This window comes from Chitinophaga solisilvae (assembly GCF_009928525.1).
GTDB classification, from domain to species: Bacteria; Bacteroidota; Bacteroidia; order Chitinophagales; family Chitinophagaceae; genus Chitinophaga; species Chitinophaga solisilvae.
Genome location: NZ_JAABOK010000003.1, coordinates 115,344 through 173,014, shown reverse-complemented (window position 1 = coordinate 173,014; position 57,671 = coordinate 115,344). Strand labels below are relative to the sequence as shown.

Here is a 57,671-nt window from a genome sequence, read left to right as displayed (position 1 = left end):
TTTACGGAAGTTGAGGATGAAGTTGTCGATGGTACGGGTGGTAGGGTATACGTTATAACCCCATACTACCTGCAGTATTTTTTCGCGGGTCACCACTTCTCCCTTGTTTTCGATGAGCAATTTGAGCAGCATGGCTTCTTTCTTGCTCAGTTCGTAATGTTTGCCGTCTTTTCCGACGCATTCCTGTGCCGCGAAATCGATCGTATTATTGCCAAAGCGGTAGATATTCGGGACGCTGTCTTTATCTTGTATTTTTTTGTTTTTTACGATCAGTTTCTCAACGCGTAGCAGCAGTTCTTCCAGGTTGAAAGGTTTGGTCATATAGTCGTCGCCACCTTTTTTGAGGCCCAGCACGCGGTCGGCGCTGCTGTTTTTGGCGCTCAGAAACAGGATGGGTACTTCATTGTTCTGGATACGGATGTTTTCGCAGACAGCGATACCATCCATTTCCGGTAACATAATATCCAGTATGATCAGATCGAAATATTCATTTTTCACTGCTTTCAGGGCAGCTGTACCGTTTTCCACTGCTGTTACCTCATATCCTTCCAGCTCCAGGTTCAGCTTCAGCGCCTCCTGGAGATTTTCTTCATCCTCCACCAGTAGTATTGATGCCTTAGTCGCTTCCTTCATGTGTTATTGTTTGATTTTACTACAAAACGGCGTCAGGAACAAGCCTGAATCCGTCGTCTAATTTACGCCGTTTGAATGGAATATTCCGGCCATGTTATTTCGAAGCAGGCGCCTGTGGGTAAATTGTCCTTAACTTCTATATAGCCGCCGTGTTGTTCCACAATTTTAGCGGTGAGGAACAGGCCCAGGCCGGAGCCTTTGGCTTTGCGTGTATTTTCATTGCCTACCCGGTAGAACTTCAGGAAGATGCGTTTCCTTTCTTCGGCCGGTATACCGGGGCCTTCATCTTTCACCTGTAATTTAAGCTGACCGTTGCTTTCAAAGAGACTTACGCTGATGTCCGTCTGACGGGGTGCATATTTAACGGCATTTTCCACCAGGTTGTTCACAATAATCTGCAGCATCAGTTTATCACCTTCCATCCACACGTGCGGAGCAATCTCCGCCCGGATGTTATGTGTTCCTATGCGGCCGCACAGTTCTTTCATACTACCTTCCAGCAGGGCGGAGAAGTTCAGCGGCTCCCGGAAGAGCTGGTACTTGTGCGTTTCCAGCTGCGCTGCCAGGAGAATATTATTACAGAGCTGATCCAGGCGGTTTGTTTCACGGATGGTGTTATCAATGAGCTTGGCCTGTTTTTCTTCATCGAGGCGGTGGCGCCGGATGGTTTCCAGGTTGAGCTTGGCAGCTGCAATAGGAGATTTCAGCTCATGTGTAACCGCCATCATAAAATTCTGCTGCTGCCGGCTGAGCTTCATATATTTCCACACTGCGCGGTACACGAAAAGCGCGCCCAGCAGAATGATGCCCAGGAAGATACCTCCTTCTCCGATATATTTGAAAGAGCGCATATGCTCATCCTTATTGATACGCTGCAGCTCCAGCTGATGTTCTACCGGTTGTGCGAGGCTATCAATACGCAGGGAGAGGTTCTGCCGTTCAAAGCGGGTAATCTGTTCGCTTTGTCTGAACAGCAGCACACCCCACCAGATGAGGGCTACGATGGTATATGCCAGTACCAGGAAATAAATGAGGGAGACAGATTTGCCTTCCTGCATTTTGCTGAAAATCTTTTTCATTATGGCCGTTTGCCGGCTTTAGAGATCCGCAAGCCTACATTCATGACATGGGGAAGCGGATTTTGCCGCATGTTTTGTTCAAAAGTAAATTTATAGGTTCCCGGTTTGTTGAAGATAGCGTTGTGCTGGATGGGTACGCGGTGTTCAATGATATCATCGTGTTTAATGATACCACTGGTGCCGGTGCCGCTCCATTTTCCGCTGATATCAGCCAGGGGCAGCTCTACTCTTTGGTCTTTAGGGATACTGTCGCCAGGGTAGGTGGTACCTACCAGCAGCCACATATTACTGTATGGGTAGGCATCTGTATGACGTACATTCACATAAATATCATACAGGCTGGCAGTATCTTCCGGTTGTATGTTTACTTCAAAAGACGGTTTGTAATCGTATGCCCAGTCGTGGCCTGGTATTTCCAGGTTTTTCTCATAGGCATCCATTTTAAGCGGTTTGCAGGCTGCAGCCAGTACCAGTATGCCTGCTGTTACCTGAAATAGTTTTTTCATATGGTGTGCGCCCTTGCTATAAAACATTTAATACTTGTTCTTTGGCTTTTTCCAGCTCATCTTTCATCAGCACCACCCATTGCTGGATACCGGCATCGTTGGCTTTGGAGCCGGTAGTATTGATTTCGCGGCCTATTTCCTGCAACACAAATCCCAGTTTTTTACCTTTGGCAGCATCCGCATCTTTCAGTATCTCCCGGAAGTAGCGGAGGTGATTTTCGAGGCGGGACAGCTCTTCGGAAATATCCAGCTTCTCCAGGTAGAATATGAGTTCCTGTTCCAGCCGGTTGCCGTCTACGTTCTCTTTTCCTACATGTTCTGCCAGCAGGCCTTCCAGGCGCTGGCGGATACGGTCTTTACGCAGGGGATCCAGTTCACGTACCTTGCCGGTATATGTTTCAATATTATCTATACGCTGCATCAGATCAGCTTCCAGCATCAGACCTTCGTCCTGGCGATGCATGTCCAGGTCTGTCAGGGCTGCTTTCAGCGTTTCTTCCACATCCTTCCATTCTTCTTCCGTCATCTGCTCGGTAGCCGGGCTAACTACTTCCGGCAGTTTCATCAGTACGTTGAGGATGTCTCCCTGCGGCACTTCCAGCTGATTGGCCAGCATGGTGATGGACTGATAATAGTATTTAGCCAGGTCTGTATTAATCACGACCGGACGGGTAGCACCATTCTGACGGATATTGATCGTTGCATCCAGCGTACCGCGCTGCAATGTTTGTTGCATCAGCGATCGGATGTCGAACTCATAGGGTTTCAGCAAAGGGGAAAATTTCAGGTTTACCTCAAACTGCTTTCCGTTCAGCGATTTGATCTCAACCACAATACTTGTTTCTCCCTTTGTACTTTCAGCCCTTCCGAAGCCAGTCATTGATTTCAGCATAATAGAAATTTGTAGGTGACAAACCTAGTTAAAATTTAGCATTTTATTATTTACGCCCCTTAATATTTGAGATTTAGTTATTTGAGATTGGGTTATTTGAAATGCAGCGAAGACAGTAGCGGAATATTTAGCTTGTGAATCCGCTGCTGTCTTCGCTGCATTTCAAATAATCAAATCTCAAATAATCAAATAGCCAAATCTTTCAGGGTTTCTGCCCGGCCCAGCTGGCGCATGTCGCCGGGGTTCATGCCGGCGATGGTGAGGTTAGCGATGCGGTAACGGACAAGCCTCAACGTAGGGAAGCCTACGGCGGCAGTCATTTTGCGGACCTGCCTGTTTTTACCTTCGTGTAGTATCATCCGGATCCAGGGCGCCGGAATGCTCTTCCGGAAACGGATAGGCGGATTACGCGGGGGCAGGAACGGCTCTTCGGCAAAGATCTCCGCAAAACAGGGCCTTGTACGGTACGGCTTTCCATCTACGGTAATCTGTACCCCTTCCTGCAACTGGCGGATGGCGGTATTGGTAACGGCCCCGTCTACCTGTACCCAATACTCCCTTTCATGCGCATTCGAAGGTAGCAGCAGCCTGTTATTCAATGACTTGTCATTCGTGAGCAATAACAATCCTTCGCTGTCATAATCAAGACGTCCTACAGGATATACATCCCGCGGTACTTTAAAGTAGTCAGCCAGACAGGATTTATTTCCTTCCGGCGTAAACCTTGTCAGTACTTCATATGGCTTATAAATCACATAATAATTTAGCGACACAACTGCATTTGCTTTGGTTAAGGAGCTGTAAATTAGTAATTTTGCAGATCGATTATGAGTAGTACATTTCAAAATCCTTCATGTCAGCATTGTAAGGACCGCTTTTCGTCTATTTTCTGCAAAGCAGAACAGTGCAATCTGGAACAGATTGACCAGGCAAAAGTGTGTTCCATTTACAAAAAAGGCCAGGTGATCTTCCACGAAGGCGCCTATCCCTTTGGCGTGTACTGCATCAACAACGGTAAAATCAAACTCTCCCACAGTGGCGACGATGGCCGCGAACAGATTATCCGCCTGGTAAAAGCCGGCGATATCATGGGCTACAAGGCGCTGCTGAGCAATGAGCGGTATACTGCTACTGCCACAGCCCTGGAAGACTCTTCTATCTGTTTCATTCCAAAAGACCTGTTCATGAGCATCCTCCAGAAAGATGCCTCCCTTTCTTTTGAAATGATGCGCATCTTATCCAGTGAGCTGCGCAAAGCGGAACTGAAAATCACCCATCTCGCTCAAAAACCCGTACGTGAACGCCTCGCCGAAACGCTGCTGTTCATCAAAGAAACCTACGGCCTCGAAGCCGATAGCCAGACCCTCAACGTACGCCTCTCCCGTGAAGAAATTGCCAACCTCGTTGGTACCGCCACCGAATCCGCCATCCGCCTCCTCTCCGAATTCAAAAAAGACGGCATGATTGAGCTGGAAGGCAAAAAAATCCGCCTCCTCGATATGACGGAGATTATCAGAACGGCCAACCTGCAGGATTAAAAATTAATTACGAATTACGAATTGCGAATTACGAATGTAGAAGCGAAGATCAAAGCGCAGCTCTACGGAGATTCACTATGAAGGATCTTCATAAATCTGCGCTTTGATCTTCGCTTCTACATTCGTAATTCGCAATTCGTAATTCGTAATTTCTCATTTTCCTGACTATTATCATATTCTCCCTTGACACATATCATAGCCACTCTGTGGCCAGGCCGGTACTTTTGTAATATCAAAAATTACCAGCCGCATGTATCCATTTGCTATTATCAATTTTCATGAACTCTCGCCTGCCGCTCTCTGTGATGTTGTTGTAAATAAGTTTCATCAGCCCATTGAGAATATTGCCGATCAGGTGATGGCATGGTTTAACCTGGAAAAACAAGAGGATGTGACCGTGCCTGCCGCAGCAGATCTGCAACAGCTGCTGTTTTCCAGTATACAGGCAGAATGTACTCTCATTATCCGGAAAGAAAACAGCGTGCTGTTTCCTGTAATCAGAAATGCTGCTGTTCATAACAATGGCAAAAAAGCCCTGCAACCTGCGGCCTATGAGAGCATCCGGCAATCATTCCAGAAAATATTACTGCTGCTGCAGAAACTGCGGCAGGTAACAGGCAATTACCTGGTACAGCCACAGTGGAGCAGCGGATATAAAATATGTGTCAGCGATATGTACAGCCTCGAACAACTGCTGTATCAATGGCTGTATATAGAACAGAATATTCTTTATCCCGCGGTGTTGCCTCCCAACACCATTATTATCAGACAGGAAGAATTAATTAACACTGTAAGTATTGACTAATGGCTACTTCATCAGATACCCGGGTACAGGTTGCCTGCTACCATTGTGGAGAAAATTGCACTGACAGGGAAATCACCATCCAGGAAAAAGTTTTTTGCTGTGAAGGCTGCAGGCTGGTATTTGAAATCCTTCACCAGTACGACCTCTGTGAATATTATGACCTGAACTCGAAACCGGGTATCAACCAGCGTATAGCAGTCAGGAAAGATAAATTTTCCTTCCTGGAAGATGAAAAAATACAGCAGCAACTTATCCGGTTCCGGGATGAGGAACAGACACATGTAAACTTCTACATCCCGCATATCCATTGCAGTTCCTGCCTGTATCTGCTGGAAAATCTGCACAAACTGGATAAAGGCGTACTTCGTGTAACCGTTAACTTTAGTAAAAAAGAAGCACTGATTATTTTCGCGCATCGGCAGGTTTCTCTGAGAAGGGTGGCGGAAATACTTACTGCCATTGGTTATGAGCCATATATCAGCCTGCAGGATCTGCAGCACAAAAAGCCACATATCAGACGCAGCATGATCTATCAGCTCGGAGTAGCAGGCTTCTGTTTTGGTAATATCATGCTGCTGAGCTTCCCGGAATATTTTACCGGCAGCGGGCATACCGATGAAGCTATGAACCGCCTGTTCCGCTATATGAATGTGGTACTGGCGCTACCGGTATTTTTCTATAGCGCCCAGGTATTTTTCCGCTCTGCATGGAATGGTATCAGGCATGGATTCCTCAATATAGACGTACCTATTGCCCTCGCTATCCTGGTAACGTTCATCCGTAGTCTGACAGACGTTTTCCAGGGGCAGGCCGGTTACTTTGATTCTATGTCCGGCATTGTCTTTTTTATGCTGATAGGCAGAATATTACAGGATAAAACCTATCAGGGGTTGTCGTTTGACAGGGATTATACCGCCTATTTTCCTATAGCCGTCAGCGTTATGAAAGACGGCAAGGAGGTACCTACTGCGCTGCCGGACATTAAAACCGGTGATACCCTGCTGATTCATAACAATGAGCTGGTACCTGCAGATGGCATCATTGTAAAGGGCAGCGCCCTGATAGACTACAGCTTTGTAACGGGCGAATCCGTACCGGTAGCCAAAGCCATGGGTGAAATCCTCTATGCAGGTGGCCGCCAGCTGGAAGGTAATATAGAGATACTGACAATTAAGGAAGTGGCGCAAAGCTACCTGACCAGTTTGTGGAACCGCGACGAGCTGAAAAACAAGAAAGAAAAACATGTATCCTTTGTACATCTGCTGGGGCAGTACTTTACCTGGGTAGTATTGCTCATTGCTGCTGTCAGCGCCGGATACTGGGCTATGCACGATGTATCGCGCGTATGGCCGGCTGTGACCGCCATTCTCATTATTGCCTGTCCGTGTGCATTATTGCTGGCATCTTCCTTTACCAACGGTCATATTCTCCGTATTCTCAGCAGGCGCCAGCTATACCTGCGCAATGCGCAGGCCATTGAAAATATGGCTAATGCCACACATATTGTATTCGATAAAACAGGAACGCTGACCGGCAAAACCGGTACGGGCGTTATATACTACGGCACTACGCTGACGCCGGTGCAGGAAACCATGATTGCCAGCCTGGCGGCACAGTCCACGCATCCGCTGAGCAAAGCGGTAGTGCAGTATTGCAATGCGGCCTCTCTGCAGACTGTATTTGATTTTCAGCACTTTACAGGGAAGGGCGTCTGTGGCTGGGTGAATGGCATCTTTATTAAACTGGGTAATGCTGCATTCATCGGCGCGCATCAGCAAACGCCGGCCGATGGCAGCGTAGTGTATGTATCCATGAATGAAAAGCTGATGGGATTATTTACTATCCGCAGCAACTACCGGGCGGGCATCCGTTCTTTATTAAAAGAGTTGCAGCAGCATTATCCTATGTCTGTGCTATCAGGCGACAACAGCCGGGAAGCGCTGGCGCTGCGGCAGCTGATGGGGCATGAGACTACACTTCTCTTTGAGCAGCAGCCAGCAGATAAACTCGCTTATATCATCTCCCTGCAACAGCAAGGAAAAAAAGTAATGATGATCGGCGACGGGCTGAATGATGCCGGTGCGCTGAAACAAAGTGATATCGGTATCTCGCTGGCAGAAGACAGCAACAATTTCACACCGGCCAGCGATGGTATCCTGGAAGCGCGGCAGCTACCGTTGTTATTCAGTTTCATACGTTTATGCCAGGCCAACCGGCATATTATCCTTATCAGCTTTGCCTTATCACTGATATATAATATTACAGGACTGTACTTTGCCGTACAAGGCCTGCTATCTCCGCTGGTAGCGGCTATTCTGATGCCGGCCAGCTCTGTCAGCATTGTGCTGATCACATGGCTGCTGAGCGAGCACCATGGCAAGATGCTTGACAGCAAAGGAATACAGGAGATGCCTGATAAAAATCATATTCCGGATTGAGTTATATCATTGCAGTGCCCGCAGGGTACTGCTACCTTTGCTACGAACACAATACACACAGTGAAATCTTAAAAGCACCAGTATTTAAGCCCGGATTGAAATGGGCGTACAGGCAGTCTGAAAGCGGCTGCCTGTGCGCAACGGGCGAGGCATGTCTGTTAGCTTTTATTGTAATGAACCACAATAGTTATGCTGATGAAAAACATGAATGTACTGCAGGAAGAAGGGAATAACAAAGTAAAGAGCTGCACGGTATTCAGGACGAAACGTTTCAATGCCAGCCTGGTGATCATGCAGCAGGGGCAGCAGATTCCGCCGCACACCTCTCCTGCGGACGCTATGGTGCTGGTAGTAGAAGGAAAGATCGCCTTCATGCTCAACGAAGAAGTTACGGTGCTGGAAAAGGGTGACGTACTCACTTTCCACGCCAATGAAATACATGCATTACAGGCCCTGGAAACAGCCAGGTTCCTGCTCATTAAATAACAACAACATGAGCGTCATTATTCTCTTGCTCGGTGCAAGTCTTACTGTTGCGGCAGGCTTCCTTATAGCCTTTATCTGGTCGGTAAAAAACGGTCAGTTTGAAGATGATTTTTCACCCGCACACCGGATGCTGTTTGAAGATCGTAAAGATAACAGTAAGGACTAAACGTAATTCCAACATCTATTAAGCAACAATAAACAGCAATATGTCACTCGAGAAATTTTATTACGACAACCGCACGGTAAAATGGTTTGCCTATGCCTGTGTGTTCTGGGGCCTTATAGGTATGCTTGCCGGGCTATGGGCAGCGCTTACACTGGTATTGCCCGAACTTAACCTGGGCTATGCACCTACTACATTCGGGCGTTTGCGCCCGGTGCATACCAACGCCGTCATATTTGCCTTTGTCGGCAATGGTATTTTCATGGGCGTGTATTACTCCCTGCAGCGGTTATGCAAGGCCCGCATGTTCAGTGATTTGCTGAGTAAAATTCACTTCTGGGGCTGGCAGGCTATCATCGCCGGCGGCGCACTCACCTTATTCATGGGTTATACCACCGGTAAGGAATACGCAGAGCTGGAATGGCCGTTCGATATTGCTATTACCCTGATATGGGTGGTATTTGGCGCCAATATGCTGGGAACCATCCTGCGCCGCAGGGAGTCCCATCTGTATGTGGCTATCTGGTTTTACATCGGCACCTGGGTGGCAATTGCCATGTTGCATATCATCAACTCCTTTGAATACCCGCTGGCGCTGTTCAAGAGCTACAGCTGGTACGCCGGTGTACAGGATGCACTGGTACAGTGGTGGTACGGCCATAATGCTGTGGCCTTCTTCCTGACAACGCCCTACCTCGGCCTGATGTATTATTTTGTACCCAAAGCGGCGAACCGGCCGGTATATTCTTATCGCTGGTCTATCATCCACTTCTGGTCTTTAATATTTATCTACATCTGGGCAGGCCCTCACCACCTGTTATATACGGCACTACCCGAATGGGCGCAGTCCCTGGGTACTGTATTCAGTATCATGCTGATAGCGCCTTCCTGGGGAGGTATGCTCAACGGGCTGCTGACGCTGCGCGGCGCATGGGACCGCGTAAGGGAAGACGCCATCCTGAAATTCTTTGTGGTAGCGCTCACCTGTTATGGCATGGCTACTTTCGAAGGACCTATGTTATCCCTCAAAAATGTAAATGCGATCAGCCACTATACTGACTGGACTATTGCCCACGTACACGTCGGCGCACTGGGATGGAACGGATTCCTCACTTTTGGTATCCTCTACTGGCTGATTCCGAGAATATTTTCCACACAGCTTTACTCCCGCAAATGGGCCAATACCCACTTCTGGATCGGTACCCTGGGTATTATCTTTTATGTGATCCCGCTGTATTGGGCCGCCTTTACACAAAGTATGATGTGGAAACAGTTTACCGAAGAAGGACAGCTGAAATATCAGTTCCTGGAAACAGTGACCACGATAGTACCGATGTATGCGCTGCGCGCCTTCGGCGGACTCCTCTACGTGAGCGGATTGGGACTGATGATTGTGAACCTCTGGAAAACGATCCGCCGCGGTTCCTTTGTAGCCAACGAAGCAACAGAAGCCGCACCGCTGCCCAAGGTAATCACTACCCACGGTAAAGCACACTGGCATAACTGGATTGAACGCAGACCTATACAGCTGGTCGTATTCAGCCTGCTGATAGTAGCCATTGGCGGTATCCTCGAAATGGTGCCCACCTTCCTGATAAAAAGTAATATTCCGACTATCAGCAGCGTAAAACCTTATACGCCGCTTGAATTGCATGGCCGGGACATCTACATCAGGGAAGGATGCTATACCTGTCACTCTCAGATGATACGTCCGTTCCGCGATGAGGTAGCCCGCTACGGCGAATACTCCAAAGCCGGCGAATTCATTTACGATCATCCGTTCCAGTGGGGTTCCAAACGTACAGGTCCGGATCTGGCCAGAATAGGTGGTAAGTATCCTGACAGCTGGCACTATAACCATATGCTGGACCCCGGATCTATGTCTCCCGGTTCTATCATGCCGCCATACCCCTGGCTGTTTACTGACCGCATCGATAAAAGTAAAACGCCCGCTATGATCAATGTGATGCGTAAGCTGGGAGTACCTTATCCTGCAGGTTATGAAACTCAGGCAACGGCAGATCTGGAAAAGCAGGCCGGCGCCATCAGTGAAACACTGGCAAAAGATAAGCTGCCCGTGAAGGCAGACAGAGAAATTGTAGCGCTCATTGCCTACCTGCAGCGTATGGGTAAGGATATTAAACTGGCGCCTGAAAAGGCTCCGGAGGCAACTACCCAGGCAGATTTTTAATCACTATAAATGTATCGATCATGAAGTTCATTAATTACCTGGAATCTATTGCCGGTGTAAGCATCTACCCGCTGGCATCGCTGCTGATCTTCACCATATTCTTTACGGTGGCCTCTATGTGGGCATTCAGCGCCAGCAAAAAAATGATGGATCATGTAAGCCGTATCCCATTAGATAATGACGATACCCAAAGCCTATAAAAGTTTACAAGGTATGAACAGGAAGTTTTTATATACGCTCAGTTTTATTTTATGCAGCGCGCCCGCCTGGGCCAATGGCCCGGAGCCTCCGTCAGAACTGACAGACCCGGTAGCGCTGGTATTGCTCACGGTAATTATAGGGTTGTTGCTGGCTATCGGTATACTGGGCAATGCCGTCATCGGAGCTATGGATATTTTCCGGGAGAAGATAAAGAAAGAATCCGGTAAGATGCTGGCGGTGGGTAGCATGATCGCGTTAACGCTGTTGAGCGGCAGTGCTTTTGCCGGGGAGGCCACACCAGCCGCCAGTCCTTATTTCTCCCGGCTGTCGCCCACCTCTTTTTATGTGCTGCTGTCTGTCATTGTGCTGGAGCTGGCGGTAATCATCTCCCTGCTGTTTGTGTTACGCTTTCTGGCAGGTATCAAACGGAAGCGCAAACCGAAGAAAGAGCCGGCGCCCGGCAAACCGCGCATCACCTTCATGGAGCGGATGAATAAAACCCGTACCCTGGATGCCGCTTCCGAATCAGAGGAAGACATGGGCCATAACTTCGACGGTATCCGCGAACTGAATAACCCAACGCCTCCGTGGTGGAAGTGGGGATTCATTTTCAGTGTATGCTTCGGCGTTATTTATTTCTGGCGCACGGAAATTTCCCACTCTGCTCCCAACCAGCTACAGGAGCTGCAGATGGCGGAAGAAAAAGCCGCAGTTGCCAAAGCGGAATTTCTGAAAAATGCCGCCAATAATATCGATGAAAATAATGTGAAACTGCTGGAAGATCCCAATGACCTGGCTGCCGGGCAGAAGATGTTTATCTCCAGCTGTGCACCTTGTCATGGTCCGCAAGGGCAGGGGGTGGTAGGTCCGAACTTATGCGACGACTACTGGCTGCATGGCGGCAAGATCAATGAGGTTTTCAAAACAATCAAATACGGTGTTCCGGATAAAGGTATGAAGGCCTGGCAGGAAGATTTTTCACCGAAGCAGCTGGCTCAGCTGGCCAGCTTCATCAAATCCATCCATGGCAGTAATCCGCCTAATCCAAAGGAACCACAGGGAGCAAAAGAATAAGTCATGTCCAACAGCACATTCAGAGATAGTATAGCCACAGTTGATAAGCAGGGAAAGCGTAACTGGATATTTGCCCAGCGGCCGAAAGGTCGCTGGTACAATCTCCGCAGCTTTGTCAGCCTTTTTTATTTTAGTGTTTTTTTCAGCCTGCCGTTTATCTCCATAAATGGCAGGCCATTATTCCTGCTGAATATTACGGAAGGAAAATTTATACTGTTTGGCGCTATCTTCTGGCCACAGGACTTCTTCATCTTCGGGCTGGCGATGGTGGCCTTTATTCTTTTCATTGTGCTGTTCACCATGGCTTTCGGCCGGCTCTTCTGCGGCTGGATGTGTCCGCAGACCATCTTCATGGAAATGCTGTTCCGCCGCATTGAATACTGGATTGAAGGCGATGCCGCCGCTCAGCGCGTGCTGGCAAAACAACCCTGGAATACGGATAAGATTATCCGGAAAACCTCCAAACATCTTATCTTTTACGCCCTTTCCTTTCTTATCGCCAACATATTTCTGGCCTATATCATCGGGGCAAAAGCCCTGCAACAGATCATTACTGATCCTTTATCCCGGCATACCGGCGGATTTATCGCCATCCTTATCTTCTCAGGCGTGTTTTACGGGGTGTTCGCCTTCCTGCGGGAACAGGTGTGCACAATAGTATGCCCGTACGGCCGTTTGCAGGGGGTATTGCTCGATAAAAACTCTCTGCTGGTAGCATATGACTACCAGCGGGGAGAACCGCGTGGCAGGTTCCGTAAAGATGAATCCCGTGCATTGGGGGATTGTATTGACTGCGCCCAGTGCGTGAAGGTATGTCCTACCGGCATAGATATACGTAACGGTACCCAGCTGGAATGCACCAACTGTACCGCCTGCATAGATGCCTGCGACCGCATGATGGAAAAAACCGGACGCCCGAAAGGGCTCATACGCTATGCATCTGAAAACGGCATCGCCAAGAAGGAACCATTCCATTTCACTACCCGCCTGAAAATATATGCCGGCATATTAACCCTCCTGCTGGGTATCATCACCTTTATGCTCATGAGCCGCAAACCGGTGAGCGGCACCGTGATGCGCACGGCTGGTATGCTGTACCAGGAACGTGGCACAGACAGCCTTACCAATTTATACCGCATTAAGCTGATTAACAAAACAACTACGCCCATACCGCTGGTGCTGAAGCTGGAAGACGAAGCCGGGAAAATAGAAATGGTAGGTCATTCCACCATTACAGTGAAGGCAGAAGGACAGGGAGAAGGCGCCTTTTTCATTGTGATGCCCCGCAACGCACTGCATAACCGCAAGTCAGCATTGCAGATCGGCATCTATCAGGATAACAAAAGAATTGCCGGCATGCGCACCACCTTCTTAGGACCAGTGCAGTAGACAGGCAGCCATATTCATCACCTAACAATATTCATCATGAACTGGGGACATAAAATCATTATCGTGTTTATCGTTTTCGCTGCAGGCATATTAACGCTGGTTGTTAAAAGCATGCGCACGAAAATAGATATGGTTACGGCAGACTATTACGGAGAAGAACTGAAATACCAGCAGGTGATAGATGGGAAGAAGAACGTGCAGCTGCTGTCTGCTCCGGTCAGCATCACGATGTCTGCCGGAGAAATAGCGCTCACCTTTCCGGATGAACTGCGGGGCCGGCAGCTTACCGGCAGGCTGCAGTTCTACCGGCCGTCTGATTCCGGCAAGGATGTAGAACTACCGCTGGCACTGAACAGTGCCGGCCAGCAGAAGATAGAACGGCAGTTGCTCAGTAACGGCAAATACCAGGTAAAAATGCAGTGGGTGGTGAATGGTAAGCCCTACTACCAGGAGCAGTTTTTAAATATCTACTGACGTTAAAAGACAAGGCCATGATTTCAGCATTCATTCTGGGTTTTGCAGGCAGCTTTCATTGTGTGGGAATGTGCGGGCCAATAGCGCTCACCTTACCGGTGCATCACCTGCAGGGCTATAAGAAGATGGCCGGCATACTGCTTTACAATGCCGGCCGCATCACCACATACGCCCTGATGGGAATGGTTTTCGGGTGGCTGGGCAAACAGCTCTGGCTGGGCGGACTGCAGCAGTGGTTGTCAGTAGCCGTTGGCAGCCTGGTACTGCTGTTCGTATTACTGAAATATACCGGCAACAGATGGACAAAAGGTATTCATCTTCCGGATAGCATCACCGCCCTTATAAAACACCCGCTGGGTACATTACTGCGCCGGCAACAATTCAGTACGCTCTATGCCATCGGTATGCTGAACGGATTGCTGCCCTGCGGACTGGTATACCTGGGCATTGCCGGCGCCATAGCTTCCGGCGATGTGTGGAAGGGAGCTATGTTCATGGCTTTGTTCGGCGCCGGTACCATGCCGGCGATGATAGCCGTCACCTGGTTCAGTCATCTGTTAAGTATACGCATCCGTAACAGGATACGTTCACTGGTGCCGGTTGTTGCAGGCATCATGGGTATACTGCTCATCATGCGCGGGCTGAACCTGGGCATTCCATACATAAGCCCGGTGATGTCTGCCGGCAGTGAAACCGTTGTTCATAGTTGTTGTCATAAACCATAAATTATCATGAACCTCATCCGCAAATACAATGTAGCCGCACCGCGCTATACCAGCTATCCCACAGTTCCTTACTGGGATGAAAACAGTTTTGCCCTGGAGCAGTGGAAGGCATTGCTGAAAAAATCCTTCCGGGAATATAATCAGCGTGAAGGTATCAGCCTGTATATCCACCTGCCGTTCTGTGAGAAGCTGTGCACCTACTGCGGCTGCAATAAACATATCACCGTAAACCATGCGGTGGAAGTGCCGTACATACAGGCGCTGCTGCAGGAATGGCAATTGTATATCAATACTTTCGAAGGCAAACCGCGTATCCGGGAGATACATCTCGGCGGTGGCACGCCTACTTTTTTCAGTGCAGAAAATCTGCAGTTGCTCCTGGATGGTATCTATCAGCATGCAACATTACTGCCTGATGCCGCGCTTGGTTTTGAAGGTCATCCCGGCAATACTACCCCGGAGCATCTGCAGACGCTGTACAACCTGGGCTTCCGGCGTATCAGTCTGGGTATCCAGGATTTTGATATCCGGGTGCAGGAAATCATCAACCGGGTGCAACCTTTTGAGATGGTGGCGGAAGTGGTGAAGCATGCCCGGGCAACGGGTTTCAGCGCTATCAACTTTGACCTGATATATGGCTTGCCGTTACAGACTGCCTGCGGTATGCAGGATACTATTGACAAGGTGATGCAGTTACGTCCTGACCGGATTTCCTTTTACAGTTATGCCCATGTTCCGTGGATAAAAGGAGTGGGGCAGCGCCGTTATTCCGAAGCAGATCTTCCGAAGGATGAGGAGAAGCGGAGATTGTATGAACTGGGTAAAAAGCTGTTTGCCAGAAATGGTTATACAGAGATAGGAATGGATCACTTTGCGCTGCCCGGCGACGAGTTATTTATTGCAGCCGCAAAAGGGCAGCTGCACCGTAATTTTATGGGCTACACCGTTTCCCACACGTCTCTGCTGGTGGGGCTGGGCGCGTCTTCCATTGGTGATAACGGATATGCCTATGTTCAGAATGAAAAGCAGGTTGCCGCCTGGCAGACGATGGTAAACAATGGCCGGTTTCCGGTAGTCCGTGGTCATATGCTCAGCGAAGAAGACATACTCCTGCGCGGTCATATCCGTAACCTTATGTGCACCTTCGAAACCAGCTGGCGTAAAGCAGACACTCAATGCGATGCCATCATGGAAGGACTGCAGCGTTTGCAGGAACTGGAACAGGATGGGCTGGTCAGTGTTGTGCCCGATAAAGTGGTGGTTACTCCCGAAGGCAAACCTTTCATCCGCAATATATGTATGGCCTTCGATGCACGACTGTGGCGGAAATTGCCGGATTCACAGTTGTTCAGCAAAGCCATATAGCAGGTGTTGAATGACGAATGACGAATGGAGAATTACGAATGAGAAGCGGAGACCGGAACGGAATATTCAACTTTATATCCTCACTGATCTCCGCTTCTCATTCATAATTCTCCATTCGTCATTCGTAATTCCTGTTTTCCGGTCATTTTTTCCTCCCCAACCACCCAAACAGGTCCTTTCGGTTTCAGGGGGCAGGCAGATGAAAAAGGTGTTTTAACAGGTACAAAGGAGCGGATGATTTGTGAGAAGAAAAATACTGATCGGCTGTAATGCCTGGTGCTGGCGGATTTCAGAGGCAATAAAAAAAGTCTGACCGTTTAAACAATCAGACTTTCTTGTTATGTGAATGGGTTAGTAAGTACAGGGAAACAAGATTCCCTACACAATATTAAAAAGAATTTCATGACAAAAGAAAAAATTTACAAAAAATTTTATTCACACTACTAAAATAATTGTGGATAACAGCAGTCTGAAACATCCCTGTTGAGATCATCCTGTCACCTAAAATTGCGTGTTACGTTCTCCGATTTACTACCTTTGTTGCACTTTAATCATCATTCAACAACAGAGATCATATGAAGTTCGAAGTACCCGTTGCGATAACGGAAATCGCGGCATACATAGGCGCAGAGCTGGTTGGCGACAATCAGCTGATGGCGTCAGGCATCAACGAAATACATAAGGTTACACCTGGAGATATATCCTTCGTAGACTTTGAAAAATATTACAACGCCAGTCTGAACTCCGCAGCAACCATTATCATCATCAACAAAAAAGTGGACGTACCTGCAGGTAAGGCGTTACTGGTGCTCGACGATCCTTTCAGTGCTTACGTAAAACTGGTGAAGCGCTTTCGCCCGTTTGAACCTGCCACCAAATCCGTCAGTGATTCCGCAGTAATAGGAGAAGGCACCGTGATACAACCTAACGTATTCATTGGCAATCATGTGCGCATTGGCAGCAACTGTCTGATTCATCCTAACGTAACCATTTATGACCACACCGTTATCGGCGACAATGTGATCATTCATGCCGGTACCGTACTCGGTGCAGATGCTTTTTACTTCAAGAAGAGAGCTGAACGTGAAGTGATGTACGACAAGATGCTAAGTTGCGGCAGGGTAATTATTGAAAACGATGTAGAGATTGGCGCAGGCTGTACCATCGACAAGGGCGTGAGTGGAGATACCATCATCGGTCAGGGTACCAAATTGGATAACATGATCCACGTTGGCCACGGCGTTGTTATTGGCAGGAACTGCCTCTTTGCCGCCCAGGTTGGTATCGCCGGCAAAACCATCATCGAAGACAACGTAATTCTCTGGGGCCAGGTAGGAGTGAATAAAGATCTTACTATCGGTAAGGGCGCCGTCGTGCTCGCACAAAGCGGCGTACCCGGCGATCTCGAAGCAGGCAAAGTTTACTTCGGCACCCCTGCTGAAGATGCCCGCGCCAGGAAGAAAGAGTTAAACTGGATCAAACGTATTCCGGAGATCTGGGAGAAAGTGAAAGGAATTTAATACTGTTGAATTGCGAATTGCGAATTACGAATAAGGTGCGGAGACAGGAGCGGAATTATTTTAAAATATTTCCACCAATCTCCGTACCTCATTCGTAATTCGCAATTCGTAATTCGTAATTTAACTCCCAAACCGCCAACATCACATGAAACATCTCATCATCTGTCTGCTGCTTATCCTTACCGCATGCAGCGCCCCCAGGCAGTTAAAAAACCCCGGTAACCTCTATAGCAATGACCTGGAATGGCCGGTGAAAATTCACGATGGCTGGCTCACTGCCAAAACCATCAGTTTCGGCTCCTGGAATACTACCTCCCGTAAAAACGGCATCGCTGAGGGTATGGGTAGCTTTATCAAATCGCCGGGTAATCCCTTTAATTTTTATGTAACCGGCAATGACGAACGGATACTGGTACAAACCATGAATACTACCCGTGTGGCCTTCAATAACCACTCCTTACCGGCTGCTTTAAACGATTTAGCGCCTGATGCGCCCATAAGCTACACTCTTATCAACGGCGCCCGGAATGAGCCCTTAAAACGCTGGGAAATGATATTGAAGTCGCCCACCTACATGGAGCTGAACAACAATAATGCAGCCGGCATACTCCGTTGTACTGACACGGATATACGTATTACGGCCCATAACCGCTTCGGCAAGGTAAATTCCTACGAAAAGATATGTTTTGAATTCCAGTACCGCGGGCAGCCCGTGGCGGCGGTAATTCCGGGAGAAAAGCCCCGTATATGGGTAAGTAAGGATTCCCATCCTGCGCTGCAGACAACCCTGGCGGCTGCTATTGCTGCACTGCTGCTGAGGTAACAGCATCCTGGCGGCCCTGTACAAATTCGGCCGATAGTTCCCGGATGGATTGCGCCAATGGCCGGAAACGGAAGTCCGGCAGTGCGGTTAATATTTTGTGATTGTTGTAATATACCTTCATCTGGGCGGTATGCGCCGTTTCTTTTGTTATCAGCGGCTTTTTACCGGTCATCATTCCCTTCAGTTTTTCTACCCGCCATACTATCTCAGCCATCCAGGGCTTTGCTTCCCTATGCGGCGGCTTTTTACCCATCGCCTGCGCCATGGTGGTGAAGAGCTGCCGGTAGCTCCAGTTGTCTGCTGAGAGAATAAAGCGTTCACCGCTGACAGGGCCGTCCATCAGCTGTATCATCACCGATACCACATCCCTGACATCTACAAATCCATTGATGCCTTCGGTATAGTAGGGAAATTCCTTCCAGGCATTTTTGAACAGGGCTCCGGAGCCGTCTTCCCAGAATCCGCCGCCAAGGATAATGGAAGGATTGACCATTACCGCGTCCAGCCCTTCTGCTATGCCTCTCCAGATTTCCAGTTCTCCCTGGTATTTGCTGATGCTGTAGCGGGAATTATGCCTGCTGTCTTCCCATTCACATTCCTCATCGATATGCGCACCTTCTTTCGCCCTTCCGATGGCAGCCACAGAGCTTACATACAACAGCTTATGCACACCAGCGTCGAGGGCCAGGTTCACCACATTGGCGGTACCTTCCACATTTATTTTCATGAGATCAGCGGCATCTCCGGGGGCAAAGGAAACCACCGCTGCACAGTGATATACCTGTGAAACGCCTTCCATCGCATCTTCCAGCGCGCATACGTCCAGTATATCGCCCTGTACCCATTCTATTTTGCCGGAAATGTCCTGCAGCAGGGGAGAAGGTTGCCTGCGGTATAAAGCCCTCACAGGTTTGCCTGCATTGACCAGAGACCGAATTAAATGACTGCCTAAAAACCCTGTACCGCCGGTTACTAAAATCATGAAGACTATATTCGTTTACGTTTGCAGGCCCAAAAATAACTAATGATTTCCGTGATTTGAGCGATTCTGCGGATTTATGCCGTGAAAACACGGCGATTATTCATACCTGTAAAAACCCAGTCCGGTTTTACGCCCCAGCTTTCCATCCTTTACCCGCTGTTCCTGCAGCGTATTGGGTTTAAAGCGGTGTGCCTGGTTAAACGCATCGTAAAGTGATTGTGTTACAGCCAGGTTAATATCGTTGCCGATCAGGTCCATCAGGGCAAATGGCCCCATTTTAAAGCCGGCATTTTCCAGCAGCTGATCAATGGCGCTGAAATCGGCCACCCGCTGCTCTGCCAGCAACATAGCCTCCAGGTAGTAATGCCGTGCTACGCGGTTTACTATAAAGCCCGGAGAATCCTTTACACGTACAGGTATCTTGCCCATTGCTACCGCCAGTTCATAAATAGCGTCGGCTGTTTCAGGGGCAGTATCCTTTCCACTCACCACTTCCACCAGTTTCATCAGATGGGCCGGATTAAAGAAATGCATGCCCACCACGCGGGAAGGGTTCACACTGATGCCGGACGCCAGTTCTGAAACAGACAGCGACGAGGTATTGGTGGCAAAAATGGTGTCAGGTGAATTAATCTCCGCCAGCTGGTTAAACAAGGCTGTTTTGGCGGTAATACGCTCTACAATGGCTTCTATAATCACCTCCGCCACACAGTTTTCTATGGCATCGGTAAAGGTGATCCGCTGCAATATCTCCTCTTTCGCGGCGGCGGTCAGCTTTCCCTTGTCCACCGCAGCGGACAGGCTCTTCTCAATCTGTGCCCTGGCCTTATCAAGACCCGGCTGCTGAATATCAAATAAGATAGTGGTAAAGCCATTGGCAGCCGCAACCTGCGCTATGCCGGCACCCATCGTACCAGCCCCGCATACGGCAATAGAGTCCATCATCAGGAGGAATTTTATTATTTGGTTATTTGAGATTTGGTTATTTAAAATGCAGCGGAGATTTTCGCGTATATCATATCCGCAACGCTCTCCGCTGCATTTTAAATAACCAAATCTCAAATAGCCAAATTTCAAATACTATATGGTTCCTTCGAATTGCTCGAGGAAACGGGTGTCGTTTTCTGAGAACAGGCGCAGGTCCTTGATCTGGTATTTCAGCATGGTGATACGTTCTATACCCATACCGAAGGCAAAGCCGGTATATTTTTCCGGATCAATGCCGCAATTGGCCAGTACTTTGGGGTGCACCATGCCACAACCCAGGATTTCTACCCAGCCGGTTTGCTTACATACTGAACAGCCGGTACCTCCGCAGATAAAGCAGGAGATATCCATTTCAGCGCTTGGCTCGGTGAACGGGAAGTAGGATGGGCGGAAACGAACGGCGGTATTTTCGCCGAACATCTCTTTCACAAAGTGATACAGCGTTTGTTTCAGGTCGGCAAAAGATACGTTTTCGTCTATATACAGACCTTCCACCTGGTGGAAGAAGCAGTGCGCACGGGCGGAAATGGTTTCATTCCGGTACACTCTTCCGGGGCTGATGATACGGATCGGCAGTTTGCCGGCTTCCATCACACGCACCTGGGCGGAAGATGTTTGTGTACGTAACAGCCAGTCCGGGTTCTTACTGATGAAGAAAGTATCCTGCATATCGCGCGCAGGATGGTTCTCCGGGAGGTTCAGCGCAGTAAAGTTGTGCCAGTCATCCTCTATTTCCGGTCCTTCAGCAATGGTAAAGCCCAGTCTTTCGAATATGCGGATAATCTTGTTGCGCACCAGGCTGATAGGATGGCGGGTGCCCAGCCTGTGTGGTGCTGCCGGCAGGGTAAAGTCGATATCCTCCAGGTTGCCGCCGGTGGCTTCCTTCAGCTCGGAAAACTGCTCATAGCGGGATTCTGCCAGCTGCTTGAACTCATTCAGTATCTGTCCGAACTCCTTCTTACGGTCGTTGGGTACCTGCTTCATTTCCCCGAAAAGGGCTTTCACTATACCTTTTGTACCCAGAAATTTTATCCGGTACTGTTCCAGATCCGCCGCACCGGCAGGCGTAAATGCCTCTATTTCCTGTTTATAGGCTGTTATTTGCTGTACTAACTGTTCCATAAACAACAAAGATAAGCTATAAGTAATTACGAATTACGAATTGCGAATTACGAATGTACAGCGAAGATAAATGCGAAGATCAGGGGCGAATACCCGCTTTGGTCTTCACTTTTATCTTCGCTGTACATTCGTAATTCGCAATTCGTAATTCGTAATTAGAATATCAACTTGTAGCCTACCCCGCGTATATTCACAATCTGAACGCGGGAATCGTCTTTCAGGTAGCGGCGTAGTTTGGTGATAAATACGTCCATGCTGCGGGCATTGAAGAAGTTATCATCTCCCCAGAGGTCCAGCAGTACGGTTTTGCGTTCCATCACCTCATTTTTGTTGTCGTGGAGGCGACGGAGTATTTCGGCTTCGCGGTGAGAGAGAAATTCGGTGGTATTGTTGCGGGTAAGGGTTTGCTTGGCGTAGTTGAAGACGTATTGTCCGATAACAACGGAGCCTTCTTCCATACCAGCGGCGCCGGGCTGATTGCTGAAACGCTGCAGCAGCGCCTTTATACGAACAATCAGCTCATCCATACTGAAAGGCTTTTTGAGATAGTCGTTACCTCCCAGTTCAAAGCCTTTCACGACGTCTGCGGTCTGCGATTTTGCTGTCAGGAAGATGATGGGGGTAAATTTGTCCTGTTTCCTGATTTCGGCGGTAACGGAGAAGCCGTCCATATTGGGCATCATGATGTCCAGTACCACTACGTCCGGGCGTTCCTGCTGATACAGTTTCAGGCCTTCTTTTCCGTCTGCTGCATACAGCATTTCAAATCCCCGTGTTTCGAGGCTGTCTTTCACAATCTGGCCAAGCTGCCACTCATCTTCTATCAGTAATACTTTTGCCATAATCCTGTTTTTAAATAGCGCTATGCGGCGGGGATGATGATGATAAATTCGGCGCCCTTCTCCGGCTCGCTGTGAACGCGGATGGTGCCGCCATGCATTTCCACGATTTTCTTCACATAGCTCAGGCCGAGTCCGAAGCCCTTTACGTTATGCAGGTTGCCGGTAGGCACCCTGAAAAATTTATCAAAGATATTTTCCTGGTATGTTCTGGGAATACCGATGCCATTGTCTTTCACGCGGATCTTCAGCTTCCGGTCTTCTATGCTGGTCTGGATATAAAGCTGAACCGGATCGCCGGAATATTTGATGGCGTTATCCACCAGGTTATTGATGGCATTGGCCAGATGGGTTCTGTCTACAAAAACAGTGGTATCGGGTATTTTGTTGTCATATCTCAGCTGCAGCTGTTTGGTGGCTTTCAGCTGATGATTGGTGAGGATATTGTCTACCACTTCATTCAGGTCAACATCTTCCCGGAACAGTTCAAAATCTTCCTTTTCTTCTGCTGCAATATGCAGTACTTTCTCTACCAGGTCTGACAGGCGCTGCAGTTCATTTTTGGAAATATCAAGATAGGTCTGCGTTTTACGCTGGTCATTCAGAGCGTTGAAATTCTGCAGGGCTTCTACGGCAGCAGACACTGTGGCGATAGGCGTTTTCAGCTCATGCGTCATATTGTTGATGAAGTCATTCTTCACTTCGGAAAGCCGTTTCTGTTTCAGGATGGTGCGCAGCATGTACATGAAGCAAAGGATGGTGAGCACCAGTAGTATTACAGAGCTGAGCAGCGTCCACATCATCTTCTGCAGAATAAACTGAAGGGGAGATTCAAAACTTGCCTGAACAAACAGATTGCTGGCAGGGTTGAACGGTATTTTAGATGTCTGGCGGCGGTCTCTTTTACGGATACTGTCCCGGAAACTCTCTCTTTCATACCCGCTGAAATCCATGTGAAAGGTGTCGAGATGATAAGGGGTGGCTATCTGCCGGCTGTGCAGCTCAGTACGGAAGATAGAATCCAGTTTAACGAGGTTGGCGCTGTCGTTGTGGTTATTGGTGATGAGAAACTCGGAAATTTGCCTGGCCAGCGTGTCTACGTATATCCGTGAGGGTGCCTCCCGCCGCAGGCTGTCCAGCGATGGCGGAGGCCCGTTTCTGATAATCGTTCCCCGGCCTATTCTTCTTTCTATCAGCACTTTCATACGCCCACTGGAATCCTTATCGCGGTAAAAATGATTATAGCCGGGGAAACCGGAAAACCGCCTGTTTACATCTGTAAACTGCTTGCTGAAAACCGCCTGCCGCAACGATTCGTTAATCTCTTTACTGAACTGCTCCTGGCGGATACGATAGGAGTTATACAGCCAGTAAGCCTGGAAAAGAAATATTCCCAGGATACAGATACACATAAGGATAAGAATGTTCCGGATTCGTTGTCGCATCAATAATTTTTATATCCATACAAAACTATCCAATCCGCCTGTAAAGGGTGCAAATCCTTAACAGTAATTAACAGTAAATAAGGAAGATTAACGCTGGAAGATAACTATTAACAGTAAATAACAGTAAATAATGGTTTTTAACGCAAAAAGCCCGGCGGAAGCAACACTTTTGTATAAAAAAACAGGTTATGAATCAACTATCCCGTATCATCCTGACAGCCGCTGTAGTATTGCCTTTTTCCGGGCCGCTGCTGGCGCAGCAGTCTGGCACCATTACCTACGAGGTAACTGCTAAAACAGATCCGGAGCGGATGCGCGGCTTCCGGGGCGGAGACGATAACAACGACAGAGAAATTCCTGAAACAATTACTTTCACCCAGCTATTCACCTTCAGCAACGGTAACGGTAAACTTACCACAGAGCGGCCCGACTTCGGCAACAGGCGGCCGCAGCGGGATTCCGCCGTTCAGGGTCAGCGCCGGATGGGATTCCGCAACAACGCCCAATACACAGACCTCGCACATAAAAAATACCTGCAGGTATTCTCTACTTCCGGCGATGATAAAAAAACCTATTATGCTGAAGAAGACTATGTGGTAACCGCTGATCCCAAAGCAGGTGACAAGACAAGGAAAATTGCCGGATACCCCTGCAAAAAGGCTACCATCAAGCTACACGATGATTCCTACACCGTCTGGTATACCACCGCTTTACCCTTCAGCTACTCCCCGGTTAACGGCCTGCTGCCCGACAGCAACGGAGTAGTACTTTCTGCTGAAGGCAGTAAACGCGCTTTCATTGCTACGGAAATAAGCCTGAAATCTATAACAGACAACGATCTTACCATACCCGCCAATGCCGAAAAAATCAGCCTGGAGCAACTGCGGGATATCAGAAAACAGGAGATGGAAAAATTCCGTAAGCGGCAACCTTAATTGAATAAATTCATCCTATCTTACCTCCTACGTGCGACTCATCATTATGAAGAAACTTATACAACTCGTGCTGGTACTGTGTTTGGGATTTATGCATGCCCAGGCACAGCAGTCACAAGGAAAGATCAAAGGCCAGCTAACCGACCAGACCACCAAAGAAGCCATGCCTGCAGCCACCGTTGTGCTGCTGCATGCCAAAGACTCCACTGTTGCCAATACTGCCATTACCGATAACAAGGGCAACTTTGAAATCACCGGCATCGCAGATGGTTCCTACCGGCTGTACATCAGCTTCCTGGGATATAAAACCATCAACAGAGCCATCCAGATCAGCAACGACAACAAACAGGTTGCACTCGGCAATATCACCATGGAACATAAAGGCGTTAACCTCAACGCAGTAGAAATCCTTGATGAAAAACCGCCGATCGTGGTAAAAAAAGATACCCTGGAATTTAATGCAGACGCCTTCAAAACCCGTGAGAACGCTGTGGTGGAAGACCTGCTGAAAAAACTCCCCGGCGTTACGGTAGATAAGGACGGCGCCATTACCGCACATGGCGAAACCGTTACCAAAGTACTGGTAGATGGCAAACCTTTCTTCGGCAACGACCCGAAACTGGCTACCAAGAACCTTCCGGCCAATATCATTGACAAAGTACAGGTCATCGATAAAAAATCTGATCAGGCACAGTTCACACAGATAGATGATGGCCAGACAGAAAAAGCTATCAACATCGTTATCAAGAAAGATAAAAGAAAAGGTATGTTTGGCCGCGCTACGGCCGGCTATGGCACCGACGACCGCTTTATGGGCAGCTTCAGCCTGAACCGGTTCCGCGAAAACCAGCAGATGTCGCTGCTTGGCGGGGGTAATAATATCAACAATATGGGCTACTCCATGCAGGACCAGATGACCTTCAGCAGCGCCGGAGGAGGAGGGGGAGGCCGTGGAGGAGGTGGTCGCGGCGGCGGCAGAATGATTATATCTCAGGGCTTAGGCGGGGGAGGCAACAACGGCGGCATCACCCGCAACTGGAACACTGGCCTGAATTTCAGCCAGGACTTCAGCAAAAACGTGATCTTCAGCGGAAACTATTTCTTTAATGATACCAAAAGAGATGTTGCCCAGAAAACATCCCGTCAAACATTTGCCAGTACCGGAACCACCTACTACAACGAAAGCAATATGTCGCAGACGGATAACAGCAACAACCGTTTCTCCGCTCGTGTTGAATACAATATAGATTCCTTTCATTCCATCATTTTTACCCCCAACTATTCCTTTACCAATGCCAGCAGCTACAGCATCCGCGATTATGCTACGCTCAACAGCAATAAAGACACGACCAACAAAGGTTCTACCATCAATGACGGACAGGGAAATTCACAGAACCTCAACGGTAACCTGCTTTTCAGGAAACGCTTCCGCAAACCGGGACGCTCGCTGAGCCTGAACCTTACCTACAGCAATAACATCAACGATCAGCAGAACTTCAATAAAACAAATGTATACTTCTTCAGCAACGACAGCTCTTCCACGTTCAACCAGCGCAATGACATACACTCGGTGAGCAGCAGTATGGGCGCTAATTTCACGTATACGGAACCGCTTGCAAAAGATCGCTTCCTGGAAGTGAATTACGGCGTTACCAGGTATAACAGCAACAGTAAAAAGTATACCTACGATTTTGATAATGGAAAAAATGATTACGATCAGCTGAACGATTCGCTTAGTAATAAATTTACCAACAGTACCCTGAATCAGCAGGCGGGCCTTGCCTTACGCACCACCAAACTGAAGTATGACTATACCATTGGTATTAATTTCCTCTTCAACAGTCTGGATAATAATACCTTTTCCTTCAGAACGCAGAAAGACAGCCTGATACAGCAACGTACGCTGAACTTTGCTCCCAATGCATCCTTCAACTATACGTTTGCAAAAAACAAACGCTTACGGATAAACTATAACGGAACCACGCAGCAGCCTACGGTGCAGCAGTTACAGCCGGTGCCGGATAACAGCAATGCCTTGTACGTACAGCAGGGTAACCCGGACCTGAAGCCGTCTTTCAACAACAACCTGAACATTAACTATAATCAGTTTAACAACGTTACTTTCAGGGGAATGTTCTCATCCCTGAGCGCATCCTTCGGAAGCAATAAAATTGTCAACTCCACCAGGCTGGATACCGCCACAGGAAAGCAGTTCAGCAAACCTGTCAATGTGAACGGGTATTTTAGTCTGCGGGGTATGGTACACAATTCCATTCCCTTGTCCAAAACGCCAGGCCAGAACCTGAACAGCAGTACCGTTGTTGCCTACAGCCGGGATGTGAACATGACGCAGGGCACGCTCAACTACAGCAACTCACTGCAGCTGTCGCAGAACTTCAATGTGAGCTATTCCTATAAAGAACTGCTGGATGTGGCTTTAGGTGCAGGTGTTAACTATAACGCCACCACCTATACGTTACCTACCTCACAGAATACACGTTACCTGGATTACAATTTTAATCTTGATTTCAACTTCAATCTGCCTTTAGGATTCATGGCCGGCAGCGATATTACCTGTACGCTGAACCGCGGGCGCACAACGGGTTACAACCTTACCTCCACCATGTGGAACGCCAACATTGCCAAGTATGTATTCCCGAAAAAACAGGGTATGATCAAAATACAGGGCTTTGACCTGCTGCGCCAGTATGTAAGCGTTTCCCGCAATGTAAGCGACAACTATATCGAAGACGTACAATCCAATGTACTGCAGCAATACTTCATGGTGAGCTTCACCTACTTCCTGAATAAATTCGGCGGTAATACCCGCAACGGAGAACGCGGCGGTATGCGCTTCATGAGAGGAGGAGGAGCGGGCTTCCGCCACTTCTGATCATGTAGTTATGTAGTTATTTGAGATTTGGTTATTTAAAAATGCAGCGAAGATTGTTGCGAACGTATTCGCGAATGTCTTCGCTGCATTTTTAAATAACTAAATCTCAAATGATTAAATAATCAAATGGAAGAGGGTTGCCTGCGCGCCGCCCAGATGCGTTTTACGACCCAGGCGAGGGTGAAGGTGGGAATAAAATCTGTTCCGGGGAATAACTCTTCCATGAAGTTGAAGGCGCTGCCGAATGTTCCGATGGAGCCGCCAAACATGCGATAGAAGATAATAGCTGAAATCGGCGCCCAGATTACATCGCTGACATCGCCTAAAACGGGGACTGCATAACTGGCGCACCCTAGGAGATCCATCACTATGCAGATCCATAAACTGGGAGTATATTTTTTTTCCATATCAACCTCCGCTTTTCAATATTTAAACAAATAACTTACCAAAATAGTCATCCTGATACAAAGGTACGTATAAACGCAGGTCCGGACTTACGGTTGCCACGCAAAAAGCCTTTTACGTATATATACGTTAAGCAGCTTGCAACTGATCTTAAATTCCGTTAAATTCAGGCCCGTTTAAAGCAATATATCTTATGCACGAGGAAAACTCACGCCGCGATATGATCAAAAAAGCAGCTACTATGGCATTGGCATCCACTGCGTTATCATCGCTCTCCAACCGTGTTGCAGCACACGATCTGACAGTAGGAGAGGCCCTGAAGGGAAAAATCAACCATTCTGTTTGCGCCTGGTGTTACGACATTCCCCTGGAGCAATTGTGCCGGGCAGCCAAAAAAATAGGCATCCCTTCTATCGACCTGGTGGCGCCCAAAGATTTCGCCATCCTGAAAAAACATGATATGACATGCGCCATGGTGGCCAGCAATGGCCCTGAATGGGGTATCACAAAGGGATTCAACACCCTTGCCCACCATGATAAACTGGAGGAATATTTCAGGTATTATATAGACGAAACTGCCAAAGCCGGCTTCCGCAACCTGATATGCTTTTCCGGCAACAGCAATGGTATGGATGCCCAGCAAGGTATTGAAAACTGTACCAGAGGACTTCAACGTATCATCAGTTACGCGGAAAAGAAAAAGGTAACCCTGGTAATGGAGCTGCTCAACAGCAAGGTAGATCACCACGATTACCAGTGCGATCATACTGCCTGGGGAGTAGCGCTCTGTAAATCAGTAGGTTCTGAAAATTTTAAACTGCTGTACGATATTTACCACATGCAGATCATGGAGGGGGATGTAATCCGTAATATCCGCGATAATCACGCCTTCATCGCCCATTATCATACCGGCGGTGTACCGGGACGTAATGAGATCGATGAAACGCAGGAACTGTATTACCCGGCTATTATGAAAGCGATTTACGAGACAGGCTTCAAAGGCTACGTAGCACAGGAATTTATTCCTTCCCATACAGATAAAATAGCCTCTCTGAGACAGGCTATCCGTATCTGCGATATCGCTTAGCTTTTTTTCATTGTTATTACATTTTCCACTACTTTTGCCGGCAATTAGTCCACAAAACAAGTAGAGTATTCATGGGAGAATATTATAAAAAGCCACTATCATGGCTGTTAAAGGAATCTCAGGAAGAAGGCGACAATAGCCTGAAGCGTTCCCTGAGTGGATTTCAGCTGGTGATGCTGGGATTAGGCGTTATCATCGGCGCGGGGCTGTTTTCATTAACAGGCCTGGCGGCCGGCAATCACGCCGGACCGGCAGTAACCATTTCGTTTGTGATAGCGGCCATCGGCTGTGCATTTGCAGGTCTCTGCTATGCGGAATTTGCCTCCATGATACCCATCGCCGGCAGCGCCTACACCTACGCCTATACCACTATGGGAGAGCTTTTCGCCTGGATCATCGGGTGGGACCTCGTATTGGAATTCTCCGTCGGTGCAGCTACCGTAGCCATCAGCTGGTCCAACTACCTCGTGGCGTTCCTTGCAGGCTATAATATTCACCTCCCGCCGCAGCTGGTGCATTCTCCCTTTGAAACGTTCAAGCTGGCGGATGGCACCGTAACGCACGGCCTCTTCAACCTGCCCGCAGCGCTGGTGATTGTGCTGATGTCGCTGGTACTGATCAGGGGCACCAAAGGCTCCGCTATCTGGAATGCGGTGGTAGTATCCCTGAAAGTAGGCGTGGTGCTGGTTTTTATTGCCCTGGGCTGGAGCTATATACAGCCGGCTAACCACATCCCTTATATTCCTGCCAACACCGGTACTTTCGGGGAGTTTGGCTGGTCTGGCGTACTACGGGGAGCAGGAGTGGTATTTTTCGTTTTCCTGGGATTCGATATTGTAAGTACTGCCGCCCAGGAGGTAAAAAATCCGAAGCGCAATATGCCTATCGGTATTCTGGGTTCCCTGGCCATCTGCACCGTACTCTTTATACTCTTCTCCTATGTGATGACAGGCCTGGCGCCCTATACTGAATTCAAAAACAGCGGCGCGCCGGTAGCTATTGCCATCTCCCATACGCCTTATCTGTGGCTGGGACAGGTAGTAGTGCTTGCTATCGTTATCGGCTATACGTCGGTTATCATGGTAGACCTCTGGGGCCAGTCCCGCGTATTCTATGCCATGTCGAAAGACGGCCTGCTGCCAAAGATCTTCTCAGACATACATCCGCGCTTCCGCACACCCTGGAAGTCCAATATCCTCTTCTGTGTTTTTATCAGTCTGTTTGCGGCGCTGGTACCGCTGAAGGTAGTGGGAGAGATGACCAGCATAGGCACTCTGCTGGCTTTCGTCATCGTTTGTGCCGGAGTATGGGTGCTGCGGTATAAATCTCCGGATGCGCCCCGCGCCTTTAAAACGCCGTGGGTACCCTTTGTTCCGGCTATGGGTATTCTCAGTTGTGTGGCCATGATGATATCCCTGCCGGCAGATACCTGGCTGCGCCTCATCATCTGGATGGCTATCGGTATGGTAATATACTATGGCTACAGTAAAAAGAACAGTAAAGTCCGTAATACCCTTCCGGACCGGCAGCAGGAACGTTAGAACTTCCAGTCCTGCCGCAATACACCCATCACTACAATGTCCACAAACTGACCGTGTAGCTTGGCATTATGCCGCAGTATACCTTCCCGGGTAAATCCCAGCTTGATAGGGATTTGCCCGCTACGTTCATTCTGTAACATAAAGTGAATTTCAATTTTATTCAGACGCAGTTTTTTAAATGCGTAAGTTACCAGCGCCCGGCATGCCTTGGTGGCAATACCCTTCCCCTGAAATGACTCTCCTACCCAATAACCTATTTCCACCTTGTGTAACTGATGATCCCAGTCATGCAGATCCATCACTCCGCAAAGCACTCCCTTATACCAGATACCCAGCGCTATCGCCTCCTGATCTTCTGCCTTCCGCAACATCATCTGAATAAAACGCAAACTGTGCTCTTCACTGGTATTGTAATCTACCCACGGTAAAAACTTACGGAGACTTTTCCGGGAACTGTCCAGCTGCTTATATACCAAAGGAGCATCTGCGGGCTGTAACTGCCGCAGCATAATATCTTCATTAACCGGAACTTCTAACATAAATGGCTGGAATAATGGGGATAAACCTACGAAGAAAATTACGAATTACGAATGATGAATTGCGGGTTACAGGCGAAGAACAAAACGAATATTAAAATGGGTAAATAATAATTATTCCCTCTAATCTTCGTTTTGTTCTTCGCCTGTAACCCGCAATTCATCATTCGTAATTCGTAATTAATTCCGCGCCAGTATCTGCTGTTTCCCCATATCCTTCACCACCTGCTGTGCAAAGAGTACAGCCATTCTTTCGGTGCTTGGCGGATCAAATGATCTGGATTGCACGGAATACAGTAGCTGGCCGCTGGAAATATCGTACAGATTGCCTTCCCACTGATAATTGGTATTGTAGGTGTAGTATCCGGGAGAATAAATATTGGAATACCAGCGGGAGTAATACGGCCAGAAACCGTAATAACCATACGGTGAATACATGTTACCCGGAACGAAATTCCTTTCCCTGGCTTTATCCACCATTACGATGGTCAATACCTGATTTACATTACTGCCTTTAAGCCTGTCAACAGCCTGTTTCTCGCCCAGTTTACCAAACTGCTGCGGACCGTACTCCTGTAGGGCTGATACGGCGTTATAGCCCTTTCTCCTCAGTTCATTAACGGTAAAGTTCTCCATCTGACTCCTGAGCGATCTGTCTCTCGCCGGAACCAGTGCCATTACCATTACCTTGTTATCTTTCTGTATCTGCGGCGCATCATTCGCGCGCCAGGATGAAGTTAATTTAGTGCTTGTGCAGGCCGTCATAGCCACCATCGCTATACCTGCCATTAATAAACCCAGCTTTTTCATGGTCCCTCCTTTGTTATTGATTGGTTACACCTGTTAGACGGAATAAGGAGGGGATTGTAACAGGGCAGGGAGCACTTTAACAAATAATTACGAATTATTAATTACGAATTACGAATGTAGAAGCGAAGAATAAAACGAAGATTAAAGGTGATGTTTTATAGTTATCACCTTTAATCTTCGTTTTATTCTTCGCTTCTACATTCGTAATTCGTAATTAATAATTCGTAATTAATAGTTAATAACCTGTTCCTGAATAGACGCCGGTATATCGCGGAACTGGTATAGTTGTGTACGGAGTTGCGGTTCGAAACCGGCTTCACGGATAGCTTCCTGCATGGAGCGGTAGGTGAAGCGGTGAGGAGCGCCGGCGGCGCTTACCACGTTTTCTTCGATCATGATGGAACCGAAATCGTTGGCGCCGGCATGCAGGCAGAGCTGGGCTACCTGTTTACCTACGGTAAGCCAGGAGGCCTGGATATTTTTGATGTTAGGCAGCATGATACGGCTCATGGCGATCATGCGGATATATTCTTCGGCGGTGGTCATGTTGTGAACGCCGCGGATCTTTGCCAGCAGGGTATCTACGTCCTGGAAGGTCCATGGAATGAAGGCGGTAAAGCCATAGTGGCCTTCCGGTTTTTCACTCTGTACCTGACGGATGTCTACCAGGTGTTCGAAGCGCTCCAGTACGGTTTCTACGTGTCCGAACATCATGGTAGCAGAGGAGGCAATATTCAGTTTGTGGGCAGCCCGCATAACGTCCAGCCACTCCTGGGCGCCGCATTTTCCCTTGGAAATGAGGCGGCGTACGCGGTCATTAAGGATTTCTGCGCCTGCGCCCGGCAGGCTGTCCATACCAGCTTCCTGAAGTGCGCGCAGCACTTCCAGGTGGGTGCTTTTCTCCAGTTTGGTGATATGTGCCACTTCGGGGGGCCCGAGGGTGTGCAGCCTGAGTGCAGGATATAACTTCTTCAGTTCCCTGAAAAGGTTGGTATAAAAGCTGAGTCCCAGCTCCGGATGATGCCCTCCCTGCAGCAGCAGCTGGTCGCCGCCGTACTTCAGGGTCTCTTCGATTTTACGCTTGTACTCATCTATCTCTGTGATATATGCTTCGGCATGTCCCGGGATACGGTAAAAATTACAAAACTTACAGTTGGCCGTGCACACGTTGGTCGTGTTCACGTTTCTGTCTATCTGCCAGGTCACCTTCCCGTGCGGCACCTGCTGCTTGCGTAATTCGTTGGCAATCTGCATCAGCTCCGCCAGGGGGGCATTTTCAAACATAAATACCCCTTCTTCCGCTGTCAGAAATCCGAATTGCTGCGCCTTCTCATATAAGTGCTGAAGTTCCATAATACTATAATTCTAACGCTGTATAACGAAACAAAGGTAGTATATCGACAATTAACCGCCTGTAATAAAAATATTTTATACGTACCATTTTATACGTTAAATTTATGTAAATCATGATACCCCTGCATCTGATGTATGCCTAAACGTAATCTGTCTTTTTTATTGCTGCTCATTGTAGCCTTTGCCGGTACCTGTCAACAAGCCTTCGCCGGAAGTGCCACGTTAGAAAAAGATACAGCGCGGGAAGCCACGCTTATCACCCGTTTTAAATTTAAACAATACTATGGAGGAGTAGTGGTCATTTCAGCCGTCATCAATGATGTGCCGGATACGCTGCAGTTCATCCTGGATACTGGCAGCGCCGGCATTTCCCTGGATACCTCCACCTGTGTCAGACTGGGCATCAAACTCACGCCTACCGACCGTATTGTAAAAGGACTGGGCGCCGCCAAACCTGTATCTTTCGCCATGAACCGCTCCCTGAAGCTGCCGGGCCTGACGGTGGACAGCCTCGACTTCCACGTCAACGACTATGAGCTCATCAGCCAGGTGTACGGTATCCAGGTAGATGGTATTATCGGCTACAGCCTCCTCAGCCGGTACATTGTTTCTGTGGATTACGATACGGAAGAAATCATCATCTACAGCAAAGGAAAATTCAATTACCCGAGAGGTGGCCAACTGCTCAAACCTTCTCTCACACAGATTCCGCTGATTACCGCTCCGCTGAGAAACAACCGTAAAACCGTCAACAACCGGTACTATTTCGATACCGGCGCAGGTATGTGCCTGCTGATATCCACACAGTTTGCGAAAGACAGCAGCCTTTTCGGCAATCACCGCAAAAGCCGCAAAATCATTCAAACCGAAGCCCAGGGCCTCGGCGGAAAAATGCAGATGTCTCTCACCACCATACAGGAATTCAGAGTCGGCAGCTTTTCCTTCCGTAATGTGCCTACCTATATTTTCGACGATCTTACTAACGTTACCGCCTATCCGTTTCTGGGTGGTATGATCGGCAACGACCTGCTGCGCCGCTTCAACATCACGCTGAACTACGCCAAAAAGGAAATATACCTGCTGCCCAACTCTCACTTCAAGGATATGTTTGATTACTCCTATACAGGACTCATCATCTACCTGATAGACGGCAGGGTAGAAGTGACGGATATTATCAAAGGCTCCCCGGCCGAAAAAGCCGGTATCCGCAAAGGCGATATCATCATGGCGGTCAATAACAACCTGGGATCCAATCTGCAGCTGTTCCGCGAACTGCTCAAAAACATCGGCAGCAAGGCCACCCTGCTCATCAGCCGCGATAATGATCTGCTTATCAAAAAAATGCCAATAAAAAGCATCCTTTAACGTTATTTAAACCATTGATTAACGTTATTTGCGGCATGTGGCGTATTCCTGGACTCATTGTATTGATATGCATTACCTTTTGGCCTGCGTGGGGACAACGCAGGAAGCCCGTTGCTCAGGAAGAAACAGATCAGCATAAACCGCTGGCAGTAATCCCTTTCAGCATGGTGAACAGGCAGGTGCTCATCCCTGTTGTGCTGTCCGGTATCTCAGATACCCTTCATTTTATTTTCGATACCGGGGCAGAAGTAACCGTACTCGATGAGAAAGTAGCTACCCGCATGCGCCTCAACAAAAGCCGGGACGCCTTTATGAGCGGCACTAACAACGGAATGATCAAAACCGCCATCGTATCATTGAATGCCCTCTATCTGAAAGACCTGCGCATACCTTACGTAAAGGCCTACCTGGAAAATCTCAGCAACCTGTCTGCCGACGGCGTTATCGGGATTGACCTGCTTAAACTGTATACCATCCGCATAGATTACCGGCAGCAACAGCTCATATGTTACCGCAAAGGCAAAATGCCCGTTGGCAACACCGGCCGCCTGCTGCATTTTCAGCTCAACTACAGCACACCCGTTGTTGATGCCTCCATTACCCTGCCAGACGGGCGCTCGCTTCCCGGTCACTATCATATCACCACGGGCGGCGATTATGGTATCCTGTTCAACTGGCCTTACGTAGATAAATATAAACTCAACATCTTACCCACCATCAATACCGATCAGGTGGTGGACCTGGCGCGGATGCTGTATTATATCAACAGCTCACTTCCATCCATGCAGCTGGGCGGTAAAAATATATCTCCCGTGCCTGTCAGCTACAGCAAGGATATCAACGATGTGGGCGTGTTTACAGAAGTCGCCGGGGCTATCGGCTATGACATCTGGAAACAGTTCTCCTCCCTGACCATCAATTATGAGAAAAAAGAACTCTACCTGGAATGATCCGGATTAACAGGAGCCCCGTTACAATTCGTAATTCGCAATTTTTATCGCTATTTTTACTTTTACACCAATATTACATTATGATTCATTATAATAAATTCACGTTGGCCAATGGATTAAAGGTGGTGGTACACGAAGACCATACAACCCCCATGGCCGTATTAAACGTGCTGTACGACGTAGGGGCGAGAGACGAAAACCCGGAACAGACAGGATTCGCACATTTATTCGAGCACCTTATGTTCGGTGGCTCCATCAATATCCCTGAATACGATGAACCGCTGCAGATGGCCGGAGGCGAGAACAATGCCTATACCACCAGCGATCTTACCAACTACTACATACAACTGCCGGCAGATAATATCGAAACCGCCTTCTGGCTGGAAAGCGACCGCATGTTATCGCTTGCCTTCGGCGAGAAAAGCCTGGATGTACAAAGAAAGGTGGTGTCGGAAGAATTTAAGGAACACTACATCAACAAGCCCTATGGCGATGTATGGCATAAAATGCGGGAACTGGCGTATTCGGCGCATCCCTACCGCTGGATGACCATCGGTAAGGAATTGTCCCACATCGAAAATGCAAAGCTGGATGATGTGAAAGCCTTCTTCTTCAAATTTTACAGACCAAATAACGCTATCCTCTCTGTGGCCGGTAATATTACCGTTGACCAGGTGAAAACGCTGGCAGAAAAATGGTTCGGCGATATTCCTGCCGGCGACAAATATACCCGTCAGCTTCCGGTGGAACCGCCACAGACAGCTGCACACAAACTGGAAGTGAAAGCCAATGTGCCGCTGGATGCGCTGTATAAATGCTATCACATGTATCCCCGCGGCGACAAGCGCTATTACATCGCTGATCTGCTCAGCGACGTACTGGGCGGTGGCAGCTCTTCCCGGCTGCATCAGGTGCTCGTAAAGGAAAAAAAGCTTTTCAGCAATATCGACTGTTACCATTTTGGTACCCTCGACGCTGGCCTGCTGACCATTGAAGGTAAGCTGGTAAAAGGCGTAAAAATGAAAGATGCCGAGAAAGCGATCCAGATAGAAATCGAAAAACTACAAAACGAAATCATCTCCGAAAGAGAATTACAAAAAGTAAAAAACCGCGTAGAAAGCATGCTGGCTTTTGAAGACATGAGCCTGCTCAACCGCGCCAACAACCTGGCGTTTTATGAGCTGCTGGGAGACGCTGCATTGATGAATAAGGAATTCCAGAATTACGCAGTTGTTACTACCGCCGATTTACATGAAGAAGCGAAAGTACTCTTCGATGAAAAAAATTCCAACACTATTTACTACTATGCCGAAAACTAATGCTGACTTTCTTTCGGTTTAAATGAGATAAAATGAACAGAACAACTCCTCCCCCCATTAAAGATGCAGTTGAGTTTGACCTGAAACTAAAGCCATACGAGCAGTATACACTCGACAATGGCATTCCTGTTTATGTTGTCAAATCTGATGAACAGGAAACACTGCAACTGGAATTGGTATTTCCTGCCGGCACCTGGTACGAGAGCGAAAGCCTGGAAGCCGCAGCCACCAACTTCCTCCTGAAAAACGGTACCAGCAAACGTACTGCGCTGGAAATAAACGAGAGCATCGACTATCACGGCGCATATCTCAACCGGAATGCCTATCACGAAACAGCGGTTTACACCCTGCACTGCCTTACCAAGCATGCGGAAGTGTTGCTGCCGGTGTTACAGGATGTAATCCTGGACCCGGTTTTCCCGGAAGAAGAACTGAACCTGTACAAACAGAATCATAAACAGAAGCTTGCCGTAAACCTGCAGAAATGCGATTTTGTCGCTAACCGGTTTATCGATAAATATCTTTTCGGAGAATTCCATCCGTACGGCCGCGTGAGCAGCATGATGGCGTATGATGCACTGCAGACCGAAACGCTGAAGGCCTTTTACCAGAAGCATTATACCTACAACAACTGCCGCATATTTGTGGCCGGCCATATGCCCGCCAATATGATTGAGCTGCTGAACAAGAGCTTCGGCGCTACCAAATGGAACGGCGAAACTCATCTTACCAGGCTGGATCTTCCCATTCAACCGGCTGAAGAGAAGAAGTTCCGCATCTTCAATGATGAAAACGGCGTACAGGGTGCTATCCGTTTGGCACGTCAGTTCCCGAACCGCTATCATCCTGACTTCCCTAAAATGCTGGTACTGAATACCATTCTGGGCGGCTATTTCGGCTCCAGGCTGATGAGCAATATCCGCGAAGAAAAAGGATATACCTACGGCATCCATTCACAACTGTATAACTTCAGGCAATCCAGCGCCATCAACATCCAGACCGAAGCCGGCCGCGATGTTTGTGAAGCCGCTATCGAAGAAGTATACAAGGAGCTGAAAAAGCTGCAGGATGAAGTAGTGCCGGCAGAAGAACTGGACCTTGTGCGCAACTATATGATAGGCTCTATCCTGGGCGACCTCGATGGCGCCTTCCAGCTGATACAACGCTGGAAAAACCTCATCCTGAACGACCTGGATGAAAACTATTTCTACAATAACATTCAAACTATTAAAACCATTTCTGCAGAAGAATTACAACACCTGGCGAAACAGTATTTTTCTCCCGGTGACTTCTATGAACTGGTTGTTATTTAACCGGACAAACAATGAATAGCGGACAGGAATATATTGCTGCCAACAGAGAAATGTGGAATAAGCGTACAGCCGTGCACGTTACTTCGGACTTTTATGATGTGCCGGCGTTCCTGAATGGCCGCAATTCACTGAACAGCATTGAGCTGGAGCTATTGTCCGGCGTGGAGGGAAAACGTATCCTGCATCTGCAGTGTCACTTCGGACAGGATACGTTATCTCTTGCGCGTTTAGGCGCCACCGTTACCGGTGTTGATCTTTCCGATGCCGCCATAGCGGTTGCCAATGACCTTACCGCACAACTTTCCCTGCAGGCGCAGGCACGCTTCATCTGTTGCGACCTGTACAGCTTGCCGGAACACCTGGAAGACCGCTTTGATATTGTTTTCACGTCTTACGGCACTATTGGCTGGCTGCCCGATCTGGACAAGTGGGCTGCAGTGGTGCAACGCTACCTGAAGCCCGGTGGTTCCTTTATTATGGCGGATTTCCACCCTACGCTCTGGATGTTTGACGACGATTTTACCACCGTGAAATATGATTACTTCAACACGGCTCCTATTGTGGAAGAGGCCACCGGGTCTTATACTGACCGTAGTGCCGAACTGAAGGATACCTCCTGGTCATGGAATCATCCGCTCAGCGAAATTATATCGGCACTGGTGACGCAGGGCCTGCAGCTGCAGGTATTCCGCGAGTTCGACTATTCCCCCTATAACTGCTTTAATAACACGGTAGAGCAGGACGGACGCTATTACATCCGCGGAATGGAAGGGAAGCTGCCTATGGTATATGCATTCAAATTCTATAAACCTTAAACAGATGAAATCATTTGTAGTCACACTGTTGCTGATTGCTGCCAGCGTAACCGGCTTTGCCCAGTCACAGGCTGAATTGAACAAGAAAGCCGAAAAAGATTACAGGGAAGCTGATAAGGAGCTGAATACCGTTTATCAGCAGATAGTAAAGGATTATGCCGCCAATAAGAATTTTCTCACGCATTTAAAGGATGCGCAAAAGGTCTGGATACAACTCCGCGATGCACAGGTAAAAATGATGTTCCCCGAATCTGCCAAATTTTACGGCAGCGTTTTCCCCATGTGCAAATCCAATTACCTGACGGAACTCACCCATCAACGTATAGAAACCCTGCGGACGTGGCTTAGCCCCCATCAGGAGGGAGATGTATGCTCCGGCTCCATCGGCGCCAGACAATAGCAGCGTTCTTGTTAAATTAACATATATTTATATATAATAATTTTGTATTTTTGGCATTCACACAGTGCCTATGCGAAACCTTATCCTTATACTGTTGGTTTTCCTGTGTTCCAATGTTTATTCCCAGTCGCGTTCCGCTGCGCTGGATACACTCGAAACCCGTTATCAGCAGTGCCTCTCCCGGAGCAGCAACAGCTATGGCTGTGCGCTCACCTATTACAAACAGCTGGACAGCCTCCTGTATTCCACCCTGCAACACCTCTACAGCCACATCGATCTAACCCGCCAGCATAAACTGGAAGCTGATCAGATTACCTGGGAGGAAAAAAAAGATGTCTATTTTAAAAAGATAGATGAACGGGTAGAAAAGCTGCACAAAAGCACCATGAACGGCCTCGATGATGACATGATCTCCACTGACAATAAAGCCGCCTACCTTAAAGACAGGGTTAACGCGCTGCTCGACATAACCATTTAGATTGGGTTATTGGGTTATTTGAGATTTGGTTATTTGAAATGCAGCGAAGATTGTTGCGAACATATTCGCGCATGTCTTCGCTGCATTTCAAATAACCAAATCTCAAATAACCAAATAACAAAATATCACAGTCTTTCCTGGTGCCGCAGCCACCTTTCCGGCATTTCGTTGTTGCTGGCGAGGAGGTAATCATTATAGGCGCAGGGAACAAATTCCTGGTCGGGGAGTTGCATCCACCAGCGGCCTGTTTTTTTGCTTTTGAGGAAAACGGTTTCTATATCGGAGAAGGCTATATGAAATTCCCAGAATGCATCGCGGTCATCCAGTAAGGCTTCCTTATTTTTTACGGCGCGACCATCCATGAAGTACCAGATCATCTGTGAAATCTGGCGTGCGGTGAGGTTTTCCTTATCTTTTTCAGGGCGGTAGCCATAGATACCGAAAGACGAGAGCCGGCTGCTCATACCGGCATAGCGGGCCAGCGAGCAGGCTTCTTCTCCGCTGAAACCGTTAGGGGAGAGGTTATTGGCAGGAGCGTCGGTGTGGCGGATGATATTGATATCAAGACTGAATAAATCAGAGTGCCTGAGTACCGGTTCTGCTTCTTCCATATTTTCCCGGATGCGGCCCAGGCGGTAGCAGTCAAACCGCAGCTTGTCCAGTGTTTCGAGCATACGCGGGTGTACAAAATAACTCTGGAAGCCGAGGTGATTGTAATGGCGCAGGTAGTTGGGCTGTTCCGTGAGGATGTCCATCAGATAACGTTCGCTGCGCAGGGCGGATTCCTCCTGCAGGTCGATGAGCGCATCAGCTACGGTAGCTTCGATAATCAGTTGCTGTGAGGCATACGCCTTGTATTGTGCGTAGGTAAGATCATGGGATCCTCCGAGGATGATAATGGTTTTGTTAGCTTGCAGCAGTTCGCCTGCCACTGTTTTGAGTGCGGCGTAGGCATCAGCCAGGAATGCGCCTGAGCGCAGGTTTCCCACATCGGCGAGTTTAATATCACGATGCCAGTTATACAGCCGGAAGAATTCGCGGCGAATGGCGTCGGGGCCATGCGTACCGGTTCTTCCGGTTTCGCTGCCTCTTTCTTCGCCTACCCCTAATAATATGATATCTGCGGCATCCAGATCAGGCTGATGGTTATCTTCATACACATCAATTACCCCTCCGATCTGAAAGGCATCATATTCCTGATCATCGTTGAGAAATGCTTTGGAAACGGGTTGTAAAAAATCCTGCAGGTGTGAAAAATCTGCCATCACTTATTTGGGTTTGGTTTGATGGCAAACGTACAACAAGAATTTAATAAAAAAGCATAACGAAACTTATAAGCAGCGGGTTAAGCTACTAAACAACCGATACGCATACACTACTTACAGTCCAGGAAAAAATCTAGTTCTTGTGAATGATGAATTCAAAAGGCTTGTGTGACTTGCGCGATATTGCCTTTTCCAAGGTCGCCCGCTTACTGGTAATCCTGCTTTTGTTGCAATCTACTACTTCCATCACGGCGCATAAATAGTCCATCGTTTCAATTAAAGACAACATCTCACTGATCTGTCTTACGGCGGATTGAATTTGCTGCTCAGTGTACCTATCTTCATGTAGCAGGATTAATAAATCTCTATCTACAGGTTTCATGAATAAAAAATTTGATTGTTCCCTGAAAAAATTATTTCGCTAGGTATTCACGGGATAATCCAAAAAAAGATAAGGTAAAATTGTTAGTTGTTGCTGCTTACATGATGAGTGTTAGTGCATCCGCTTTTTGTTCATAGTGGGACATCCGCAATCGTTTTTCTTAAACACTTTACAGCCCGACATTGTTGTTAAACTTCCACACAGAAAAAAGATCACCATCCATTTAAATTGTTTCATACTGCAGTTTAATATACTTATCGATTAGTTTATATCCAGCCAAAATAGTTTACCTTTTCTTAACAATCACCCTTTGTAATTTAAGCTAAATTCGCAAAAAAAATCAATTTATTTGTCCACAATCCTGACTCCCGCAAAAATTTTAGTTGTCCCCCTGGATTGGGGTCTTGGACACGCCACCCGTGATATTCCTCTTATCTATGAAATGCTAAACGCAGGTGCTCAAGTTTTTATTGCAGCAGAAGGAAAACATGCGGCATTATTACAGCAGGAATTTCCGGACATTAAGATACTGCCGCTTCCCGGATACCGGATCCAGTACGCGCAGAAAGGTAAGTTCTTCGGAATGAAGATCATACAACAGATTCCCAAAATTTACCGTACTGTAAAATACGAGCAGCGCTGGCTGAAGAAAGTGGTGAAAGAGTATGGCATTCAGGCGGTGATTTCTGATAACCGCTTCGGGCTTTACCATAAAGATATCCCTACGGTGTTCATTACCCATCAGCTGCTTATCAAGACACCCTTTGGTGGCTGGATTGAGCGTACCCTGCAGAAAATAAACTATAGTTTTATCCGTAAATACAGCGCCTGCTGGATTCCTGATTTCGACGGCAGCAACAATCTCTCCGGCGAACTGGCCCACCCGGCGCAATTACCGCCCAACACCCGGTATATAGGCTGTCTGAGCCGCTTTGAGCCGAAAGAAAATGTAGCTAAAAAATATGACCTGCTGGTCCTGATTTCCGGCCCGGAGCCACAACGCTCCAACCTGGAAAAACTGGTGCTGGATCAGGTAAAACAGCTTTCTGTAACGGCATTGATTGTCAGCGGTAAACCCGGCACCCCTTATCACGAGGAAATTGCGCCGGGCATCACCCATGTAAATCACCTGAACGCCAAAGAGTTAAACGAAGCTATGCTGGCCTCCGACCTGGTGCTGAGCCGCTCCGGCTACACCACCCTGATGGATCTCGTGAAACTTAATAAAAAGGCGATTCTCATTCCCACACCGGGGCAGTCTGAACAGGTCTACCTGGGTGAATACCTGATGGAAAAAGGATATTTCTATTCCCTTCCACAGGAATCATTTGTATTAAAAACCGCCCTTGAAGCTGCTGCTGCCTTCCCGTTCAAATCCTTCCAGCACGAACAGGACATGAACGAGTACAAAAACGCGGTTAAAGCCCTCCTTAAAAAGGTCGCCACTATTTAGTTATTTAATATTTGGTTATTTAAAATGCAGCGGAGAATTTCGCGAATATATCCGCAACCATCTTCGCTGCATTTCAAATAACCAAATCTCAAATAACCCAATAACTACATGTTCCTTGTTTCTGCGGCAATGAAAATCCGCTCGCCGGAAATACCTACCGGGCGCTTCAGGAAAGAGTATTCCTGTAGTATCAGGTTACGGTAGTCAGCTTCTGTCAGTTCTTTTTCATGCAAGCCCATAGGACGGTATTGCTGGGACCTGCGGCTGAAAAGCGCTTCATAGCTGCCTGCCAGCCGGTGCATTTCATCGAGCTGCTCCGGCGTGATTTTATCTTTTTTTATGTCCTGTAAGATGATCCCCCTTTCTTTCGCTTTTATCTCTTCCAGAATCTTCTTACAGGTGCTACAGGTCGACAAATAATATATCTTATTCATATGCTTATTTTTTTCTGCCCTAAAAATACATTGTGGATGTATATTGTGTTACAATCTTAATTTTGTGCATTCAAATTAATTCTTGTAGGTTTAGCGATGCAAAAGAAATTATTTTTACTGGACGCTATGGCGCTGATTTACAGGGCATATTACGCTCTGATCAGAAATCCCCGGGTTACCAGCACGGGGCGCAATACCAATGCGCAGTTTGGGTTTACAACAACTTTACTGGATCTCATCAATAAAGAAAAACCTACTCACCTGGCCGTTGCGTTTGATACACATGCGCCTACCGAACGTCATACTACATTCACCGACTATAAAGCCAACAGGGAAGATGCCCCCGAAGATCTGCTGGACGCTCTTCCTGATATTAAACGCATCATCGAAGGATTTAATATCCCGGTGGTGGAATTAGATGGATATGAAGCAGACGACGTTATCGGAACACTCGCCTGGCAAGCTGCTGAAGCGGGTTACAACGTATATATGGTTACGCCCGATAAAGACTACGGTCAGCTGGTGAAAGACAATGTATATATCTATAAGCCGCCATACATGGGCAGCAAGGAAGAAATCCTCGGTCCAAAGGAAGTATGTGAAAAATGGCAGATCAAGGATGTATCCCAGGTGATCGATATTCTCGGCCTCATGGGCGACGCTGTGGATAACATTCCCGGTATTGCCGGCGTTGGTGAAAAAACAGCCATGAAACTGCTTGCGCAGTACGAAACACTCGAAAATGTGCTGGCCAACGCAGATGCCATCGGCGGCAAGATGGGAGAGAAGATCAAAGCCGGCGCTGAAAGTGCCGTCCTCTCCAAAGAACTGGCTACCATCATCACCGACGTACCGGTTACTTTTCATGAAGAAGATTTCTGTCTGACTGACATCAACAAGGAAAAACTCACAGAGATTTTTACCGAACTGGAATTTAAGACACTGGGTAAAAGGATCCTGGGAGAAGGCTTTACCAGCGGAAACGGCGCTGAAACTAAAGCCAAAGTAGTGCAGACAGACCTGTTCGGCAACGCTACCGCCGTTGATACCGCACCAGCAGTAGATGAAGCGGCCTCCGAAGCCGCCAGCTTCCTCGCCCCGGATAAAAATATCAGCAACACGCCACATCAATACGAGCTGACAGATACCCCTGAAAAAAGAGCCGCACTGCTTCAGCAGCTGCTGCAACAGCAGGAAGTATGCTTCGATACGGAAACTACCGGCACCGATGCCAATGCAGTAGATATTGTAGGGATGAGCTTTTCCTATACTCAGGGAGAGGCGTACTATATTCCGCTGCCGGCCGATCATGATGCTGCACGCGCTATCCTGCATGAATTTCTGCCGCTGTTCCAGCACCCGTCCATCACACTCGTAGGACAGAATATCAAATACGATATGCTGGTGCTGAAATGGTATAGAGTGGAAGTCACCGCCAACCTGTTCGACACCATGCTGGCGCATTACCTCATTGAGCCGGAAGGCCGCAGGAGCATGGATGCACTGAGCGCCCAATACCTGCAGTACGAGCCGGTTTCCATAGAATCCCTCATCGGTAAAAAAGGAAAGGGACAAGGGAATATGCGCGACGTGGAAGTAGAAAAAATCAAGGAATATGCGGCTGAAGATGCAGACATCACCCTGCAGCTGAAAGGTGTTTTTGCCCCGATGCTGCCGGAAAGAAAAGTAGACAAGGTATTTTACGAAGTGGAAAACCCGCTCGTTAAAGTACTTACTGATATGGAGTTTGAAGGTATCCGCATCGATACCCAGGCACTGTCTGACTACTCCCGTGAACTGGAATCGGAAATCAAACGGGCGGAAGAAAGCGTATACGAACAGGCAGGCGTTCGCTTCAAACTCGCATCGCCCAAGCAACTCGGCGAAGTGCTGTTTGAAAAACTGCAACTCGACCCTAAAGCCAAGAAAACGCGCACCGGGCAATATGCTACCGGCGAAGACGTATTGGCAAAGCTCGCCAACAAACATAAAATCGTAGATGATATTCTCATCTTCCGTGAGCTGAGCAAACTGAAATCTACCTACGTAGATGCATTGCCGTTAATGATCAATCCGCGTACCGGCCGCGTGCATACCTCCTATAACCAGGCAGTAGCTGTAACCGGTCGTTTAAGCTCCAACAATCCTAATCTGCAGAATATTCCTATCCGCACGGACAGAGGCCGTGAAGTACGTAAGGCATTCGTTCCGCGTAATGAAGAATACGTATTATTATCCGCCGACTACTCCCAGATTGAGCTGCGCATTATCGCCGCTATCAGTGAAGATCAGCAGATGATGGATGCATTCCGTCAGCAGATAGATATTCACGCTGCCACGGCCGCCAAAGTGTATAACGTAGCGCTGGAAGATGTAACGCCTGATATGCGCCGCAATGCCAAAAGCGTCAACTTCGGCATCATCTACGGCGTGAGCGCATTCGGATTATCCGAAAACCTGGGTATTCCGCGTAGTGAAGCCAAAACACTGATAGATAACTACTTTGCACAGTATCCGTCCATTAAAAAATATATGGATGACCAGATACAGTTTGCACAGACTAACGGTTACGTACAAACGACACTGGGCAGAAAAAGATGGCTGAAAGATATTAACTCTTCCAATGCCGTAGTACGCGGTTATGCCGAAAGAAACGCCATCAATATGCCAATCCAGGGTACAGCCGCAGATATGATCAAACTGGCCATGATAGCAGTGAACAAGGCTTTCAAAGAAAATAACCTGCGCTCCCGCATGCTCCTGCAGGTGCATGACGAATTGGTTTTTGATGCGCACCGTTCAGAACTCGAAATAATTAAACCCCTGATATTAGACTGTATGCGCAGCGCATTACCATTGGCCGTTCCCGTAGAAGCAGAACTGGGAACCGGCGAGAACTGGCTGCAAGCACACTAATTAACAGGAATTATGAATTACGAATGATGAATGATGAGTTGAAAGCGAAAATATTAGCAACGATCAAAAATAATTGTACGCTTATATTTTCGCTTTCAACTCATCATTCATCATTCGTAATTCATAATTCTTCACACTTGTATTTCCCAAAACAGTTTACTAGTTTCAAAACATGATCCAAACACCTCGACTACAATTGTTGCCTTGCTCGCTGTTGCACTTTGAATCACTATTACAGGGCAATGATACACTGGCTGACCTGCTTGGAATTACGGTGCAGGAAGGCTGGACAGAATACCCTGAAATGGTGTTGGTGGCATATGATAAATTACGCAACGACCCTTCTATGCTCGGCTGGTTCTTTTATCTCGTTATCCACCGGGAAGATAAACGCCTCATCGGCGCCGGCGGTTTCAAGGGAAAACCTAATCAGGACGGCATCGTGGAAATGGGCTACGAGATTACCCCCGACTACCGCGAAAAAGGGCTTGGCTCCGAAATGGCACAGGGCCTTATCCGGTTTGCCTTCGGGCATTCCTATGTTCAACGCGTCATCGCACACACAGAGGAAGAATACAACGCATCCGTTAAAATATTACAAAAATCAGGAATGCGTTTTGTCGGCACTATCAAAAACAGGGAAAACGAAGACCTGTGGGAGTGGGAGATCACCCGCGCCCATTACGAAGAAAAGTAATCAAGTACCCCGTAATGCTCCGTTCATCCATCTTTTAAAGGGAAGAATACCTCCTTTCCCTTATTTTTGGCCCTTTGTTAAAAAACCATCATTATTACTCATGAAGAATTGGATAATAGGTGCAGCCTTGCTTTGCGGTACATCTGCAGCATTTGCACAAACCAGCACCAATGTGGAAGGTAGCCGCTATCAGTTTACGGTTCTGAAGAACCTGGATGCGGGAGACGTACAGAACCAGGGCCGCACAGGTACCTGCTGGTCTTTTTCCGGATTATCTTTTTTTGAATCTGAATTACTGCGCAACGGTAAACACAAGGGCCTCAACCTGAGCGAAATGTTTGTGGTACGTAAAATGTATCCGCTGAAAGCTGATAACTACGTTCGCATGCATGGAAAAAGCAACTTCGGAGAAGGCGGCGGTTTCCCGGACGATCTCCTCTGTCTGCGTGAATACGGCCTGGTACCTCAAAGCGCTTACGATGGCAACAAAGTAAAAATGTACAACCACGCTGAAATGGAAAAACTCCTGGAAGGCCTGGTGAAAACTATCGGCGATGCGCAGGGCACTATCAACCCAGACTGGAAAAAAGCCTTTAACGGCGTACTGAACGCCTATATGGGCGAAGCTCCTGAAAAATTTGATTATAACGGCAAATCATACACGCCGCAGTCTTTCGCTAAAGAACTGGGCCTGAATGCTGACGATTATGTGCTGATTACTTCCTTCAACCACCACCCTTACAACTCACAGTTTGTACTGGAAATTCCGGATAACTGGAACTGGGAAAAGGTATACAACGTAAACCTGACTGACTTTACCAATATCGCTGAAAACGCTATCATGAACGGCTACACTATTGCATGGGCTGCTGATGTAAGCGAAAAGGGCTTCAACTTCAAGGAAGGCCTGGCTATCGTGCCGGAAAAAGACTTCGCGGATATGTCTGCCGAAGAAAAGAAAAATGCCTTCCTGCAGCCAGGTACCGAAAAAACCATCACTCCTGAAGTACGCCAGGTAGCTTTTGATAATTTCGAAACCCAGGATGACCACGGTATGCATATCGTTGGCCTGGTAAAAGATCAGAACGGCACCAAATACTTCCGCGTGAAAAACTCCTGGGGTACTGAAACTTTCAGCCAGGGTTACTTCTACGCTTCCATGCCTTACTTCGCTTATAAAACCACCAGCTACATGGTGAACAAAAAAGCGTTACCTGCAGATATCGCAAAGAAACTGGGTATTAAATAATTATCCCTGTAAATAAAGGAAAGGCGGTCTTGTCAGACCGCCTTTTTTTATGACATTTACCCGCCGGCATATTAATTGACTATGTCAAATATATTTATTTGCCTCAAGCAAATAAATACAACAAAAACACCGACCGTACTCACTTTCCTTCTTTGCGTTGCGTATAATCATAGCTACCGAGCCGTACTTTCAAAGGCAAGCCTGTCTTTTTCTGCCAACCCCATTCCTGTTTGCAGAAAAACCCGAAATGCTGGTTATAATAAGCATTGGATGCCATCATATAAACAGGATACGCTGCCGGTTTAACCGGGGCAGGGGCAGGCATTACTACAGCCGGTTTAACTGCCGGCAACAGGTGTACCGGCTTCAGTGAAAATGTCTGGGCTGATGCAGGCAGCATTCCCCACAGGCAGCAGCAACCGGTTATCCACCACATCTTCTTCATAAAAAAATATTTATCAGGTAATCTCTTCAAAACTGCCTAATCCTTCGCGGATAAGTTCCGGTTCAGGGCCGGTGCAGTCTATCACGGTGGAGAATGCCATTCCGCCCGGGCCACCGTCCACCACAATATCCACCTGCCGGCCGAACTTCTCATAAATGATTTCCGGGTCCGTATATTCTTCTACGTAGTGCTCTATGGGCAGGGTAGTACTCATCAACGGATTATCCAGCTCTTTTACAATAGTTCTGCAGATATTATTATCTGGTACCCTGATACCTACGGTGTCTTTCTTTGTTTTTAACAATTTGGGCACCATCCTGCTGGCAGGCAGAATAAAGGTGTATGGCCCCGGCAACGCCTTTTTCAACATTCTGAACACAGGCGTATCCACACTTTTGGCGTAGTCCGATAAATGGCTCAGGTCATAACAGATAAATGAAAAGTGCGCTTTCTTCAGGTCTACCTGTTTAATCCGCGCTATCTGCTCAATAGCCTTATGTTGGGTAATATCACAGCCCAGCCCGTAAACCGTATCTGTCGGATAGATGATGATCCCCCCGTTTTTCAGGCAATCAATGATGGTATGAATATGGCGGGGATTTGGGTTATCCGGATGCACACGTAATAGCATAAGCAAAGTATTTTGAGTCCACTGCTACGTAAATTTACCGAAATATATCCGCAACAACCCGCAAATCGTATTTTCATCATGCGTAATTCGGTAATATCTTCCTACCTTTCGGCCCGATTTTTCTAAACCTACGCGGATGAATTTAAAAGGTATTGTTCCCAGAACGTGGAGGAGGCTGAAGAGAGTACTACTGGTTTTAATTGTTGCACAATTTGTTTACATCGTCATATTAAAATGGGTGAATCCACCCATTACCCTTACCATGATCTCCAGCTGGTTCAGCCTTTGGGGTACCGACAAAAAATTTCATAAAACATGGGTGAGCTACGATGAAATTTCGCAGCATGCGAAACTCGCTGTGATTGCCAGTGAAGACCAGCTCTTCCCGGATCATGACGGATTTGATTACAAATCCATCGAAAAGGCCATGAAGCATAACCAGAGCAGTAAAAAGATCCGCGGCGCCAGCACTATCAGTCAGCAGGTGGCTAAAAATGTATTCCTCTGGCAGGGGCGCAGCTGGATCCGCAAGGGCCTGGAGGTGTATTTTACTTTTATGATAGAGAAGATATGGGGAAAACAGCGGATACTGGAGATGTACCTGAACGTAGCGCAAACCGGCGATGGTATTTTCGGTGTGGAAGCGGCCTCCCGCGAATATTACGGCAAAAGCGCCGCCATGCTGAACCGGGAAGAAGCTGCCATGATTGCTGCCTGCCTGCCTAACCCCGTAAAATATACCGTGAATCCGCCAGCCAGAATAACCGCCTGGCGGCAACGGAAGATACTTGTACAAATGCGCAACCTCGCACCTGATCTGGACATCATGGAACTGGTTACCGGCCGGAAGTAATGTCTATGATGGCAATAACCGGTTAACAGCCGCTATTGCCAGCGCTTCCCGTTCGTCAAAACTTCCCCGTATATCCGTCCAGGTTACACCGGAGCCGATAACAATATCCTTGTAGATATTATAAAAGTACTGTCTCATTTCCGGATCGGGGTATTCCCGCTGCGGATCTTCTTCCCAGGGAAGATCTATGTAGGTCAGCAGGTAATGGTCACACTCCTGCGCTGCAATTTCTTTTAGTATGCGGGGGTCGCAATCTTCGTATTTATGTTCGCTCCAGACCTTTATGACGTATAGGTCTGTGTCACAAATCAATACAGTACTGGCCCTGGCAGCCTGCTCCCTTTCCAGCTGCAGCTGCCCCTCTGCAATAGCCAGCAAATCATCTTTCTCATAGGGACGCCCCAGGTGGTCCAGGTATTCTCTGGCGTATTCCGGCGTCCATACGGTATTGAAATGTGCTGCCAGCTTAGCGCTCAGCGTGCTTTTTCCTGTTGACTCAGGCCCTATGACAACAACTTTTTTCATGAATGTGCTATTTCCTGTTGCATGACTGTCTTACGCCAGCTTGCATATCCGAACAGGGCAATGATAAATAAAAAGATGGTAAGAAATGCCGTGAGATATAAATGTTTGTAGAACAACAATGGTACTGCCACAAAGTTGGAGATATTCAACAGTATCCAGTTTTCCAGCTTACGTTTTGCCAGCAGCCACATACCGGCGCAGGCTGTAGCCGATATAAAGCCATCCATTACCGGCACATTGGAATCGGAGAAATTCACCAGCAACAGGTAAAACAGCACCCAGCCTGTCAGCGCTATGGCAACCGCTGTCAGCATTTCCCTGCGGCTGCTGCGTGTAATTTTTACTTCCGGCCTTTGCGTAGCCTTCCTTGACCAATACACCCAGCCATATATGCTCATCACCAGGTAATAGGCATTCAGCGTAGCATCCGCATATAATTTAAAGTGCGCTCTCGAAAGCAGATAAGTGTAAATGCCGGTGCTGATAATGCCAGTAGGATAAACCAGGATATTATTTTTCTTCTGAAAAATAACAGACAAAACCGCAAAAATAACCGCCACCACTTCCAGCCACGTCATTTCATGCAAGCCGGTTTGTATGCCATTAAAGATCTCATTCATCTTACGAAATTACGCTCATTTTATTATTTGATTATTTGAGATTTAATTATTTAAAGCGAAGACCTGAGCGAAAACTATCCGCTCAGGTCTTCGCTTTAAATAATTAAATCTCAAATAATCAAATAATAAAATGACCCGTAATTATTTATTGCCCATTAATGTTCCTGACACATTCCAGAAACTCTGACTGGTACCTTCCGGTTTTCCCTGCGGGATAGCTACTTTGATGGTATGGATACCGGGAGTAACGTCTGGCAGGGAGATGAATACCGGCGGGGTGAGTGTGCCGGGGCACCAGTTGGAGCGGCTCAGGTCTGAGGAAGAGAGGCCGTTGCCGAAGTTACCGGATGCCGGGTTGGAGAGGCGGTAGGTGGCGCAGTCTGTACGCCAGGGGATGAAGCGGTAAACTCTTTTTCCATCGATGAAGATTTCATTCTCTTTAGGATTGAATTCATCGCCGCCGCCCCAGCCGCCATGACCAGTGGTGATGTAGCGCAGCTGCAGGTTCTTAATTCCTTCCGGGATGTTGACGGTAACGGTCAGAGAGTCTTTATCGAAGAGGGTAGCGTATTCCTGTCCGGCCATTTCCATGATGTTGGTGGTATTAAAAGCCGGGTATATCCAGTTGGGCGAAGCATGGCTTTCTTCATCATCGTAACCCGGGTAGTACTTGAGGCTGAGGCTTACTTTATGGCCGCCTTTGTCGTAGTTGCCGATGTATACGCCTATCCATACATCGCCCTGCAGGCGTTGTTGCAGTTCTGTTACATCCTGTTTGTATACAACGGAGTCCGCCCAGTTATAGCCTTTGATTTTCACCTGGTCATTGAAATGGCGTACTCCGAAAGGCGTGAAGAAACGGAGTATTTCCAGTACCGGGAAATAGTTGTCGGTGGCCACCATACCCTGATATTTTTTACCGTTGGCGGTAGTAACGAAGGGGAGGGCAGCAGCGCCTTTCTGCAGGCCGTCGAGGAAAGAAGATGCTTTATCGGTAGGGATCATGAATACGGATCCTGTTCTGTCATATGCGTCGCCGTTGGAGTACTGTACCAGTTCAGCGAACAGGTTCTCTCCTTTTTTGGGTGCGGGCAGTTTTATTTTCTTCAGGATGATGGTGCCGCCGGCGTAGTGATACACTTTATCTGCCTGGTCCCCGGAAGGGTTGGGGGTCTGATTACCCCAGGAGATCTGTTCCTGGTTGAAAACGGGCAGGGTAGTATATCTGCTGTCTATCACCTGGCGCATGTAAGCGGCATCGTCTACCTGCTGGCCTGTATTGGATGGCCATGCCAGTTCTTCGGCAGTAATTTTACGATAGGTTATTTTCCTGGCGATGGTTTCGCTGTTACCGTTTCTTACGATGCGGAGAACGAGGCCCAGACCCGGAGCGATGGTGATGTTAGGTGTTCCTTTCAGTGCCGGTGCGTTGGTATACCATACTTCGATGGTGTTGGAGCGGATGAAGAGTTTTGCTTTTTTGCAGACATAACCAAGGATGGTAGCTGTGTCGGGGAGTAGTTCTGCGGTGGCATATTCGGAGAACGGCTTTTTCAGCGTGTACGTGTCACCGTTAGGAGTGCTGAGTACCTGCCAGGAGGCTTTTTCATCGAGTTGCAGGTATTGCTGTTCTTTTTGTTTTGCGCCGCCGGGAACCAGGTGCGCTCTGTTGTGGTCAATGATAAGCTGCAGGCTGCCGCCGGTTTCTTTTCCGTTGTTGCTGAAGCCGTAGGTGATAACGGCAGATGCACTGTCTATGCTCTTTTTCTTTTGTGCCCATACCGGATGCGCAGTGATAACCAGTCCGGTTATCCAAACCAAAACCCTTTTCATTGTTACTTTAATTATATTTTATCCGAAATAAAAAAGCACAGCCACTAAGACTGTGCTTTCATTTAACACTATCATTCACTCAACTATGGCTTATTCTGCTTCTGCCACCACTTCCTTCACTTCCGGTATCATGCGTTTCATCATGCCTTCAATACCGGCTTTCAGCGTAATCATGGAAGATGGGCAACCGGAGCAGGAACCCTGTAACATCAGTGTAACCGTGCCGGCGTTGTAATCTTTGAACTGGATAGCGCCGCCATCCATTTCTACGGCTGGTTTCACATAGTTTTCCAGTAATTCCTTGATACGTTTAACCACATCGCTGTCATCTGCACTCACTTCGTTACTGGCGGTATCTTTCGTTACCACCACTTCATCTTCGTTAATAACAGGACGGTTATCCTCCAGGTATTCCTTCAGGAAGGCTTTCACTGTAGGGATTATATCATTCCAGTCTGTTTCAATGGTTTTTGTCAGCGTAATAAAGTTCGCCATGATAAACACTCCCCGGATGAACGGGAAGCTGAATAACTCCATCGCTAACGGCGATGGTTTTGCACTCGCCTCATCAGGAAAATCGATGCTCTTGCCTGGATACAGCAGTTTGTTGGCCACAAACTTCATGGTTTCCGGGTTGGGCGTCATTTCCGTGTATATGCTGATGATCGGATTTCCTGTTTTAATCATTTTATCCTAATTTACTCTACAAAGGTAACATTTTCCGGGCAGAATTTCAGACCTGCCCTCCTCAAAACCTATCGAATTTTACAATATTCTTATAGGCAGATTTGATTTTGCAGATTGTCATTATTCACCCCGGTATAAATTAAAATTTCCTTCCATGCTACTAAAAGAACTCTCCCAGACCATCGAATCAGCATTGAACAAACAGGTTGAAATGGAAGCCGCCTCGTCCCAATATTACCTGGCAATGGCATCCTGGGCGGAAGTGCAGGGCTATAACGGTATTGCCCAGTTCCTCTACCGCCACTCCGATGAGGAAAGAGTACACATGCTGAAACTCCTGAAGTTTATCAACGAACGCGGCGGTCATGGCCTCGTACCCGCACTGCAGCAGCCTACTGTGAAATTCAAAAACATACATGCCATTTTTGAACATGTGTACAGCCATGAACTGCTGGTGTCAAAAGAAATCAATAACCTGGTGGATATCTGCCTGAGCGAAAAGGATTATTCTACCCACAACTTCATGCAATGGTATGTCACCGAGCAGATTGAAGAAGAAAGAATGGCCAGGAATATCCTGGATAAACTCAAGCTCATCGGGGAAGATAAAGGCGGTCTCTATATTTTCGACCGCGACCTCTCCACACTGGATACCGGCGACAAACACTAATATTAGTCAAAAATTACATTTATTATTTGCGTGTCACCTATTACTTTTGCATCATATGCAAACAATAAAAACGCTGAAAGCACGCAAAAGGATCGCTTTGATAGCACACGATCATAAAAAGGCGGAACTCATTGAATGGGCCACCTATAATAAAACTGTGCTGAGCCGCCACGAACTGTACGCTACCGGTACTACCGGCAAGCTGGTAGAAGAAGCGCTCGACGTATCCGTCAGAAAACTCCTGAGCGGCCCCCTCGGAGGCGACCAGCAAATCGGCGCCCTCGTGGCAGAAGGCGCACTGGATGTAATCATCTTCTTCTGGGACCCCATGGAAGCGCTGCCCCATGACCCGGATATCAAGGCACTACTGAGACTCGGCGTAGTCTGGAATATCCCCGTTGCCTGCAACCGCGCATCGGCCGACTTCCTGCTGACCTCTCCGCTGATGCACCAGGACTATGAAGTGATTCTGCCTGATTACTCGCAATACACACAAAGAAAAGTATAATCACGCCGGATCACTTCACAGCTCCGGCTGGTCTGCCCTTATAAATTTCCACACACACCGCCGGCAGCCGCGCACGCTACAGGAATTTTCCGTACTTTAAGAGAAAGCTTCGGGAATGAAATTGTCTATTGTTCTATTTTTAACCGCCGTCCTAACCACTACGGTTATACGCACCTTTGCGCAAACAGACAGCAGCAAAGCACAGCAAGACTCTATCACTAATACCCACCTGGAACAAACCACACAGCTGCTGCGCCAGAACGACTCCCTCGTTAAAGCCGATGCCGCTGAAAGAAACACCCTGCTGCAACAGATTGAATCCCTGAAAAATGATAACGATAAACGAAAACAGGAACTGCAGCAGCAACTCCGTAACATAGACCAGACAGATTCTCTCAGAAAAGTTAAACAGCTGGAAAGAATAAAACAGCTGAAAGCCATTACCAACGGCATTCCCGTGGCTCCCTTCCAGGATACGCTGTTCCGTATCTACAACCGTCTCGGCGCACAGCAGCCCAGCGACCGCGCTGCCAATATTGAACGGAAACTGCAGCAGCTGGAACATGATCCCTTTTTCGCTGCCGACTCCCTGAAACCTGCTGCCAACGAAAACAACGTGGACATTATCTATAACGATATCATCCTGATGACGGTTACTGACGATGATGCCCTGTGGCTGGAACGCGACAAATCATCTGTTGCCGCAGAATACGCCGCCATCATGCGGAAGGAAATTCTCCTGCAGAAAGACCAGAACAGCCTGAAAAACGTACTGATCCGCATCGGTTGGCTGGCCCTGATACTGGCGATTTTCGGCCTGATCGTATACGGCATCAACCGCGTGTTCAAACGCATCCGCATCCGGCTTATCAAGCGCAAGGAAGAATATTTTAAAGGCGTAAAAGTAAAAGGCTACGCCCTGCTTAACCAGCAGAAACAACTGGGCCTCTTTTACAGTGCCCTGAAAATAATCCGCATCGTACTGATACTTTTTATCTTCTATATTACGCTGCCGCTGATTTTCAGCATTTTCCCCTGGACCAAGGGTATTGCCGACAAACTCATTGACTGGACACTTTCTCCTATAAAAGCCATACTGGCGGGCGTTTTGCAGTACCTACCCAAACTGCTCACCATTCTTGTCATTTATATTGTAACCCGCTACCTGGTCAGGCTCGTTAATTACCTGGCAGCAGAAATTGCCTGCGGCAACCTCCAGATAAAAGGCTTTTACGCGGACTGGGCCATGCCCACCGCCAGTGGTATTAAATTCCTGCTGTATGCCTTTATGTTCGTAGTGATATTCCCATACCTGCCCGGTTCGGATTCCAAAATATTCCAGGGTGTGTCCGTATTCCTCGGCATCCTTTTCTCCCTGGGCTCATCTTCCGCCATATCCAATGTTGTTGCCGGCTTTGTTATTACGTATATGCGTCCTTTTAAAATAGGGGACCGCATTAAAATAGGGGATATTACGGGAGATGTGATCGAAAAAACATTACTCGTAACACGCCTGCGCACCATTAAAAATGAAGAGATCACCGTCCCCAATGCCAGTGTGCTGAACGGCCACACCATCAACTTCACCTCCTCCAGCAAGGACCTCGGACTCATACTCCATACAACGGTTACCATCGGGTACGATGTACCGTGGAAACAGGTGCAGGAACTGCTCATCAGGGCAGCCCTGGCCACCGATGGTATCCTGAAAGACAGGCCACCGTTTGTGCTGCAGACCGCGCTGAACGATTTTTCCGTTGCCTACGAAATCAACGCCTTCACAGACCAGTCGCACAAAATGGCTGTTATTTATTCCGGCCTGCATCAGCAGATACAGGACCAGTTCAATGCTGCAGGCATTGAAATTATGTCGCCGCAATACCACGCACACCGCGATGGAAGCGCCAGCACGATTCCCGCAGACTATCTGCCGAAAGATTATGCACCGCAGCCTTTCCGCGTGGATATAAATAAACAGCCTTAATAATCACACATTTATGGAGCAACCGGCTTCCTTTTTGCTATTTTCGCATCTTACGGATTAAAGTAAGGCAGATGTTAAAGCAATTATTAGCAGGCGCAATCCTCTGGATTGGAATGATGCAGCAGGCCTGGGCGCAATTGCCGCCCAAAAGGGAACTGAGGGCCGTATGGGTAGCCACCATCGAAAATATTGACTGGCCTTCCAGACGTGGCCTGAGTACCGAACAACAGAAGCAGGAATTCATAGACCTGCTTAACAGACACCAACGAAACGGGATGAACGCAGTCATTGTGCAGATACGGCCGGTGACAGACGCCTTCTACCTTTCCCCATACGAGCCATGGTCCGAGTACCTTACCGGCACACAGGGCCAGGCGCCTAATCCATTCTACGATCCGCTGCAGTTCATGATCGAAGAAACACATAAACGCTGCATGGAATTCCATGCATGGTTTAACCCTTATCGTGCTGTGTTCAACCTCAGCCGCAGCAGTGTTACGCCGGATCATATCACCCGTCTGCGCCCGCAGTGGTTCGTTAACTACGACAATAAAAAGTACTTTGATCCCGCTATTCCGGAAGCCCGCGAATACGTTACCACCGTTATCCGTGACGTGGTAAAGCGCTACGATATTGATGCTG

The 57,671-nt window shown here is 47.9% G+C and carries 56 protein-coding genes (2 of these 56 cut by a window edge); 34 read left to right on the top strand and 22 right to left on the bottom strand.

The features are described from left to right. The 5 genes from GWG06_RS06690 to GWG06_RS06670 form a co-directional block, all read right to left on the bottom strand. Window positions 1–633: the 5' portion of a response regulator transcription factor gene (locus GWG06_RS06690; RefSeq protein WP_127037510.1), read on the bottom strand. 75 nt of this gene lie to the left of the window's left edge; only the first 633 of its 708 coding nucleotides appear in the window; its start codon is at window positions 631–633; the stop codon falls past the left edge of the window. A 62-nt stretch (window positions 634–695) separates the two neighbouring features. Next, window positions 696–1,712, bottom strand: a complete 1,017-nt coding sequence (locus tag GWG06_RS06685; protein WP_127037508.1) for a sensor histidine kinase — start codon at window positions 1,710–1,712, stop codon at window positions 696–698. Continuing rightward, window positions 1,712–2,218 carry a gliding motility lipoprotein GldH gene (locus GWG06_RS06680; RefSeq protein ID WP_160712159.1) on the bottom strand — a complete coding sequence of 169 codons (507 nt, stop codon included), beginning with the start codon at window positions 2,216–2,218 and terminating at the stop codon, window positions 1,712–1,714. The genes GWG06_RS06685 and GWG06_RS06680 overlap by 1 nt, the downstream gene beginning before the upstream one ends. 16 nt (window positions 2,219–2,234) lie before the next feature. Next, window positions 2,235–3,110, bottom strand: coding sequence for a YicC/YloC family endoribonuclease (locus GWG06_RS06675; RefSeq protein ID WP_127037504.1), 876 nt, complete (start codon window positions 3,108–3,110; stop codon window positions 2,235–2,237). A gap of 185 nt (window positions 3,111–3,295) precedes the next feature. Then, window positions 3,296–3,865 carry a pseudouridine synthase gene (locus tag GWG06_RS06670; protein ID WP_235938181.1) on the bottom strand — a complete coding sequence of 190 codons (570 nt, stop codon included), beginning with the start codon at window positions 3,863–3,865 and terminating at the stop codon, window positions 3,296–3,298. A 72-nt stretch (window positions 3,866–3,937) separates the two neighbouring features. Between GWG06_RS06670 and GWG06_RS06665 the strand changes: the two genes are divergently transcribed. The 14 genes from GWG06_RS06665 (at window position 3,938) to GWG06_RS06600 (ending at window position 18,302) form a co-directional block, all read left to right on the top strand. Next, window positions 3,938–4,648 carry a Crp/Fnr family transcriptional regulator gene (locus GWG06_RS06665; RefSeq protein ID WP_127037500.1) on the top strand — a complete coding sequence of 237 codons (711 nt, stop codon included), beginning with the start codon at window positions 3,938–3,940 and terminating at the stop codon, window positions 4,646–4,648. Between the two features lie 250 nt (window positions 4,649–4,898). After that, window positions 4,899–5,453 (top strand): hypothetical protein, encoded by a 555-nt coding sequence (locus GWG06_RS06660; RefSeq protein WP_127037498.1) that lies wholly within the window; start codon window positions 4,899–4,901, stop codon window positions 5,451–5,453. Beyond that, the gene (locus tag GWG06_RS06655; protein WP_160712157.1) at window positions 5,453–7,891 is read left to right on the top strand and encodes a heavy metal translocating P-type ATPase; all 2,439 of its coding nucleotides are present in this window, start codon (window positions 5,453–5,455) and stop codon (window positions 7,889–7,891) included. The genes GWG06_RS06660 and GWG06_RS06655 overlap by 1 nt, the downstream gene beginning before the upstream one ends. Before the next feature lie 195 nt (window positions 7,892–8,086). Next, on the top strand, window positions 8,087–8,377 hold the full coding sequence (locus GWG06_RS06650; protein WP_158631426.1) for a cupin domain-containing protein: 291 nt from the start codon (window positions 8,087–8,089) through the stop codon (window positions 8,375–8,377). A 7-nt stretch (window positions 8,378–8,384) separates the two neighbouring features. Beyond that, window positions 8,385–8,543, top strand: a complete 159-nt coding sequence (ccoS, locus tag GWG06_RS06645) for a cbb3-type cytochrome oxidase assembly protein CcoS (protein ID WP_127037492.1) — start codon at window positions 8,385–8,387, stop codon at window positions 8,541–8,543. Between the two features lie 40 nt (window positions 8,544–8,583). Next, window positions 8,584–10,731 carry a cytochrome-c oxidase, cbb3-type subunit I gene (gene ccoN / locus GWG06_RS06640; RefSeq protein ID WP_160712155.1) on the top strand — a complete coding sequence of 716 codons (2,148 nt, stop codon included), beginning with the start codon at window positions 8,584–8,586 and terminating at the stop codon, window positions 10,729–10,731. A gap of 20 nt (window positions 10,732–10,751) precedes the next feature. After that, window positions 10,752–10,931, top strand: coding sequence for a CcoQ/FixQ family Cbb3-type cytochrome c oxidase assembly chaperone (locus GWG06_RS06635; protein WP_127037489.1), 180 nt, complete (start codon window positions 10,752–10,754; stop codon window positions 10,929–10,931). A gap of 13 nt (window positions 10,932–10,944) precedes the next feature. Further along, window positions 10,945–12,006 (top strand): cbb3-type cytochrome c oxidase N-terminal domain-containing protein, encoded by a 1,062-nt coding sequence (locus tag GWG06_RS06630; RefSeq protein ID WP_160712153.1) that lies wholly within the window; start codon window positions 10,945–10,947, stop codon window positions 12,004–12,006. A gap of 3 nt (window positions 12,007–12,009) precedes the next feature. Then, on the top strand, window positions 12,010–13,395 hold the full coding sequence (gene ccoG, locus GWG06_RS06625; RefSeq protein ID WP_160712151.1) for a cytochrome c oxidase accessory protein CcoG: 1,386 nt from the start codon (window positions 12,010–12,012) through the stop codon (window positions 13,393–13,395). A gap of 36 nt (window positions 13,396–13,431) precedes the next feature. Next, a complete protein-coding gene (locus tag GWG06_RS06620) occupies window positions 13,432–13,869 on the top strand; it encodes a FixH family protein (RefSeq protein ID WP_127037483.1) in 438 nt (145 codons plus the stop codon). A gap of 17 nt (window positions 13,870–13,886) precedes the next feature. Beyond that, on the top strand, window positions 13,887–14,594 hold the full coding sequence (locus tag GWG06_RS06615) for a sulfite exporter TauE/SafE family protein (protein WP_160712149.1): 708 nt from the start codon (window positions 13,887–13,889) through the stop codon (window positions 14,592–14,594). A gap of 6 nt (window positions 14,595–14,600) precedes the next feature. Further along, window positions 14,601–15,959 (top strand): oxygen-independent coproporphyrinogen III oxidase, encoded by a 1,359-nt coding sequence (hemN, locus tag GWG06_RS06610; RefSeq protein WP_202182968.1) that lies wholly within the window; start codon window positions 14,601–14,603, stop codon window positions 15,957–15,959. A 575-nt stretch (window positions 15,960–16,534) separates the two neighbouring features. Further along, on the top strand, window positions 16,535–17,479 hold the full coding sequence (locus GWG06_RS06605) for a UDP-3-O-(3-hydroxymyristoyl)glucosamine N-acyltransferase (RefSeq protein ID WP_127037477.1): 945 nt from the start codon (window positions 16,535–16,537) through the stop codon (window positions 17,477–17,479). Between the two features lie 145 nt (window positions 17,480–17,624). Next, window positions 17,625–18,302, top strand: coding sequence for a hypothetical protein (locus tag GWG06_RS06600; RefSeq protein WP_160712147.1), 678 nt, complete (start codon window positions 17,625–17,627; stop codon window positions 18,300–18,302). Here the strand turns inward: GWG06_RS06600 and GWG06_RS06595 are convergent. The 5 genes from GWG06_RS06595 to GWG06_RS06575 all read right to left on the bottom strand — a co-directional run bounded on the left by GWG06_RS06595 (window position 18,277) and on the right by GWG06_RS06575 (window position 23,644). Continuing rightward, the gene (locus GWG06_RS06595; protein WP_160712145.1) at window positions 18,277–19,284 is read right to left on the bottom strand and encodes an NAD-dependent epimerase/dehydratase family protein; all 1,008 of its coding nucleotides are present in this window, start codon (window positions 19,282–19,284) and stop codon (window positions 18,277–18,279) included. The two genes, GWG06_RS06600 and GWG06_RS06595, sit on opposite strands and share 26 nt — an antisense overlap. 96 nt (window positions 19,285–19,380) lie before the next feature. Next, window positions 19,381–20,229, bottom strand: coding sequence for a 3-hydroxyacyl-CoA dehydrogenase family protein (locus GWG06_RS06590; protein ID WP_160712143.1), 849 nt, complete (start codon window positions 20,227–20,229; stop codon window positions 19,381–19,383). Window positions 20,230–20,364: 135 nt separating this feature from the next. Beyond that, window positions 20,365–21,393 (bottom strand): phenylalanine--tRNA ligase subunit alpha, encoded by a 1,029-nt coding sequence (gene pheS, locus GWG06_RS06585; RefSeq protein ID WP_160712141.1) that lies wholly within the window; start codon window positions 21,391–21,393, stop codon window positions 20,365–20,367. Window positions 21,394–21,548: 155 nt separating this feature from the next. Continuing rightward, a complete protein-coding gene (locus tag GWG06_RS06580; RefSeq protein ID WP_127037468.1) occupies window positions 21,549–22,235 on the bottom strand; it encodes a response regulator transcription factor in 687 nt (228 codons plus the stop codon). Between the two features lie 20 nt (window positions 22,236–22,255). Then, complete coding sequence (locus GWG06_RS06575; protein WP_160712139.1) at window positions 22,256–23,644, bottom strand: sensor histidine kinase; 1,389 nt, start codon at window positions 23,642–23,644, stop codon at window positions 22,256–22,258. Between the two features lie 221 nt (window positions 23,645–23,865). Here GWG06_RS06575 and GWG06_RS06570 point away from each other — a divergent pair, with 221 nt between their 5' ends. Next, window positions 23,866–24,612, top strand: coding sequence for a GLPGLI family protein (locus GWG06_RS06570; protein WP_160712137.1), 747 nt, complete (start codon window positions 23,866–23,868; stop codon window positions 24,610–24,612). Between the two features lie 46 nt (window positions 24,613–24,658). Then, window positions 24,659–27,505, top strand: coding sequence for a TonB-dependent receptor (locus tag GWG06_RS06565; RefSeq protein WP_160712135.1), 2,847 nt, complete (start codon window positions 24,659–24,661; stop codon window positions 27,503–27,505). 122 nt (window positions 27,506–27,627) lie between these two features. Here the strand turns inward: GWG06_RS06565 and GWG06_RS06560 are convergent, their stop codons facing one another. Continuing rightward, on the bottom strand, window positions 27,628–27,870 hold the full coding sequence (locus GWG06_RS06560) for a hypothetical protein (RefSeq protein ID WP_235938179.1): 243 nt from the start codon (window positions 27,868–27,870) through the stop codon (window positions 27,628–27,630). Between the two features lie 233 nt (window positions 27,871–28,103). Here GWG06_RS06560 and GWG06_RS06555 point away from each other — a divergent pair, with 233 nt between their 5' ends. Further along, window positions 28,104–28,997, top strand: coding sequence for a hydroxypyruvate isomerase family protein (locus tag GWG06_RS06555; protein WP_160712133.1), 894 nt, complete (start codon window positions 28,104–28,106; stop codon window positions 28,995–28,997). Window positions 28,998–29,068: 71 nt separating this feature from the next. Next, a complete protein-coding gene (locus GWG06_RS06550) occupies window positions 29,069–30,538 on the top strand; it encodes an amino acid permease (RefSeq protein WP_127037456.1) in 1,470 nt (489 codons plus the stop codon). Here the strand turns inward: GWG06_RS06550 and GWG06_RS06545 are convergent. The 3 genes from GWG06_RS06545 to mqnC all read right to left on the bottom strand — a co-directional run bounded on the left by GWG06_RS06545 (window position 30,535) and on the right by mqnC (window position 33,237). After that, entirely contained in the window at window positions 30,535–31,077 is a 543-nt protein-coding gene (locus tag GWG06_RS06545) for a GNAT family N-acetyltransferase (RefSeq protein WP_160712131.1), read from the bottom strand. The two genes, GWG06_RS06550 and GWG06_RS06545, sit on opposite strands and share 4 nt — an antisense overlap. A 177-nt stretch (window positions 31,078–31,254) precedes the next feature. After that, window positions 31,255–31,884, bottom strand: a complete 630-nt coding sequence (locus tag GWG06_RS06540; protein WP_127037452.1) for a hypothetical protein — start codon at window positions 31,882–31,884, stop codon at window positions 31,255–31,257. A gap of 228 nt (window positions 31,885–32,112) precedes the next feature. Next, complete coding sequence (gene mqnC / locus GWG06_RS06535; RefSeq protein ID WP_160712129.1) at window positions 32,113–33,237, bottom strand: cyclic dehypoxanthinyl futalosine synthase; 1,125 nt, start codon at window positions 33,235–33,237, stop codon at window positions 32,113–32,115. A 135-nt stretch (window positions 33,238–33,372) separates the two neighbouring features. Between mqnC and GWG06_RS06530 the strand changes: the two genes are divergently transcribed. The 7 genes from GWG06_RS06530 (at window position 33,373) to GWG06_RS06500 (ending at window position 39,877) form a co-directional block, all read left to right on the top strand. Beyond that, complete coding sequence (locus GWG06_RS06530; protein WP_127042007.1) at window positions 33,373–34,602, top strand: aspartyl protease family protein; 1,230 nt, start codon at window positions 33,373–33,375, stop codon at window positions 34,600–34,602. A gap of 35 nt (window positions 34,603–34,637) precedes the next feature. Continuing rightward, window positions 34,638–35,552 carry a retropepsin-like aspartic protease gene (locus GWG06_RS06525; RefSeq protein WP_160712127.1) on the top strand — a complete coding sequence of 305 codons (915 nt, stop codon included), beginning with the start codon at window positions 34,638–34,640 and terminating at the stop codon, window positions 35,550–35,552. 80 nt (window positions 35,553–35,632) lie between these two features. Beyond that, complete coding sequence (locus tag GWG06_RS06520) at window positions 35,633–36,871, top strand: M16 family metallopeptidase (protein WP_160712125.1); 1,239 nt, start codon at window positions 35,633–35,635, stop codon at window positions 36,869–36,871. A gap of 32 nt (window positions 36,872–36,903) precedes the next feature. Further along, a complete protein-coding gene (locus GWG06_RS06515) occupies window positions 36,904–38,184 on the top strand; it encodes a M16 family metallopeptidase (RefSeq protein ID WP_160712123.1) in 1,281 nt (426 codons plus the stop codon). A gap of 11 nt (window positions 38,185–38,195) precedes the next feature. Beyond that, window positions 38,196–38,999 (top strand): class I SAM-dependent methyltransferase, encoded by an 804-nt coding sequence (locus tag GWG06_RS06510; RefSeq protein WP_127042015.1) that lies wholly within the window; start codon window positions 38,196–38,198, stop codon window positions 38,997–38,999. 4 nt (window positions 39,000–39,003) lie between these two features. After that, on the top strand, window positions 39,004–39,399 hold the full coding sequence (locus GWG06_RS06505) for a lysozyme inhibitor LprI family protein (protein WP_160712121.1): 396 nt from the start codon (window positions 39,004–39,006) through the stop codon (window positions 39,397–39,399). 70 nt (window positions 39,400–39,469) lie between these two features. Continuing rightward, entirely contained in the window at window positions 39,470–39,877 is a 408-nt protein-coding gene (locus tag GWG06_RS06500; protein ID WP_127042019.1) for a hypothetical protein, read from the top strand. Window positions 39,878–40,002: 125 nt separating this feature from the next. Here the strand turns inward: GWG06_RS06500 and GWG06_RS06495 are convergent, their stop codons facing one another. Continuing rightward, on the bottom strand, window positions 40,003–41,142 hold the full coding sequence (locus GWG06_RS06495; RefSeq protein ID WP_127042021.1) for a formimidoylglutamase: 1,140 nt from the start codon (window positions 41,140–41,142) through the stop codon (window positions 40,003–40,005). A 731-nt stretch (window positions 41,143–41,873) separates the two neighbouring features. On the opposite strand from GWG06_RS06495, the gene GWG06_RS06490 reads away from it, so the two are divergent. After that, window positions 41,874–42,977 carry a glycosyltransferase gene (locus tag GWG06_RS06490; protein WP_127042023.1) on the top strand — a complete coding sequence of 368 codons (1,104 nt, stop codon included), beginning with the start codon at window positions 41,874–41,876 and terminating at the stop codon, window positions 42,975–42,977. 104 nt (window positions 42,978–43,081) lie between these two features. On the opposite strand, the gene GWG06_RS06485 is transcribed toward GWG06_RS06490, so the two are convergent. Beyond that, window positions 43,082–43,411, bottom strand: coding sequence for an arsenate reductase family protein (locus GWG06_RS06485; RefSeq protein WP_160712119.1), 330 nt, complete (start codon window positions 43,409–43,411; stop codon window positions 43,082–43,084). A gap of 96 nt (window positions 43,412–43,507) precedes the next feature. Here GWG06_RS06485 and polA point away from each other — a divergent pair, with 96 nt between their 5' ends. From polA to GWG06_RS06470, 3 genes are all read left to right on the top strand, one after another. Then, window positions 43,508–46,327 (top strand): DNA polymerase I, encoded by a 2,820-nt coding sequence (gene polA / locus GWG06_RS06480; RefSeq protein WP_160712117.1) that lies wholly within the window; start codon window positions 43,508–43,510, stop codon window positions 46,325–46,327. Window positions 46,328–46,499: 172 nt separating this feature from the next. Continuing rightward, entirely contained in the window at window positions 46,500–47,024 is a 525-nt protein-coding gene (locus GWG06_RS06475; protein WP_127042029.1) for a GNAT family N-acetyltransferase, read from the top strand. Between the two features lie 100 nt (window positions 47,025–47,124). Then, the gene (locus GWG06_RS06470; protein ID WP_127042031.1) at window positions 47,125–48,273 is read left to right on the top strand and encodes a C1 family peptidase; all 1,149 of its coding nucleotides are present in this window, start codon (window positions 47,125–47,127) and stop codon (window positions 48,271–48,273) included. Window positions 48,274–48,412: 139 nt separating this feature from the next. Here the strand turns inward: GWG06_RS06470 and GWG06_RS06465 are convergent, their stop codons facing one another. Then, a complete protein-coding gene (locus tag GWG06_RS06465; RefSeq protein ID WP_127042033.1) occupies window positions 48,413–48,718 on the bottom strand; it encodes a hypothetical protein in 306 nt (101 codons plus the stop codon). Window positions 48,719–48,731: 13 nt separating this feature from the next. Then, entirely contained in the window at window positions 48,732–49,349 is a 618-nt protein-coding gene (locus tag GWG06_RS06460; protein WP_127042035.1) for an L-threonylcarbamoyladenylate synthase, read from the bottom strand. Between the two features lie 136 nt (window positions 49,350–49,485). Here GWG06_RS06460 and mtgA point away from each other — a divergent pair, with 136 nt between their 5' ends. Beyond that, on the top strand, window positions 49,486–50,202 hold the full coding sequence (mtgA, locus tag GWG06_RS06455; protein ID WP_160712115.1) for a monofunctional biosynthetic peptidoglycan transglycosylase: 717 nt from the start codon (window positions 49,486–49,488) through the stop codon (window positions 50,200–50,202). A 3-nt stretch (window positions 50,203–50,205) separates the two neighbouring features. Here the strand turns inward: mtgA and GWG06_RS06450 are convergent, their stop codons facing one another. From GWG06_RS06450 to GWG06_RS06435, 4 genes are all read right to left on the bottom strand, one after another. Next, window positions 50,206–50,727 (bottom strand): AAA family ATPase, encoded by a 522-nt coding sequence (locus tag GWG06_RS06450; RefSeq protein WP_160712113.1) that lies wholly within the window; start codon window positions 50,725–50,727, stop codon window positions 50,206–50,208. Then, window positions 50,724–51,347 carry a nicotinamide riboside transporter PnuC gene (gene pnuC / locus GWG06_RS06445; RefSeq protein WP_127042041.1) on the bottom strand — a complete coding sequence of 208 codons (624 nt, stop codon included), beginning with the start codon at window positions 51,345–51,347 and terminating at the stop codon, window positions 50,724–50,726. Before pnuC ends, GWG06_RS06450 begins: the two co-directional genes overlap by 4 nt. 141 nt (window positions 51,348–51,488) lie before the next feature. Continuing rightward, a complete protein-coding gene (locus GWG06_RS06440; protein WP_160712111.1) occupies window positions 51,489–53,180 on the bottom strand; it encodes a PNGase F N-terminal domain-containing protein in 1,692 nt (563 codons plus the stop codon). A 90-nt stretch (window positions 53,181–53,270) separates the two neighbouring features. Further along, complete coding sequence (locus tag GWG06_RS06435; protein ID WP_127044210.1) at window positions 53,271–53,867, bottom strand: NifU family protein; 597 nt, start codon at window positions 53,865–53,867, stop codon at window positions 53,271–53,273. A 154-nt stretch (window positions 53,868–54,021) separates the two neighbouring features. Between GWG06_RS06435 and GWG06_RS06430 the strand changes: the two genes are divergently transcribed. The 4 genes from GWG06_RS06430 to GWG06_RS06415 all read left to right on the top strand — a co-directional run. Further along, window positions 54,022–54,537: a ferritin gene (locus GWG06_RS06430; protein WP_127044211.1), complete on the top strand. Its 516-nt coding sequence runs from the start codon at window positions 54,022–54,024 to the stop codon at window positions 54,535–54,537. Between the two features lie 55 nt (window positions 54,538–54,592). Then, complete coding sequence (locus GWG06_RS06425; protein WP_127044212.1) at window positions 54,593–55,045, top strand: methylglyoxal synthase; 453 nt, start codon at window positions 54,593–54,595, stop codon at window positions 55,043–55,045. 115 nt (window positions 55,046–55,160) lie between these two features. Next, on the top strand, window positions 55,161–57,029 hold the full coding sequence (locus tag GWG06_RS06420; protein ID WP_160712109.1) for a mechanosensitive ion channel domain-containing protein: 1,869 nt from the start codon (window positions 55,161–55,163) through the stop codon (window positions 57,027–57,029). Between the two features lie 71 nt (window positions 57,030–57,100). Beyond that, on the top strand, window positions 57,101–57,671 hold the beginning of the coding sequence (locus GWG06_RS06415; RefSeq protein ID WP_160712107.1) for a glycoside hydrolase family 10-like protein. Its footprint extends 971 nt past the window's final position; only the first 571 of its 1,542 coding nucleotides appear in the window; the start codon lies at window positions 57,101–57,103; its stop codon lies off the right edge, out of view.

Bases quoted from the DNA above. Each gene is read 5' to 3' on its own strand.
- GWG06_RS06600 (WP_160712147.1), top strand. From the start codon at position 17,625: ATGAAACATCTCATCATCTGTCTGCTGCTTATCCTTACCGCATGCAGC.
- GWG06_RS06560 (WP_235938179.1), bottom strand. From the start codon at position 27,870: ATGGATCTCCTAGGGTGCGCCAGTTATGCAGTCCCCGTTTTAGGCGAT.
- GWG06_RS06540 (WP_127037452.1), bottom strand. From the start codon at position 31,884: ATGAAAAAGCTGGGTTTATTAATGGCAGGTATAGCGATGGTGGCTATG.
- GWG06_RS06470 (WP_127042031.1), top strand. From the start codon at position 47,125: ATGAAGAATTGGATAATAGGTGCAGCCTTGCTTTGCGGTACATCTGCA.
- GWG06_RS06520 (WP_160712125.1), top strand. From the start codon at position 35,633: ATGATTCATTATAATAAATTCACGTTGGCCAATGGATTAAAGGTGGTG.
- ccoG (WP_160712151.1), top strand. From the start codon at position 12,010: ATGTCCAACAGCACATTCAGAGATAGTATAGCCACAGTTGATAAGCAG.
- polA (WP_160712117.1), top strand. From the start codon at position 43,508: ATGCAAAAGAAATTATTTTTACTGGACGCTATGGCGCTGATTTACAGG.
- GWG06_RS06425 (WP_127044212.1), top strand. From the start codon at position 54,593: ATGCAAACAATAAAAACGCTGAAAGCACGCAAAAGGATCGCTTTGATA.
- GWG06_RS06420 (WP_160712109.1), top strand. From the start codon at position 55,161: ATGAAATTGTCTATTGTTCTATTTTTAACCGCCGTCCTAACCACTACG.
- mtgA (WP_160712115.1), top strand. From the start codon at position 49,486: ATGAATTTAAAAGGTATTGTTCCCAGAACGTGGAGGAGGCTGAAGAGA.
- GWG06_RS06595 (WP_160712145.1), bottom strand. From the start codon at position 19,284: ATGATTTTAGTAACCGGCGGTACAGGGTTTTTAGGCAGTCATTTAATT.
- GWG06_RS06555 (WP_160712133.1), top strand. From the start codon at position 28,104: ATGCACGAGGAAAACTCACGCCGCGATATGATCAAAAAAGCAGCTACT.
- GWG06_RS06685 (WP_127037508.1), bottom strand. From the start codon at position 1,712: ATGAAAAAGATTTTCAGCAAAATGCAGGAAGGCAAATCTGTCTCCCTC.
- GWG06_RS06545 (WP_160712131.1), bottom strand. From the start codon at position 31,077: ATGTTAGAAGTTCCGGTTAATGAAGATATTATGCTGCGGCAGTTACAG.
- GWG06_RS06620 (WP_127037483.1), top strand. From the start codon at position 13,432: ATGAACTGGGGACATAAAATCATTATCGTGTTTATCGTTTTCGCTGCA.
- GWG06_RS06440 (WP_160712111.1), bottom strand. From the start codon at position 53,180: ATGAAAAGGGTTTTGGTTTGGATAACCGGACTGGTTATCACTGCGCAT.
- GWG06_RS06635 (WP_127037489.1), top strand. From the start codon at position 10,752: ATGAAGTTCATTAATTACCTGGAATCTATTGCCGGTGTAAGCATCTAC.
- GWG06_RS06450 (WP_160712113.1), bottom strand. From the start codon at position 50,727: ATGAAAAAAGTTGTTGTCATAGGGCCTGAGTCAACAGGAAAAAGCACG.
- GWG06_RS06515 (WP_160712123.1), top strand. From the start codon at position 36,904: ATGAACAGAACAACTCCTCCCCCCATTAAAGATGCAGTTGAGTTTGAC.
- pnuC (WP_127042041.1), bottom strand. From the start codon at position 51,347: ATGAATGAGATCTTTAATGGCATACAAACCGGCTTGCATGAAATGACG.
- GWG06_RS06570 (WP_160712137.1), top strand. From the start codon at position 23,866: ATGAATCAACTATCCCGTATCATCCTGACAGCCGCTGTAGTATTGCCT.
- GWG06_RS06605 (WP_127037477.1), top strand. From the start codon at position 16,535: ATGAAGTTCGAAGTACCCGTTGCGATAACGGAAATCGCGGCATACATA.
- GWG06_RS06465 (WP_127042033.1), bottom strand. From the start codon at position 48,718: ATGAAGAAGATGTGGTGGATAACCGGTTGCTGCTGCCTGTGGGGAATG.
- GWG06_RS06590 (WP_160712143.1), bottom strand. From the start codon at position 20,229: ATGATGGACTCTATTGCCGTATGCGGGGCTGGTACGATGGGTGCCGGC.
- GWG06_RS06660 (WP_127037498.1), top strand. From the start codon at position 4,899: ATGTATCCATTTGCTATTATCAATTTTCATGAACTCTCGCCTGCCGCT.
- GWG06_RS06460 (WP_127042035.1), bottom strand. From the start codon at position 49,349: ATGCTATTACGTGTGCATCCGGATAACCCAAATCCCCGCCATATTCAT.
- GWG06_RS06580 (WP_127037468.1), bottom strand. From the start codon at position 22,235: ATGGCAAAAGTATTACTGATAGAAGATGAGTGGCAGCTTGGCCAGATT.
- pheS (WP_160712141.1), bottom strand. From the start codon at position 21,393: ATGGAACAGTTAGTACAGCAAATAACAGCCTATAAACAGGAAATAGAG.
- GWG06_RS06565 (WP_160712135.1), top strand. From the start codon at position 24,659: ATGAAGAAACTTATACAACTCGTGCTGGTACTGTGTTTGGGATTTATG.
- hemN (WP_202182968.1), top strand. From the start codon at position 14,601: ATGAACCTCATCCGCAAATACAATGTAGCCGCACCGCGCTATACCAGC.
- GWG06_RS06575 (WP_160712139.1), bottom strand. From the start codon at position 23,644: ATGTGTATCTGTATCCTGGGAATATTTCTTTTCCAGGCTTACTGGCTG.
- GWG06_RS06665 (WP_127037500.1), top strand. From the start codon at position 3,938: ATGAGTAGTACATTTCAAAATCCTTCATGTCAGCATTGTAAGGACCGC.
- GWG06_RS06530 (WP_127042007.1), top strand. From the start codon at position 33,373: ATGCCTAAACGTAATCTGTCTTTTTTATTGCTGCTCATTGTAGCCTTT.
- GWG06_RS06615 (WP_160712149.1), top strand. From the start codon at position 13,887: ATGATTTCAGCATTCATTCTGGGTTTTGCAGGCAGCTTTCATTGTGTG.
- GWG06_RS06525 (WP_160712127.1), top strand. From the start codon at position 34,638: ATGTGGCGTATTCCTGGACTCATTGTATTGATATGCATTACCTTTTGG.
- GWG06_RS06510 (WP_127042015.1), top strand. From the start codon at position 38,196: ATGAATAGCGGACAGGAATATATTGCTGCCAACAGAGAAATGTGGAAT.
- GWG06_RS06680 (WP_160712159.1), bottom strand. From the start codon at position 2,218: ATGAAAAAACTATTTCAGGTAACAGCAGGCATACTGGTACTGGCTGCA.
- GWG06_RS06650 (WP_158631426.1), top strand. From the start codon at position 8,087: ATGAAAAACATGAATGTACTGCAGGAAGAAGGGAATAACAAAGTAAAG.
- GWG06_RS06485 (WP_160712119.1), bottom strand. From the start codon at position 43,411: ATGAATAAGATATATTATTTGTCGACCTGTAGCACCTGTAAGAAGATT.
- mqnC (WP_160712129.1), bottom strand. From the start codon at position 33,237: ATGGAACTTCAGCACTTATATGAGAAGGCGCAGCAATTCGGATTTCTG.
- GWG06_RS06630 (WP_160712153.1), top strand. From the start codon at position 10,945: ATGAACAGGAAGTTTTTATATACGCTCAGTTTTATTTTATGCAGCGCG.
- GWG06_RS06655 (WP_160712157.1), top strand. From the start codon at position 5,453: ATGGCTACTTCATCAGATACCCGGGTACAGGTTGCCTGCTACCATTGT.
- GWG06_RS06550 (WP_127037456.1), top strand. From the start codon at position 29,069: ATGGGAGAATATTATAAAAAGCCACTATCATGGCTGTTAAAGGAATCT.
- GWG06_RS06430 (WP_127044211.1), top strand. From the start codon at position 54,022: ATGCTACTAAAAGAACTCTCCCAGACCATCGAATCAGCATTGAACAAA.
- GWG06_RS06435 (WP_127044210.1), bottom strand. From the start codon at position 53,867: ATGATTAAAACAGGAAATCCGATCATCAGCATATACACGGAAATGACG.
- GWG06_RS06475 (WP_127042029.1), top strand. From the start codon at position 46,500: ATGATCCAAACACCTCGACTACAATTGTTGCCTTGCTCGCTGTTGCAC.
- GWG06_RS06675 (WP_127037504.1), bottom strand. From the start codon at position 3,110: ATGCTGAAATCAATGACTGGCTTCGGAAGGGCTGAAAGTACAAAGGGA.
- ccoN (WP_160712155.1), top strand. From the start codon at position 8,584: ATGTCACTCGAGAAATTTTATTACGACAACCGCACGGTAAAATGGTTT.
- GWG06_RS06505 (WP_160712121.1), top strand. From the start codon at position 39,004: ATGAAATCATTTGTAGTCACACTGTTGCTGATTGCTGCCAGCGTAACC.
- GWG06_RS06500 (WP_127042019.1), top strand. From the start codon at position 39,470: ATGCGAAACCTTATCCTTATACTGTTGGTTTTCCTGTGTTCCAATGTT.
- ccoS (WP_127037492.1), top strand. From the start codon at position 8,385: ATGAGCGTCATTATTCTCTTGCTCGGTGCAAGTCTTACTGTTGCGGCA.
- GWG06_RS06495 (WP_127042021.1), bottom strand. From the start codon at position 41,142: ATGGCAGATTTTTCACACCTGCAGGATTTTTTACAACCCGTTTCCAAA.